This window comes from Embleya sp. NPDC005575 (assembly GCF_040605455.1).
GTDB lineage: Bacteria > Actinomycetota > Actinomycetes > Streptomycetales > Streptomycetaceae > Embleya.
Map to the genome: position 1 here is coordinate 1 of NZ_JBEXCV010000051.1, position 53,637 is coordinate 53,637.

General features: G+C 71.3%; 40 protein-coding genes and 2 pseudogenes. 22 read left to right on the forward strand and 20 right to left on the reverse strand.

Annotated features, from left to right (window positions below):
- Nucleotides 1-549 precede the first annotated feature (549 nt).
- From ABZS54_RS18905 to ABZS54_RS18920, 4 genes are all read left to right on the forward strand, one after another.
- On the forward strand, nt 550-729 hold the full coding sequence (locus ABZS54_RS18905; protein WP_355536808.1) for a hypothetical protein: 180 nt from the start codon (nt 550-552) through the stop codon (nt 727-729).
- A gap of 196 nt (nt 730-925) precedes the next feature.
- On the forward strand, nt 926-4,018 hold the full coding sequence (locus ABZS54_RS18910) for a lantibiotic dehydratase (RefSeq protein ID WP_355536811.1): 3,093 nt from the start codon (nt 926-928) through the stop codon (nt 4,016-4,018).
- The gene (locus tag ABZS54_RS18915) at nt 4,011-5,360 is read left to right on the forward strand and encodes a lanthionine synthetase C family protein (protein WP_355536814.1); all 1,350 of its coding nucleotides are present in this window, start codon (nt 4,011-4,013) and stop codon (nt 5,358-5,360) included. Before ABZS54_RS18910 ends, ABZS54_RS18915 begins: the two co-directional genes overlap by 8 nt.
- Before the next feature lie 60 nt (nt 5,361-5,420).
- Nucleotides 5,421-6,488, forward strand: coding sequence for a PI-PLC domain-containing protein (locus ABZS54_RS18920; protein WP_355536817.1), 1,068 nt, complete (start codon nt 5,421-5,423; stop codon nt 6,486-6,488).
- Nucleotides 6,489-6,904: 416 nt separating this feature from the next.
- On the opposite strand, the gene ABZS54_RS18925 is transcribed toward ABZS54_RS18920, so the two are convergent.
- The 3 genes and pseudogenes from ABZS54_RS18925 to ABZS54_RS18935 form a co-directional block, all read right to left on the reverse strand.
- Entirely contained in the window at nt 6,905-7,594 is a 690-nt protein-coding gene (locus ABZS54_RS18925) for an HU family DNA-binding protein (RefSeq protein WP_355536820.1), read from the reverse strand.
- Nucleotides 7,595-8,976: 1,382 nt separating this feature from the next.
- Nucleotides 8,977-11,039, reverse strand: a pseudogene (locus ABZS54_RS18930) (LLM class flavin-dependent oxidoreductase).
- Nucleotides 11,036-11,383 (reverse strand): LLM class flavin-dependent oxidoreductase, encoded by a 348-nt coding sequence (locus tag ABZS54_RS18935; RefSeq protein WP_355536917.1) that lies wholly within the window; start codon nt 11,381-11,383, stop codon nt 11,036-11,038. The pseudogene ABZS54_RS18930 and the gene ABZS54_RS18935 overlap by 4 nt, the downstream one beginning before the upstream one ends.
- A gap of 245 nt (nt 11,384-11,628) precedes the next feature.
- On the opposite strand from ABZS54_RS18935, the gene ABZS54_RS18940 reads away from it, so the two are divergent.
- Nucleotides 11,629-12,519, forward strand: a complete 891-nt coding sequence (locus ABZS54_RS18940) for an NAD(P)-dependent oxidoreductase (protein ID WP_355536823.1) — start codon at nt 11,629-11,631, stop codon at nt 12,517-12,519.
- Nucleotides 12,520-12,543: 24 nt separating this feature from the next.
- Here the strand turns inward: ABZS54_RS18940 and ABZS54_RS18945 are convergent, their stop codons facing one another.
- Nucleotides 12,544-12,930 (reverse strand): MmcQ/YjbR family DNA-binding protein, encoded by a 387-nt coding sequence (locus ABZS54_RS18945; RefSeq protein ID WP_355536920.1) that lies wholly within the window; start codon nt 12,928-12,930, stop codon nt 12,544-12,546.
- Nucleotides 12,931-13,364: 434 nt separating this feature from the next.
- Between ABZS54_RS18945 and ABZS54_RS18950 the strand changes: the two genes are divergently transcribed.
- Complete coding sequence (locus tag ABZS54_RS18950) at nt 13,365-13,892, forward strand: gamma carbonic anhydrase family protein (protein ID WP_355536826.1); 528 nt, start codon at nt 13,365-13,367, stop codon at nt 13,890-13,892.
- 76 nt (nt 13,893-13,968) lie between these two features.
- Here the strand turns inward: ABZS54_RS18950 and rph are convergent, their stop codons facing one another.
- The 5 genes from rph to ABZS54_RS18975 all read right to left on the reverse strand — a co-directional run bounded on the left by rph (nt 13,969) and on the right by ABZS54_RS18975 (nt 20,060).
- On the reverse strand, nt 13,969-16,566 hold the full coding sequence (gene rph / locus ABZS54_RS18955) for a rifamycin-inactivating phosphotransferase (RefSeq protein WP_355536829.1): 2,598 nt from the start codon (nt 16,564-16,566) through the stop codon (nt 13,969-13,971).
- 485 nt (nt 16,567-17,051) lie between these two features.
- The gene (locus tag ABZS54_RS18960) at nt 17,052-17,318 is read right to left on the reverse strand and encodes a hypothetical protein (RefSeq protein WP_355536832.1); all 267 of its coding nucleotides are present in this window, start codon (nt 17,316-17,318) and stop codon (nt 17,052-17,054) included.
- A gap of 54 nt (nt 17,319-17,372) precedes the next feature.
- Nucleotides 17,373-18,659, reverse strand: coding sequence for an MFS transporter (locus ABZS54_RS18965; RefSeq protein WP_355536835.1), 1,287 nt, complete (start codon nt 18,657-18,659; stop codon nt 17,373-17,375).
- Entirely contained in the window at nt 18,656-19,195 is a 540-nt protein-coding gene (locus ABZS54_RS18970) for a winged helix-turn-helix domain-containing protein (protein WP_355536838.1), read from the reverse strand. Before ABZS54_RS18970 ends, ABZS54_RS18965 begins: the two co-directional genes overlap by 4 nt.
- A 265-nt stretch (nt 19,196-19,460) precedes the next feature.
- On the reverse strand, nt 19,461-20,060 hold the full coding sequence (locus ABZS54_RS18975; protein WP_355536841.1) for a cysteine hydrolase: 600 nt from the start codon (nt 20,058-20,060) through the stop codon (nt 19,461-19,463).
- Nucleotides 20,061-20,458: 398 nt separating this feature from the next.
- Here ABZS54_RS18975 and ABZS54_RS18980 point away from each other — a divergent pair, with 398 nt between their 5' ends.
- Nucleotides 20,459-21,391: a LysR family transcriptional regulator gene (locus ABZS54_RS18980; protein ID WP_355536844.1), complete on the forward strand. Its 933-nt coding sequence runs from the start codon at nt 20,459-20,461 to the stop codon at nt 21,389-21,391.
- A gap of 499 nt (nt 21,392-21,890) precedes the next feature.
- Here the strand turns inward: ABZS54_RS18980 and ABZS54_RS18985 are convergent, their stop codons facing one another.
- From ABZS54_RS18985 to ABZS54_RS18995, 3 genes and pseudogenes are all read right to left on the reverse strand, one after another.
- A complete protein-coding gene (locus ABZS54_RS18985; RefSeq protein WP_355536847.1) occupies nt 21,891-22,676 on the reverse strand; it encodes a hypothetical protein in 786 nt (261 codons plus the stop codon).
- Between the two features lie 451 nt (nt 22,677-23,127).
- A pseudogene (locus tag ABZS54_RS18990) lies at nt 23,128-23,314 on the reverse strand (transposase); the annotation flags it as partial.
- Nucleotides 23,315-23,536: 222 nt separating this feature from the next.
- Nucleotides 23,537-24,064 carry a (d)CMP kinase gene (locus tag ABZS54_RS18995; protein WP_355536850.1) on the reverse strand — a complete coding sequence of 176 codons (528 nt, stop codon included), beginning with the start codon at nt 24,062-24,064 and terminating at the stop codon, nt 23,537-23,539.
- A gap of 565 nt (nt 24,065-24,629) precedes the next feature.
- On the opposite strand from ABZS54_RS18995, the gene ABZS54_RS19000 reads away from it, so the two are divergent.
- The 3 genes from ABZS54_RS19000 to ABZS54_RS19010 all read left to right on the forward strand — a co-directional run bounded on the left by ABZS54_RS19000 (nt 24,630) and on the right by ABZS54_RS19010 (nt 27,750).
- Nucleotides 24,630-25,715, forward strand: a complete 1,086-nt coding sequence (locus ABZS54_RS19000; RefSeq protein ID WP_355536853.1) for a globin domain-containing protein — start codon at nt 24,630-24,632, stop codon at nt 25,713-25,715.
- 217 nt (nt 25,716-25,932) lie between these two features.
- Nucleotides 25,933-27,039 (forward strand): nitric oxide synthase oxygenase, encoded by a 1,107-nt coding sequence (locus tag ABZS54_RS19005; RefSeq protein ID WP_355536923.1) that lies wholly within the window; start codon nt 25,933-25,935, stop codon nt 27,037-27,039.
- A 501-nt stretch (nt 27,040-27,540) separates the two neighbouring features.
- On the forward strand, nt 27,541-27,750 hold the full coding sequence (locus ABZS54_RS19010; protein ID WP_355536856.1) for a cold-shock protein: 210 nt from the start codon (nt 27,541-27,543) through the stop codon (nt 27,748-27,750).
- A gap of 166 nt (nt 27,751-27,916) precedes the next feature.
- Here the strand turns inward: ABZS54_RS19010 and ABZS54_RS19015 are convergent, their stop codons facing one another.
- On the reverse strand, nt 27,917-28,300 hold the full coding sequence (locus ABZS54_RS19015; protein WP_355536859.1) for a hypothetical protein: 384 nt from the start codon (nt 28,298-28,300) through the stop codon (nt 27,917-27,919).
- 196 nt (nt 28,301-28,496) lie between these two features.
- On the opposite strand from ABZS54_RS19015, the gene ABZS54_RS19020 reads away from it, so the two are divergent.
- The 5 genes from ABZS54_RS19020 to ABZS54_RS19040 all read left to right on the forward strand — a co-directional run bounded on the left by ABZS54_RS19020 (nt 28,497) and on the right by ABZS54_RS19040 (nt 35,498).
- Nucleotides 28,497-30,476, forward strand: a complete 1,980-nt coding sequence (locus ABZS54_RS19020; protein ID WP_355536862.1) for an AarF/UbiB family protein — start codon at nt 28,497-28,499, stop codon at nt 30,474-30,476.
- 379 nt (nt 30,477-30,855) lie between these two features.
- On the forward strand, nt 30,856-31,065 hold the full coding sequence (locus ABZS54_RS19025) for a hypothetical protein (RefSeq protein ID WP_355536865.1): 210 nt from the start codon (nt 30,856-30,858) through the stop codon (nt 31,063-31,065).
- 327 nt (nt 31,066-31,392) lie between these two features.
- Nucleotides 31,393-33,435, forward strand: a complete 2,043-nt coding sequence (locus ABZS54_RS19030) for a prolyl oligopeptidase family serine peptidase (protein ID WP_355536868.1) — start codon at nt 31,393-31,395, stop codon at nt 33,433-33,435.
- Between the two features lie 498 nt (nt 33,436-33,933).
- Entirely contained in the window at nt 33,934-35,067 is a 1,134-nt protein-coding gene (locus tag ABZS54_RS19035; RefSeq protein ID WP_355536871.1) for an MFS transporter, read from the forward strand.
- Between the two features lie 41 nt (nt 35,068-35,108).
- Nucleotides 35,109-35,498, forward strand: a complete 390-nt coding sequence (locus ABZS54_RS19040) for a hypothetical protein (RefSeq protein ID WP_355536874.1) — start codon at nt 35,109-35,111, stop codon at nt 35,496-35,498.
- On the opposite strand, the gene ABZS54_RS19045 is transcribed toward ABZS54_RS19040, so the two are convergent.
- Both ABZS54_RS19045 and ABZS54_RS19050 read right to left on the reverse strand, forming a co-directional pair.
- Nucleotides 35,485-36,501, reverse strand: coding sequence for a LysR family transcriptional regulator (locus tag ABZS54_RS19045; protein ID WP_355536877.1), 1,017 nt, complete (start codon nt 36,499-36,501; stop codon nt 35,485-35,487). The two genes, ABZS54_RS19040 and ABZS54_RS19045, sit on opposite strands and share 14 nt — an antisense overlap.
- A 226-nt stretch (nt 36,502-36,727) precedes the next feature.
- The gene (locus ABZS54_RS19050; protein WP_355536880.1) at nt 36,728-37,153 is read right to left on the reverse strand and encodes a nuclear transport factor 2 family protein; all 426 of its coding nucleotides are present in this window, start codon (nt 37,151-37,153) and stop codon (nt 36,728-36,730) included.
- Between the two features lie 201 nt (nt 37,154-37,354).
- Here ABZS54_RS19050 and ABZS54_RS19055 point away from each other — a divergent pair, with 201 nt between their 5' ends.
- Nucleotides 37,355-38,278, forward strand: a complete 924-nt coding sequence (locus ABZS54_RS19055) for a LysR family transcriptional regulator (protein WP_355536882.1) — start codon at nt 37,355-37,357, stop codon at nt 38,276-38,278.
- Here the strand turns inward: ABZS54_RS19055 and ABZS54_RS19060 are convergent, their stop codons facing one another.
- From ABZS54_RS19060 to ABZS54_RS19075, 4 genes are all read right to left on the reverse strand, one after another.
- Nucleotides 38,279-39,436, reverse strand: coding sequence for an alpha/beta hydrolase family protein (locus ABZS54_RS19060; RefSeq protein WP_355536885.1), 1,158 nt, complete (start codon nt 39,434-39,436; stop codon nt 38,279-38,281). It lies immediately after the preceding gene.
- Nucleotides 39,437-39,547: 111 nt separating this feature from the next.
- On the reverse strand, nt 39,548-40,342 hold the full coding sequence (locus tag ABZS54_RS19065; RefSeq protein ID WP_355536888.1) for a DUF3152 domain-containing protein: 795 nt from the start codon (nt 40,340-40,342) through the stop codon (nt 39,548-39,550).
- A 98-nt stretch (nt 40,343-40,440) separates the two neighbouring features.
- On the reverse strand, nt 40,441-41,094 hold the full coding sequence (locus ABZS54_RS19070) for a hypothetical protein (protein WP_355536890.1): 654 nt from the start codon (nt 41,092-41,094) through the stop codon (nt 40,441-40,443).
- Entirely contained in the window at nt 41,058-41,423 is a 366-nt protein-coding gene (locus tag ABZS54_RS19075; RefSeq protein ID WP_355536893.1) for a sigma factor, read from the reverse strand. The genes ABZS54_RS19070 and ABZS54_RS19075 overlap by 37 nt, the downstream gene beginning before the upstream one ends.
- A 165-nt stretch (nt 41,424-41,588) precedes the next feature.
- Here ABZS54_RS19075 and ABZS54_RS19080 point away from each other — a divergent pair, with 165 nt between their 5' ends.
- The 5 genes from ABZS54_RS19080 (at nt 41,589) to ABZS54_RS19100 (ending at nt 50,894) form a co-directional block, all read left to right on the forward strand.
- On the forward strand, nt 41,589-42,890 hold the full coding sequence (locus ABZS54_RS19080; protein ID WP_355536896.1) for a WS/DGAT domain-containing protein: 1,302 nt from the start codon (nt 41,589-41,591) through the stop codon (nt 42,888-42,890).
- 131 nt (nt 42,891-43,021) lie between these two features.
- Nucleotides 43,022-43,180, forward strand: a complete 159-nt coding sequence (locus tag ABZS54_RS19085) for a hypothetical protein (RefSeq protein ID WP_355536899.1) — start codon at nt 43,022-43,024, stop codon at nt 43,178-43,180.
- Between the two features lie 491 nt (nt 43,181-43,671).
- The gene (locus ABZS54_RS19090; protein WP_355536902.1) at nt 43,672-44,187 is read left to right on the forward strand and encodes a cupin domain-containing protein; all 516 of its coding nucleotides are present in this window, start codon (nt 43,672-43,674) and stop codon (nt 44,185-44,187) included.
- A 131-nt stretch (nt 44,188-44,318) separates the two neighbouring features.
- Nucleotides 44,319-45,596: an MFS transporter gene (locus ABZS54_RS19095; RefSeq protein WP_355536905.1), complete on the forward strand. Its 1,278-nt coding sequence runs from the start codon at nt 44,319-44,321 to the stop codon at nt 45,594-45,596.
- Nucleotides 45,597-46,352: 756 nt separating this feature from the next.
- Nucleotides 46,353-50,894, forward strand: coding sequence for a hypothetical protein (locus ABZS54_RS19100; protein ID WP_355536908.1), 4,542 nt, complete (start codon nt 46,353-46,355; stop codon nt 50,892-50,894).
- A 17-nt stretch (nt 50,895-50,911) separates the two neighbouring features.
- On the opposite strand, the gene ABZS54_RS19105 is transcribed toward ABZS54_RS19100, so the two are convergent.
- Entirely contained in the window at nt 50,912-51,934 is a 1,023-nt protein-coding gene (locus ABZS54_RS19105; protein ID WP_355536911.1) for an iron-siderophore ABC transporter substrate-binding protein, read from the reverse strand.
- A 265-nt stretch (nt 51,935-52,199) separates the two neighbouring features.
- Here ABZS54_RS19105 and ABZS54_RS19110 point away from each other — a divergent pair, with 265 nt between their 5' ends.
- Nucleotides 52,200-53,597, forward strand: coding sequence for an aminotransferase class V-fold PLP-dependent enzyme (locus tag ABZS54_RS19110; RefSeq protein ID WP_355536914.1), 1,398 nt, complete (start codon nt 52,200-52,202; stop codon nt 53,595-53,597).
- Nucleotides 53,598-53,637 lie beyond the last annotated feature (40 nt).

Sequence of the window (53,637 nt, forward strand, 5' to 3'; positions counted from 1 at the left end):
GCCGGTGTCGGCACGGTCGGCCGCTCGGTCTCGGCTTCGGCGAGCGCTTCGGCTTCTTTGATGATCGGCGTCAGCGCACCGCTGAACAACCCGCCGCACGCCGGCGGATGATGCGGTCGAGCCCGGACCCGACACCCCGCATAAACGGTGTCGAATCGACGCCCGAAGAGCGTTTCCGAATCGCCCCGACGACTCGTTCGAATTAATTGCCCCGGGACGATACGGCGCCCGCCGAAACATTGCCACGCGGAATGTTCTCGATGCAGAAGATGCCAACGAAATCGGTTAACCGGGATTCACCCGACGACTCCGTCGGGTTGCCGAAGACTCCCCTGTGAAGGGGCGCGGCCTGTCCACACCTGCTCGGCATCTTGGCAGGGTAGGAGCTTGATCGCGCTTTCCACAGGAGATTTTCAGCCGGTACGGATGGCCGGTAATCGTTCTTGTTCGGCCGCCTATTCACCGCTTAGCGTCCTCCCCGAGATCAAACAGATCTCCTGGATTCGCAGCGCTCACCAAAGCGCTGCGACCGATATCGCGGGAGTTGTCATGAACGACAAGATTCTGCTCGAAGAAGCCACCGAGACGCGCGACTTCGCGGACCTGGACCTCGATGTCCGCATCGCGGACGGCGAACTCGGCGCTGCCGACTTCGGCTCGTCCAACCCCGTCACCGTCTCGCCGAACACCTGGGGCGTGCAGTCCCGCTGCTGGGTCTGCTGCTGGTAGTGGTTTCCGGGGGCGGGCGGGTCTGCCCGCCCCCGGGTTTCGGCTCCCGGCGAGAGCCGGGCACACGGGTATGGGGTCGGTGCGAGACACGGTGCGACACTCCGAGCGGAATCCTGGGCGCGGCGACGGTCCCAACGAGAGACGAGACGGCGCGCAAGACGACGACTACGAACCGGCCGGCCCGATCCTCGTGCGGATGGCGAGCCTGCCGCGCGCCGGGCTCGACGCCGGCCCGGACCGCGCCGGCCCGGTCCCGGACACGGCCGACGGGGACACCCCCGCGGGGTTGCGGCGGATCACCGCCGACCCGCTGCTCCGCGAGGCCGTCCGGGTCGCCAGCGGCAGCCTGTCCGCGGCCCTGGACCGACTCGACGCGGGCGTCGACCTCGGCCCGAAACGGCTCACCGGCACCGCCCTGTCGGTGACTCGGTACGCGCTGCGAATGGCCGGCCGGCCGACCCCGTTCGGCCTGTTCGCGGGTGTGGCAACCGCCCGGCTGGGACCGGCCGCGCGCGTGTCCGTGCACGGCCCCGGCACCAAGGCCGTACACCTGGACGGCGGTCGACTGCACGAGCGCGTCCGGGCCTGGCTCGCCGCACCCGAGGTCCGCCGCCGCGTCGACGTGGTGCTCAACGACCTGTGCCGGATCCGGGACGGCCGACTGGTCCTGTCCGGCCCCGAGCAGGAGATCTCGGTGCGGCACAGCGCCCTGGTCGCGCACGTCTGCTCGGCTGCGACCCACCCCGTGCCGTACGAGAACGTGCTCGATCGCGCCGGCGAGGCGTTCCCCGAGGCGCCCCGCGATCGGCTCGACGCCCTGGTGGCGCAACTGCTCCGGCACGGCTTCCTGCTCAGTTCGATCACCCCGCAGCGGCTGGACGATGCGCTGCTCGATCGGATCGACACCGCCATCGAGGAACTACCCGGGGCTTCCGATGAGTTCCGCGCGACCAGAGCCGCCGTGCGCGAGTACGAGAAGGCCCGACCCGGCGAGGGCGCCGACTCCTGGCACCGGTTGATGGGCCTGATCGACCCTCGCGCCGACGCCGCCCATCCACCGGTCCAGGTGGATCTGCGGATGGATGCCGACATCACCCTGCCGCCGGCCGTGGGCGAGGAGGTGAGCGCCTACGCCGGCGCGATGTGGGCCCTGTCGGACGCGTGGGTCACTCATGCGCACATCCGCGACTACCGGGACCGGTTCATCGAGCGGTACGGCACCACGGGGGCCGTACCGCTGGCCGAACTCGTCGACCCGCACCGGGGTCTGGGCTTCCCCGCCGGATACGGCGAACGCCTGGCTGCGGGCGAGCAACCCGCGACCGGCTACCAGCCCGGTCGCGAGCGGCGCGCACTGACCGCGGAGCTCGTCCAGGATGCGCTCCTGCGCGACGATCGCGAACTGCGGCTCGGCCCGGAGCTGATCGACCGGCTGGCCGACACCGCCCAGCCCGAGGGCGGCGAGCCCGCCGAGCCGCCGAACTCGCTGGAGCTGTGCTTCCAACTCCTGGCCGACGATGCCGGCGCCCTCGATCAGGGCCGCTTCCGCCTGGTCGGCACCCCGCACGCCGGCTCCTGGTTGGCCGGCGCGATGGCCGGCCGGTTCGCCGAACTCACGAACGGTACCGAGGAGTTGGCCAAGCTCGTCGCCGCCTCGGCGGACCCCGACGCGGTGGCCGCCCAGGTCACCTTCGCACCGCACGCCGCCCGCGCGTTGAACATGGCCCAGGTGCCCCGGCTCCTGCCGTACGAGATCCCGGTCGGGGTGTACACCGACCGCCGCGATCCACACTGCCTGGACTGGCGTGAACTGCTCGTGGGGGTCGGTCCGGCCGGCCTGAACCTGACGCTGCCCGGGACCGGGCAGCGAGTGATGCCCATCGTCCCGCACATGGTGGCCCTCGATCGCGAGGCGCCCAAGGTGGTCCGGCTGATGGTGGACATCGTCTTCGGCCGGGCCCGCACCTGGACCGGCTGGGACTGGGCCGGATTGGAGGTCCTGCCGCAACTGCCGAGGGTGACCTTCGGTCGGGTGGTCGCCGCGCCCCGGCGCTGGGCCCCGGACCACGCGATGCGCGTCGCGGCCGAGAAGCCGCGTGAGTTCGACCGCGCGCTGCGCGAATGGAGCGATCGCTTCGACGTACCGGACCGGGTGCAACTGGTGCACTGGGACCGCGCGTACGGCCTCGACCTGGACGTCCCGTGGCACCGCACGCTGCTGCGCCACGAGGTGCGCAAGGGCCGGGTCGCCCTGTTCGAGGACCTGACCGACCACGGTCGCGGCTTCGGCTGGGCCGCCGGGTACGGCACCGAGCTGGTGGTCCCGCTGACCCGGCGACCCAAGACCCGGATCACCCCCGCCCCCACGCCGGCAGCGCCCGCACGCGCCGTCGAACCCACCCCGGCCACATTTCATCTGCCGGGCGAGGAATGGCTGTTCGCAAAGTTGTACGCGACGCCCGACACGCACGACGAACTGCTCCGGGTCCGCCTGCCGGCGCTGCTCACCGACATCGGCGAACACGTCGACCGCTGGTTCTTCATGCGATACCTGGACCCCGAGCCGCACATCCGGATCCGCTTCCATGGCGATCCGGAGCCGCTGCGCGAACGGGTGCTGCCCGAACTGGCCCGGCATGTGCGGGCGCTGCGCGAGGCCGGAGCGATCCGCACGATGGCGCTCGACGTGTACGAGCCCGAGACCCGGCGGTACGGCGGACCGGACGCGCTTTCGGCCGTGGAGAGCCTGTTCTGCGTGGACAGCAGATCGGCAATCGCCCAACTGGGCCTGCGGGCGCGCGGTGGGCTCGCCGTGCCGGACGAGGTGCTGATCGCGGTCAACCACGCGCTGCTCCTGGAGAGTCTGGGCGAGTGGGACTGGTGTTCCTGGGTCGAGTACGCGTTCGCCAAGGGGCCGACACAGACCGGCTTCCGTCGGCACCGCGCGCTGGTGCGGGAGCTGATCCGCCCGGGGCACACGGCGGCGGCGGTCGGCGAGCGACTGGGGGTGCCGGCCCTGGCCGAACTGTGGTCCCGGTCGCCGCAAGCACGTGCCTACGGCGCGATCGTGCTGTCCGACGGGGGCCGCCGACCGGCCGGCGCGGCACACGAGAACGCCGTACTCGGGCTGTTGCACATGCAACACAACCGGCTGCTCGGCATCGACCGGGCGAGCGAACAGCGCGGCTACGACATCCTGCGCGGCATCGCGAGCGACCATCTGGGCCGGCTGGCGCACGCACCGCAACCGCAGACCCGCGACGAGGACGAGGGCGGCCGACATGGTTGAGTCGACGATCGACACCGTCGTGCCCCGGCATGCCGACCGGGCGCGCGCGACGGTGACCCGCGTACTGGACCGGCTCGCCGACCCGGAGGCCGTCGCCGCCGACACCAACGCCGCGGCGGCCGAGTCCTGGTCCGGCGAGGGCACTCCGCCGTGGGCGGAACTGTCTCTGTCCAGCGGCTTCCCGGGAGTCTCCCTGGCGTTCAGCGGCACCACGTCGCGCGGCCCGGAGCACACCGCCCGCGCGCACGCCTACCTGGCCCGGGCAATGGCGGTACTGGCCCGCGAACGTTTTCCGGCCGGCGGCGTCTTCGACGGGCCCGGCTCGGTCGCGGTCGCCACGCTGGTCGCGCACCATGCCACCGGCGGGTACGTGTCCGCCCTGGCCCGGCTGGACGACCATCAGCGCCGGGTGGTCCACGCCGCCCTGCCGCGTCCGCGCACCAACATGCCACTCGCCACGAACGCCGAGTTCGAGACGGTCCGCGGGCTGAGCGGGATCGGCCGTTACCTGCTGGCGCGCGTCACAGCCGGCGGCGAGGCCGGCGCCGCCGAGTTGCGGATGGTGTTGTCGTACCTGGTCGGGCTTGCCGACGGCGAGATCACCCATCGCGGACGCAAGGTGCCGCGCTGGTGGACCCTGGCCGCACCCAAGCTCGGCCAGGAGGCCGAACTGCCGGACGGCCACCTCAACCTGGGCCTGTCGCACGGCGTGGCCGGACCGCTCGCGCTGCTCTCGCTGTCCTGGCGCGCGGGAGTACAGGTGCCGGGACACGGGGGGGCGATCGAGCGCCTGGTGGCACTGCTCACCGAGTGCGCCGTCCCCGCCGGCGACGCGTTGTGGTGGCCGCCCTTTCGCACTTTGCACGAGTGGGTGGCCGACCCGGATCCGGACGCCAAGGCACCGCGCCCGTCCTGGTGTTACGGCGTCCCCGGCGTGTCCCGGGCGATCCAGTTGGCCGCGCTGGCGCTCGATCGGCCGGACTGGCACGACCTCACCCGGCGTTCGCTGACCGGCCTGCTGGACACTCCGATCGCGGACTGGGGCATCGACGACCCGGCACTGTGCCACGGCTGGGGCGGGATGCTGCACCTGCTCGGCCTCCTGGCCGAACACCTCGACGACGCCCGACTACCCTGCGTTCGCGACGAGTTGGCTGCGCTGATCCTGGCCCAGTACCACGACGAGTACCGCTTCGGCTTCCGCACGACGATGACCGACGTCCCCCAGGGCGCGGACGTCCCGGCATTCCTGGAGGGCGCGGCGGGTGTCGCGCTCGCCCTGGACGCGTACGCCGAGGGTCGCGCAACGGCGGGCTGGGATCAGGCGCTCCTGGTGGTGTGATCCCGGCTTCCCGGGCGGCGGGGGTCAAAATTCGGCCGGTTCCGAGTACGTTTCCCTGCCATGGACTCTTCCAGCGGCATACCGGCCGCCTCCCCCCGATCCGGGGAACGAACCCGATCCGGCAGCAGGTTGCGCTACATCGGCCGGCCCGGACGCGGGCTCCTGGTCGTGGTGTTCGCACTCCTGGCCGCCCTCGTCCCCTCGACCGCCTCCGGCACTGCCACCGCGGCACCCCTCACCGCCGCGGCGCAACGTTGGGGCAACGACCGGCTCGACCAGGTCACTTCGCTGACAACGCACAACTCGTTCACCAACTACGAGGACTCGCGCTGGTCCTCGGTCAACCAGTCCGAGTCGGTGCGCGGGCAGTTGGACCGGGGCGTCCGCGGGCTGATGCTCGACACGCACTGGTACGAGCACAGCACCGGTCTGTGCATCATCAGTTTCGGCAGCGACTGCTACCCGAGCGACGTGTACCTGTGTCACGGGGACTGCAAGGCGTTCGCGGGGGTGACCTACGCGCTGCCCCGGCAGAGCTTCACCGGGACGATGCAGACCGTGGTCGACTTCCTCAACGCGAATCCGCTGGAGGTGGTGACCGTGTTCCTGGAGGACTACGTCGACACCGACCAGCTCCGTCGGTCCCTGGAGCGGGTACGCGGGCTGTCCGATCTGCTGTACCGGCCGGACACCGCCGGCGTACGGGACAACGGCTGGCCCAAGGTGGCGGACATGGTCACCGCGAACAAGCGCCTGCTGCTGTTCTCCGACAAGCCCGGCAAGGAGGGCCTGGGCGTGATGTACGACAGGGACTGGACCGTGCAGAACTACTGGAGCCTGGGTGACCTGGGCAACGATCTGGCCTGCACCAGCCGGTGGTCCGACATCCCGCTGAACCGGACCGAACCCGGCTTTCGCCGATTGTTCGCGATGAGCCACTTCCGCAATGTGCCGACGATCGGGACAGCCGCCCTGGACAACGGGACCAAGCTCCGCAATCGCATCGCGCAGCAGTGCGGGCCGGCGGCGGGGCGGAACCCGAACTTCGTCGCGGTGGACTTCCATCGACAATCCGACGGGAGCGGACACAGCCCGGCATCGATCGTCGCCGAGTTGAACGGGGGCTGAGCGGCGCGGGGCGGGGCCGGGCGCAGGGGCCCGGCGGGAGCAGGTCCGGGGCCAGGACGGGCCTGGGGCCGGAGCGGGTCCGGGGCGGGGGCAGGACGGGCCTGGGTGGGGCGGCCGGGCTGAGGTCCGGGGCACAGGGCGGGGGCCCAGGACACGGATGGGCCCGGACCACACTGGACCCGGTCGGCGGCGGCATGATCCGGCGGATGCCGATGGACGGCGGCGCGATCGGCGGCACAACGTATGTCCCGGTCGATCGGCCGTCGGAACGCTCCCGGCAACCAGTGGCACAGCGCGTATGCCGATCCGTCCGCCGTCGGAACGCTCCGCCGGGACCCTCGGGGCGTTCCGACCCGGTACCCCGGTCGGACCGCCCGTCACGGGCGGTCCGACCATCGCATCCGACCGGGTGGTCCTCAGGCGCGCTTGGCGGTGCGAGCGCTCGTGCGCTTGGTGGCCGTCTTGCGACCGGGCGTGCTGCGCGCGGTGGGCGTCGTGGCGGCCTTCTTGGCAGTGGTCTTCTTGGCCGGGGTCGCCTTCGCGGCGGTCTTCTTGGCGGTGGTCTTCTTGGCCGCCGTCGACTTGGCGGTGGTCTTCTTCGCCGCGGTGGTCTTCGTGGCGGCCTTCTTCGCCGTGGCCTTGCGGGCCGGAGCAGCGGTCTTCGCCGCCGTGGTGGCCCGGGTGGTCGCCTTCTTCGCGGTGGCCTTCTTGGCAGTGGCCTTCTTCGCGGTCGCCTTCTTCGCCGCGGCCTTCTTGCCGGCGACGGTGGTACCGCCGGTCACCGTGCCCGGCGAAGCCTTCTTGATCGCGGTCTCGCCACGAGTCAGCTTCTTGGTACCGCCGGTGAGGTCCTTGAAGCCCTGGCCCGGGCGGAAGCGGGGCACCGAGGTCTTCTTGACCCGAACCCGTTCGCCCGTCTGGGGGTTACGAGCGTACCGAGCGGCGCGCTCGACCTTCTCGAACGAGCCGAAGCCGGTGACCGAAACCCGGTCCCCGGCGACGACCGAGCGGATGATGGTGTCCAGGACCGCGTCGACCGCTTCCTCGGCCGCAGCCCGACCGCCGAGCTTGTCGGCAATGGCTTCGACGAGTTGTGCCTTGTTCATGAGATGCCTTTCGTGGTGCGGGGGTACCGATCGCTTGCGATCGGCCGGACCATCCGACCGATCGGGTCGAACGCCGTTGCGCCAGTACCCATTTCCATGACTGTAACTCTCCGTCACACGGGGGGCATTTCGAACCGCACGAAAGACGCGCCCGAAACACCCCCATGGATCAACGACGGGGACCCATGCGGGGATCCGCGAAACACGCGGCAAATCCTCCTGCCCGGTCCCGATGTTGACCCGCCGAGGGGCAGTTTCCCCTTGTGGCGCAAGGCCCGAGGCGCCTCGGACAGGCTGCCTCCGCGGCCCCACCACGGCCTGCACAGGTGCGGTAATCGGGAAATACTCGCCGACCCGAGCTTCCGCCGAACGGATTTCGCACATCCGGCGTGGCAACGTCCGTCCGTGGACGTGATCCGCACCCCGAGCCGCCGGCAACTCACCGAAACCGAACCACAATCGATCGGCCGCCCACCACTGAGAGCGACCCCGGCCGACGAGACGCGGCCCGCCCCCACCCGACAGCGGATTCACCCCTCGCCCCCCGACACCACAAGGCCACCACAGGGCCGTTGACCTGCACAAATACCCACGAATACATACCAAGCGGGCAGTATGTCGAGGAGCGCCTACCCAGCGAACGAGGCCGACCGACTCCAAACGCCCGAACCGGGTCCGGCGCAGCCCCGGCCGCAGCAAATCCGCCCGCCACCAGGCCGACCCGAGCCCGAAGGCCCATGCGTACGAAACCCGACCGCCGAACGGCCCGATCCGAGTCCGAAAACACGCCCATCGAACCGCCAAAGCCGGCCCCGGAGGCCACCCAAGGCGGATCGGGCTCCAAAAAGCGGATTCCGCGTCCCCCTGCACCCGATCCGACCGGGCCCACGGGGCCCTTCGGCGGTCCGGCCCAGGCAACCCCCGAGCCCGGCCGATCCGAACCGGATCCGCCCCGCGCCCAGCCGGATCCTCCGCACGCACAAGGAAATCGCCACCGATCCGGGCAATTCTGCGCCTTCGCGCCAGGCCAAGGCCCGCGGGCCCTCAGGACACGAGCACGCTCCGGATCAGCGCAGGTCGTCGAGCGCGTCGAGACACACCACACCGAACCCGGCCACGCCGACCGACCAAAGATGCAACCCACAACGACCCCAGGCACATCAGCCCCACCCGCCACCGGCCTCGACACCGACACAAGCCCCGCCACACCGACCCCGAGTGGCTTTCGGTGACCCGAAACGGGGTCGAGCCCGACGCGGGACTCACCCCCCGAAACAGGGCCCATGACACCCCCGCACCCGCCACAACCCACGACGGGCGGCGGGAAGACGGACATGACACCGGGCTCGGCCCCCAAACAGGGCCCGTGACACCCGCACTCGTCACAATCCGCCATGGGCAACCAAGGACGGACCGCAGCGGACTCGCCCCGAACCTCGGCCCGTGACACCCCCACCCGCCGCAACCACGACGAACCGCAGAAGGGCGGGCTCACCAGCGGGCTCACCAGCGCAATCCACTCCAAATCCGGTGCGCCGAACCGATCGAGGGCGGAATCGGCGCCGGGACAAGGCAGGTACGGCAAAACCGGATCGGACTCCGCAGCCGGGTAAGGCTTGTCGAGCGGGCCCGGCCCGATTCCACGTCGTGGCAAGGCAGGTCGGGATTCGGTAGCCACCCCTGCCCACCACCCGGCACATCAGCGCCCCCGCCTCCGTGTGCCCGATCCGCCCCACCACAACCTGCCGTTCGGCAAATCCCAACGCGGCCCACCCACCACACCCCGCACCCATACCGTCCGTTCGTTCGGCGCACCTCGCCCGCCCCGCCCCGCCCGTGCCCACACCGCACCCCCGCCTCACGACCGGGACAAGGCCGACCAGCCCCGTTCCGCGCCGCACCCCCGCTCCACCCCCGGAACAAGCCCGACCCGCCACGCGCCCGCGCCGCACCCCTGCCCCGCAACCGACCCACTCCCGCCGCACGCCCGCCCCACAACCGCAACAAGCCCGACCCGACCCGTGCCCACACCCCACCCCCGCCCCCGCCCCCGCCCCCACAACCGCAACGGGTCCGTCCTCTCCGCGTCGGCTGCACGTCCGCCACGCGACCAAAGTGGAATCGGCGTGGGCGTAGTCGCGGTGCACGTCCGCTCCGCAGACGGTCGCGGGCCGCGCGCGTTCCACAGCCGGGTGCCGATGCGCCACGCGCCCGTTGCCGAGCCGTTCGCCCCGAGCTTGGATCAGCCTTGCGCTCGGCCCCCGGTCGGCCGTCCGTCGGCGGCCAGGGACAGCTGCTGATCCGGTCCGGGAGCGGCGACGCGACCCGCCCCGAGCGAATTCCCGATGGGATCCCGCTTTGCGCGTGCCCCGAGCCGGCCGGGACGGACGCGCGGCGCACAAGCATCCCGGGCACGCAGCGAACGACCCGCCGCCGGCCACGAAGTAAACAAACACCACCACGACACCCACCGGCCGCGTAGCGGACGAGCACCCCGGTGCACAGCGAACGGACCACCCCGGCCACGAAGTGGACGAGCACCACCAACACGACACACGCCGCACACGCTCGGCCACGGAGCCGCCCACCCCGCCGCGCACACCCCGCCGACCACCCCGCGATCTCGGATCAGCGGAGCGCACGTGTACCAAACACGACACAGGCTGCGCACCCGGCCCCGGAGCGAGAGGCGGGGTCGGGTGGTCGGGGCGGGGTGTGCCGCGCTCGGCGTCCGCCATCGCGACCTGTACCCGGGCGAGGCGATGATCGGCAGCCGGATCTCCAGGCTCCCCAGGGCCGCGTATTTCGGCAAGTTGTTGGGCGACCTGTTCGTGGCTGCCCACCAGGGCGGTGCCGGCGCCCTCCCGGACCAGGCCGATGCCCGCCCACAGGCTGGGCGCGATCTCCAGGTCTCGGGCGTCGCCGCCGTGCAGCGCGGCCATCCGGGCCCGGCCGACCGACTCCATCGCGGCGAACCGCGCCTGGGCGGCCGCGATCCGGGCCGCGTCCATGCCGTCGAGTAGACGGTGTGCCTCGGCCCAGGCGGCCTCCGCCCTGTCCCGGGCAATCACGTGCACTCGCGGGCCGAATCCCGGTTCGCGCCCCTGTGCCCGGGCCTTCGCCCGGACCCGCGCCACGCGCTCGGCAACGGCCGGGCCCGGTTCGCCCACAGCAGGTATACGTCGGCAAAGCGCGCCGCCACGTCCTTGGCTGCGGGTGACGCGCCGCCGAAGTAGATCGGCGGGTCGGCGCTCACACTTGAGCCGACGGTGGTCGGACCGTCCTCGACCCGGTAGTGGGTGCCGTCGAAGCCGTACGGCTCGCCGGCCCACGATCGGCGCAGCACGGCCAGGAATTCGCCGGTGCGGACGTAGCGGTCCGCGTGAGTGAGGAAGTCGCCGTAGGCGCGCTGCTCCTGCGAGTCGCCACCGGTGACGATGTTCACGGCGAGCCGACCACCGGAGAACTGGGCGAACGTGCGGGCCTGTTGCGCGGCCGGGTGGGCAACACGAAGCCCGGCCGGAAGGCGACGAGGAAGCGCAGCGTGCTGGTTCGCTCGATCAGCGCCGAGCAAACGATCCACGGATCGGGGCAACCGGCGCCGACCGGGGTCAAAACCGTCTCGAAGCCCACCTGTTCGGCCGCCGCGGCGACCTGCGCGAGGTAGCCGAACGTGGCCGACCGGGGTGCGCGAGCGCGCCGATCGGGAACGGCGCAGAGAACCCGGACGGACTGCTGTCGCCACGCGCTGTGGATCGACGTGAAGTCGTGCGACGAGGCGAACCGGATTCAGCGGCCGAGCTACCTGAGCCGGCCGCCGGGCGACATGGACTCCGCCCCGGACGTCTCGCCTCTCTCGCCGACCCGGAATCAGGACACCCCTGCTCCCACCCCCGGCTTCGGTTCGACACTCGCGTCGCTTGCGGGGTTCGGGGCATGTGTGCGGCATGGTGGGAGCAGGCTCGACCGGCGCCGGCTGTCGTCGGATCCGATCCGAGTCGTGTAGTCCGTTCCCCGTCGGTTGGGAGTGCCGCGTGAGTGGGAGTACCGGGATGGATGTGGGCTTCGTCGGTCTGGGCGCCATGGGCCGTGGCATGGCGGCGAATCTGCTTCGGGCGGGTCACTCGGTGCGGGCCTGGAATCGCTCGCCGGGACCGGTGGACGAACTCGTCGCCGAGGGCGCGGTGGCCGCGGCCGATCTGGCCGACGTGTTCGCGGCCGACGTCGTGGTTTCCATGCTTGCGGACGACTCGGTGGTCGAATCGCTGTTGTTCGCACCGGAGTTGTTGGCCGGGGCGACGGCCTCGGTGCACGTGAACATGGCCACCGTCTCGGTCGCGTTGGCGCGCCGCGCGGTCGAGGTGTACGCGGCGCACGGGATCGGCTACGTCGCGGCGCCGGTGTTGGGTCGAGCCGAGGTCGCCGCCGGCGGTGGGCTGAACGTGCTCGCGGCCGGCGATCCTGTGCTGCTCGATCGGGTCCAGCCGCTGTTCGATGCGATGGGCCGGCAGACGTGGCGGGTGGGCGACGAGCCGGATCGGGCCAACACCACCAAGATCGCGTGCAACTATCTGATCGCGTGCGCCCTGGAGTCGATGGCCGAGGCGTGCACCCTCGCGGAGGCGGGCGGGATCGAGCCGAGCGCGCTGATCGACATCCTGACCCACACCATCCTGCCCGGGCCGATCTACTCGGGCTACGGCGCGATGATCGCCGAGCGCCGGTACGAGCCGGCCGGGTTCCGGCTCGTACTGGGCCGCAAGGACGTCGAGTTGGCGCTGGCCACGGGCGCGGCCCACCACGTGCCGATGGCGTTCGGCGGCGTACTGCGGGATGCCTTCATCGATGCCGTCGCGCACGGTGACGGCGAGCGCGACTGGTCCGCCGTGGCCGAATCCACCCGGCGGCGGGCCGGTTCGGCCTGATCGAACTCGGCCGGCCCGGGGCGGCTACGCCTCTTCGGGCCGCTGTCCCGGCCAGTCCAGCTTCAGCCGTTGCAGCTTCGGCAGTTGGGCGACCACGAGGTCGTAGGAGTCCTCGATCAGGTCCCGCACCATCGTCTCCGGCAGCGAGCCGTCCAGGGTCACGGTGTTCCAGTGCCGCTTGTTCAGGTGGTAGCCGGGGACGATCGCCGGGTGTTCGGCGCGCAGTCGGATCGCGAGTTCCGGGTCGCACTTCAGGCTCACGTGCAACGGCGGCGGATCGGTCAGCACCGAGAACGCGAAGATCTTCCCGCCCACCTTGAACGTCGACAGGTCGGGATTCCGCCCGAACGGAAACTCCTCCTCGGCCCCCTTGAACTCGAGACACATGCCCCGAAGCCGCTCGGCTCCCATCCCCGCCAACTCCTGTGCATCGCCCATCCCGCCAGTATGCCCACACCACAAGGCCCACCCGCACAGGGCAGCCCACACGACGCGAAGCAGACGAACCCACGCCCCCGCGCCCACAGCCCGCGCCTCCGCCCGAGCCGCGCAACTCACCGCCTCCACCCCGCGCTCCCGGCCTCGACGCCAACCCACGCCCCACACAGCCCGTGTCCCACGGTCCGCAACTCACCGCCTCACCGCCTACGCCCAGCCCCAGCCACCGGCCCCGGAGCCCCCACAACACGCGCCCCGCAACCCACCGCCTCGCACCCAGCCCCCAGTCCGCCTCCACCCCCACCCCCACCACATCTCGACGCCTCGACGGCTCGACGCCCGAGTCGCCGGCACTAGAGTGCGATCGCGACGGACCCGCCATGGTCCACTCACCGACAAGGAGGGCCATGACGAACCCGCTGATTGCCGCCGTGAGCGGGCACGAGCCGCAGATCGACCCCACCGCCTTCGTCGCCGCGAACGCGACGGTGGTCGGCGCCGTCACCCTCGCCGCCGGGGCGAGCGTCTGGTACGGCGCGGTGCTGCGCGGCGACGCCGAATCCATCGCGGTGGGTCCGGACACCAACATCCAGGACAACTGCACCGTGCACAGCGACCCGGACTTCCCGACCGTGATCGGCGCGCGGGTGTCCGTCGGCCACAACGCGGTGCTGCACGGCTGCACGATCGAGGACGACGTCCTGGTCGGCATGAACTCAACGGTTCTCAACGGCGCCCACGTCGGTCCGGGCGCGCTGATCGCCGCCGGGGCCGTGGTGCCCCAGGGCATGCGCGTACCGCCCGGCGTCCTGGTCGCCGGCGTACCGGCCAAGGTCAAGCGCGAACTCACCGAGGACGAGCGCGCCGGCATCAAGGCCAACGGCGCCGGCTACCAGTTCCTGGCCCGGGCCCACGGCGAGATCACCTTCAACTGACCTCGGGGCGGGCCGCCGCCTGCGCAGCCGTTGCGCGACCCGGCACGGCACGTCGGTCGCCGTCGTCCGGGATGGATCAAGGCAGGATCTCGACGTACCCGTCGGTTCCGTGCACGCGGATCCGCTGCCCGTCCCGGATCAGCCGGGTGGCCTGCTCCACGCCCACGACGGCCGGCAAGCCGTACTCCCGGGCGATCACCGCGCCATGGGTCATCAAGCCGCCCACCTCCGTCACCAGGCCCGCGATTCCGACGAACAGTGGCGACCAGCCGGGGTCCGTGAAGGTCGTGACCAGGATGTCGCCCGCTTCGAGATCGGCCTGCGCCATGTCGAGGATGACGCGGGCCCGTCCCTCGATGGTCCCGGCGGAAACCGGTAGGCCGATCAGGGCGCCGGCCGGAACGTCGTCGCGCCGGTACGCCCCGGTGACGGCCTCGCCATCCGATGTGAGCACCCGGGGCGGTGTGAGCGCGTGGTACGACCGGAACGCGTCCTTGCGCTGCCGGATGAGCCGGTCATCCACCCGGTACGAGCGCACGACGTCGTGGAGTTCCTGGAACGTGAGGTGGAAGATGTCCTCCTTCTCGGGGAGCACGTTGGCCTGCACGAGGCGCTCGGCCTCCTCCAGCAGGGCCTGCTTGTAGACGAAGTAGCGGCTGATGATGCCGTACTTCGGGTACTCCCGGTACCCGACGAAGGTTCGGACCCGGTCGATCATTCGCTTGGCCTCGTCGGCTTTCCGGTCCCCGTCCGGCAGGGCCCGCAAGCGTGACAGTACGTCCTGTTCCTTCTTCCGCGCCTTCCGCCGCCCTTGCTCGAAGCGCCGCTCGGCGGCGCCCGGCTCGAAGTTCCTGACGTTGTCGAGGATCACGGGCACAAGCGTGGTGGGGCGCTCACGCCAACGTGGCCTGGTGATGTCGATCTCGCCGACGCAGCGCATGCCGTACCGGTCGAGGTAGCCCTCGATGGCGTCGCGCGCTTCGGTCCCGCCCGCGAGCTTCGCCAGCTCGTCCAGGAAGGACTCGTGCTCGACGCCCTGCAGGAACGCCACCACCTGCGACTTCGGGCGGATCACGTCTGCGACGTCGAGCAGCGCCAGTCCCATCTCCGACGTGACGTTGTCGGGGGCGGACAGTGTGAGCGTGTCGGCCGCGTTCTTCTCGCCCAGCCACTCCAGCAGCTTGTCGTTGAGCCACCACGTGGCCTCCATCCCCGCCATGATCGCCTGCATGCTCAGCGGATCGCCGAGGACTCGCTTGTGCTCTTCGAAGGCCTCCAGCAGGAAGTCGAACAGCGCCGGTCCGGTCTTCGTCCGGATGTCGCGCTCCAGTGCGGCGATGGACACCCGGCTGCGCTCGATCAGCTCGGCGACGATGGCCGGATCGGTCTCGATCGGGGCGGACGCACCGCCGGCCGGCGGCCCGCCGGGACTCGCGTCCGGGAGCGACAGGACGAAATCGTCGCGGCCCAGGACGGTCTCCAGAGCGTCCCTGATCAGGGGATCGCCTCTCCCCAAGACGTCCAGGAGGCCGGCGCGGCTCGCGGGTGAGGCCAGGCGCCGGGTGACGTCGACGAACAGCCTCCCGCCGGCCTCGTGCATCGGCACCATGGCGGTCAGCTGCCACATGGAGAGCCCCAGGGGCTTCATGGGGTCGGTCATCATCTGCCCGTGACCAACGGAGACGTAGACGTGATTCTCCTGGTCGCCGGTCTCGGGGATGGGGAACAGCGTCGTGATCGGCCGGCTCTGAACGATCCGGAAGCCGTCATCGACCAAGCACCATTCGATGTCCTGCGGGCGGCCGAAGTGCGCTTCGATCCGCCGCCCGAGCCGCACGAGCCGCACTACTTGCGCATCCGTCAGAGCCGGCTGCTCCTGCCGCTGCGAGTCGATCGCCACTTCCCGCGTACCGCCGGCCGGCAGGGCGTGAACGGCACGCTGTTTGGAGGCGATCGCCTTGGTGACAACTTCGCCGTCTCGCACCGTGAAGACGTCCGGGTTCACCAGGCCGGAGACCAGAGCTTCGCCGAGGCCGAAGCCGGCGTCCACGGTGGCGACCTTCCGGTTGCCCGTGACGGGGTCGGCCGTGAACAGGATGCCGGCCGCATGCGCGAAGACCATCCGCTGCACGACCACTGCCATGTGGACCGCACGGTGGTCGATGCCGTTCCGCCGGCGGTAGGTCACGGCCCTCTCGGTGAACAGCGAGGCCCAGCACCGGCTGACGTGCCGAAGGACCGCCGTCGGCCCCACGACGTTCAGGTATGTGTCCTGCTGGCCGGCAAAGGAGGCCGTCGGCAGGTCCTCTGCCGTCGCGCTGGATCGCACGGCAAAGGCGGCTTGCTCGCCGAGCCGGGCGAGCGCGCGGGTGATCGCCGCCGCGAGATCGCCCGGGATGGCGATCCCTTCGATGGTCCGACGAATCTGCGCGCTGAGCGTGCGGATCGCCTCCCGGTCGTCCGGGTCCGCGCGCGACAACCGGTCGAGCCGATCGTCGATCGACGGCGCTTGCGCCACGATCCGCCGGAAGGCGTCCGTCGTCACGCAGAAGCCGGCCGGCACGTGGATGCCTTCGATCCGCGACAGCCCGCCCAACTGCGCGCCCTTGCCGCCGACAACCGCGACCTGCGTCTCGTCAACCTCTTGAAGATCCCACACGTACTGCTCGATCATCGCGATACCTCCGAGGCAGTCGTGTCCCGTTGCACTGCACCGGCCGATCGAATCACCGGCGCCACCGGCTCTGTCGAACCTCTCGTCAGGCACGTCCTCGTCTGTGCCTGCTCTCTTTCTGACGAGTCGGCCGCCCGCTCCACCCAGTGGGGCGGCGCGCCCCCCGCACCACGCCCCGAGGGCTCGCGACCGAACTGCCGATCCCACCAGCGGTTCGACGTCACCGCGCCCCGATACGTCGACAACACACGCACGTCGTGCCTCCATTTCCGCAGGCTGCGGCCTCGGTCGACGATTTTGCGGCACCACCCGGGTCTTGCCGCAAGCCCCCCTGTGCGCTATACGTTGAGAGTGGCAAGGAGAGACATCTCCTTGCCTTTGTCTTTCGCCGTCCAATGGAACCGACAAGCTTCTCGCGAAGCGTTGGCACGCCGCCTACGGGTACGCGTCGTTGGCCCAGGCGGATGTCCCATCGGCCCATGGACCTATGGATGCCGCCGCGGACCGGAAGTTCTTTCCCTTGTCGCCACCAGGTCCGTACCGCTGTCCGGTTCGCCGCCATCGCCGTCGGCGTCGTTGGTCTCGCCCGGGTCCGGGGTGCTCGGCCACGAGGTGCTGTGCACCTTGGTCAGCGCGGTGGAACCCGGCAGGGTCAGATCGGCGTACTGCGCCACGCGCGTATGCATCGCGTCGGTGGTCGCCATGGTCGGCAGCGCGAACACCATGCCGCGCGCCCCCGAGGCGAGCGCCAACTCTGCGATGCCGAGGCGGACTTGGCGGTGTCCGACCTCGACGAGTGGTACGTCTTAAATGGCACGCTCCTGAACGGGATCCCAGGATTCCGGGTGATCTGGATCATCGGCCGGGGCGGCGGCACGCAACGCCGCCTCGACCCGGCGGTTGCTGGTCATGGTCGCCGTGACGGCGGTCATGCTGAGGAGGAGGCCGGCGGCGGTGTAGAGCGGGGTGCGTACGTCGTAGGCGGTGGCCAGCCAGCCGCCGAGGAAGGCTCCGAACGGGGCGGCGCACATGGCGAGCATGCGGGAGGTGGAGGCGACCCGGCCCATCAGGTGGGCGGGGACGATCGCCTGTCGGAGGGAGGGGCCGAGCACCATCGTGGCGCCCATGCCCGCGCCGCAGACGGCGAGCGCGAGGCCGGCGATGTACGGGTTCGGGGCGGCGGCAAGGCCCAGGATGGCGAGTCCCTCGACTGCGGCCGTGCAGGTCAGCGCGGTGCCGGTGCCCAGTCGTCGGCCGAGGAAGGAGGCGATGGCCGCGCCGAGCAGGCCGCCGGTGGCCTCCGCCGTGAGGAGCAGGCCGAAGCCGAAGGTGTCGATGCCGAGACGGTCGTGCGCGAAGAGGGCGAGTACGGTCTCCACGGCGAGGAAGGCGATGTTCCCGACCGCCGGACGCAGCGCGAGCCCGAGCAGCAGCCGATCCCGGAAGACGTACGCGGCGCCGGCCTGCGCCTGCCGCAGCAGCGACTCACGGGCCTGCGGTACGGGCCGGGGCGCGGCGGGCAGCGACCGTACGAGCAGTGCGGAGAGCGCGAACGAGACCGCGTCGGCGAGCAGCGGGACCGCCCGCCCGAGCGCGAGCAGGGCACTGCCCGCAGGCGGCCCCGCGAAGCCGGACGCGGCGGTCTGGGCGCCGCGCAGGCGGGAGTTGGCGCGCTCCAGGAGCGCGGGGGCGCGGCCGAGCAGATCCGGCAGATAGGCCGTGGCGGCCGTGTCGAAGAAGAGTCCGCCGAGGCCGAGGAGGAAGGCGACGGCCGCGAGCAGTGGAATGCTCAGCAGGTCGAGCGCGGCCGCTGCCGCAGGTATCGCGAGCAGCACCGCACGCGCCGCGTCCGTGACCCACATCGTGCGCCGACGGTCCCAGCGATCCACCAGCGCACCGCCGAGCACCCCGAAGAGCAGCCACGGCAGCGTTCCGGCGGCCGTGACGACGGCGAGCGCCATCGGATCCCGTGTCAACGTCAACGCCAGCAGCGGCAGCGCGGCATGCGACACTCCGTCACCGAGTGAGGACACCGTCTGCGCGGTCCACAGCCGTCCGAACCCGGTCGGCAACTTCCGAACTTCTGGGATCACTTGGCGTCCCCTTCGACCTGCTCGCGCGATGCCGGGTGGAACAGCGCGAAGACGAGCGACGCGTCCGGCAGCGACGGATCGGACAGCTCCCGGTACTCGTCCGCCAGTGCCTGCAGCCGCGTCCCCAGCTCCGCGAACTGCTCCTCGGTGAGCCGCAGATGCGCCATCCGTACATGCCGCTCGCCATCCACCGGCGCCGCCTCCAGGTCCGCCACCGCATGCCGCATCAGCACATCCGGCCCTCCCTCGCCCGGATCCGGCAGCACGATCGCCCGCGCGGCCATTGCGTAGTACCGCTCGGTGACCCCGCGGACCTTCCGCGTCCGCACCACCTTCACCAGGCCGGCCCGCTCCAGCAGCCGCACGTGATAGCTGGAACTCCCCTTCGCAAGGCCCACCCGCCCGGCGATCTGCGTAATCGTCGCCGGCTCGAAGCGGAGCACCGCCATGATCCGGTGACGCGTGAGATTGGAAACTGCGCGCAGCTGCTCGTCAGTGGTGACGTGGAACGTCTCAGGAAGATCGTCGGTAGGCATGGCCTAATGGTCAACATTTCTTGACCATTAAGCAAGGGGTTTTGTTCGGGCGTCCGGAATCGGCTGTCCGGCACGTGAGGCGTCCGCTCCCACACCCTCCTTCCCGACCTCGCTCAACCCGCACTCGGGCGCCTTCGCTCCGCCTCTCGCGGATGCTCATCCGCACCGCGCTGCTGATCTCGCGGTTCATGGAGACCGCGGCTCCGCAGAACCCGCAGTGTTGGGGGCACCCGCGCGATCCGACGGATTGGGTCGGCGGTTGGAGTCAGTCGGCCCCGAGGAGGGTGCGCAACTCGGCGGTGTCGACGATGTGGGCCCGTGAGGGGAAGACGCGATGAAGCAGGATGTTGTGGACTTCGGTGTCGGGGTCGGCGACGCCGTCGGACAGGACGTAGAGCTGGTAGTCGCGGTCGGCCGCGTCGATGACGGTAGACAGGACGACGCCGCTGGTACTGAAGCCGGAGATGACCAGAGTGGTGATCTCGCGCTCGCGTAGCTGCTCGTCGAGGTCGGTGGTGGACATGCCGCCGAAGCGGATCTTGCGCACGATGATGTCGCCGTCCTGGGGAGCCAGGCGCTCGTGTACGGCGGTGGCAGGGTCCTCGTGGTGCATGAGGCGGTGCTGGGCCAGCGGGGCAAAGGACTTGTTGGTGGCCGGGATCGCGTCCCAGTCGGCTTCGGTGAAGCCGACGCGGACGTACGCGATGCTGCCGCCCTTGGCGCGAACGTCGGAGATGGCCCCTTCCACCCGGGCCAGCAGGGCCTCGTAGTCCCGGCCTTCGGGCAGATGGGCCAGGATCGCGGGCTGGTAGTCCATGACGAGAAGGGCGGTGCGCGCGGGGTCGAGCGCGGGGGCAGTGCTCACGCGAGTTTTCTCCTTGCTGGTGGTGCCGGTCGGCGCTCATGCCGGCCAGTGGCTTCAGACGGGGGTCGAGCAGGGCAACCGGCTGGGCGGCTGCGGCTGTGATCGGAACGTCCGGCAGTGCGGTCGGCGCGCCGCCGAGTTACTCGCGGACACGGGCCGCGGATTGCGGTGTGTCACGTTTTGCTCCGGGTCGGATCTCCCTCGTGGTGCGGCGCGTGGTCGTGCCGGGGAAGCAGGAAGACGGATTCCCGTGGCGGAGAGCAGATAACTCCCTTCGATGCCCCGTCTGAACAAACTGATGTTGACCAGTTAGAGCAAAACCCGCAGCACAACAGCAGGTCAAACAACCAATCCGCCAGCAAGTCACAACCAAACGTTGTGCACTAGGGTGGATCGGCATGGACCTCGACACCGTCCGGACCTTCGTCGCCGCCGCCGACGCGGGGCAGTTCCAGGAAGCCGCCGCCGAGCTGGCGGTCACCCAGCAGGCCGTCTCCAAACGCATCGCCACGCTGGAGCGCAACCTCGGCGCGCGGCTGTTCACCCGCACCGCCCGCGGCGCCGAGCTCACCATCGACGGGCAGGCGTTCCTGCCGCACGCGCGCGAGCTGCTGCGCGTCGCCGAGCGCGCGGTCGCGTCCGTACGCACCGGCAGCCGTCCGCTGCGCGTCGACGTGATCAACTCGCGCGGCGCGACGTCGGGCCTGATGCGCGGCTTCCACCACGCGCACCCCGAGATCGACCTCGACGTGCTGATGCTGTTCGACATCGAGACGGCCGTCGCCGCCATCCGGTCCGGTGCGATCGACGCGTCCTTCCGCGCCGTCGCCGTGCCCAGCCGGCCCCTTCCCGAGGACATCGAGTCCGTACGGGTGCTCGACGAGCCGCTCCAACTCCTCACCGGCCCCGCCCATGCGCTGGCGGGCGCCCGGTCGGTACCCCTCGCTCAGCTCGCCGGGCACCGGATCTGGATGCCCGGCATCGTCCCCGGTACCGAGTGGGCCGCCTACTACGACGACCTCGTCGCCGAGTTCGGCCTCACCATCGAGGCGACCGGCCCCAACTTCGGCTCCGACGCGCTCCTCGACACCATCGCCGACACCCCGGCCCTGGCCACCTTCATGGGCGAGCAGACCCGCCTCGCCTGGCCCGCCGGCCACGGCCTGCGCCGCATCCCGGTGACCGACCCGACGCCCGTCTACCCACACTCACTGATCTGGCGCCGCGACAACCCACACCCCGCACTGACCACACTCCGCAACCACCTCGGCTCCACGCAGCCCGACCGCCCCGACAGCGAGACTTGGACACCCGCATGGACACAGCGGTAGGCAGCACCGCGTCAACCATCGGCAACGGCCTCGTGAGCCGGTCGGACTCACGCGGGCCGTCGAACACCTCGGCGCCCTTGCCGTTCCGGCGGCGCGCCGCTGGGCGGGCGACGAACGCGAGTGGCCGGCTCGCCTCGGCCGGGACGTCCTGGCCGACCAGGCCGTCCCCGAGGCGCTACCGACCCTCTTGGCCGAGCTCGCCGAGCAGCGGCGGACGCGCACCTGGTGCGGTCCCGAAGCCACAGCGAGGCGACTTGCCCGGTTCGGACCGGCAGCCGCACAGGCTGCGCCGGACCTGCGCCGGCTCTGGCTGCACACCCCGCACTCCTACGAGCGGGCCGCCGCAGCGGAGCGGCCGGCCACCGCTTAGCGCCAAGGGCAGTTCGGTCACCTTCTCCGAGGACGCACCGGACAGCCGGTGGACCGATCGCCCAAGAAGGCGAAGTGGGCATTCGGCAAGCACCCTTGCAGCCGTGCTGGGACGGGTGTCGCCTGCCGACTACCCGATTGCCAGCGGCTGGGTGCCCATGCGAGGCCATGAGAGCGTCGGCAGCGGTGCCACCGTGTTGATGTCGGCCCCAGGAGCGGGGCCTCCGAAAAGAAATTCCGTTCGCCGCAGCCGCACCGCTCCGGTCGGGGTACCGTCCCGCCGCGTCACGGTCGTGACGACCTCAACGTACGCGGGCAGATACGTGGCCGGGTCGAGCCAGTACACCGCGCGCACGGGGCTGTAGTTGTCGCCCGTTTCGTAGTTCTCGACGAGCATCGGCTTCATCATGTAGTTCGGGTCGACTTCCTTCCTGGCGGCCACCAGCCAGCCGGTGACATCGTGGGTGTCCCCCGCAGGCTGTAGGTCGAGGCTCAGTCGCAGATAGTTTTTGCCCTGCGCCGCCACTTGCTCGACCGAGGGGGTGAGGAGCCCCGGCACGTTGTTGAGGATCGACACGAACTTTGTTGCCTCGTCCGCGGTCATGGCCGGCGGCAGGATCCCGTCACCGACATGCCCACCCGAGAACAGCCCGCCGGCGATCGCTCCGGGCGGGTCGCAAGCTTTCGCCGACTGGAACCACGCGTTCTGCTGCTCGAGGTACACGAGCGTCCTGCCGTCCTTACAACCCGATCGCCCGGCAACGGTTCCGGGGCCTTGGCGCATGTAGTCGATGTAGTAGTTCTGAGTCGCCGCGTCCACCCACGAACTTTGACGTTGGCTCGTGAAGGATTCCTTGGCGACGTTCCCCGAGACACTCCACTCCATCCGATGCTCGACCGACCGCTGGCTGCTCATTGCTGTGACCAGGGCTCCCAACACCTCGTGTGGGGTCGTTGCCTTTGCCGGCTTCGCACCGCCGGCCTGCCCGGCATTCGGCTGCTCGCTCTCGAGACCGAGCCAGGACGGGCGGGACCCATCGCTACACCCCGCCGTCAGAGCCAGCACCATTGCGACGGCTGCCGGCCATGCCCCGCGCTTCAATCTTCCCCCACGCCGCACGCATGCTCCTCGTATCGGATTATTGACTGTGAGTCAGATCGTATGGTGGCAGCGGCGCGTGATCACGCGGGGGTCATTCCTCCTCGCTCGACGTGGCAGGCAGGAAGCCGCTCGCCTGGCGGTCCACAACAGCCAGAGACGCTCGACGCGTGGTTGCCGAAGGGAACATTTCGCCGTAATCGGGGAATCCCTGCCGCGATCGGTGCGCCTGCGCCTGCCGGATGGTTACGTGCCGAACCCCCGCTTGGAGCCGCCCGTCGACCGCGTGCGCAAGCGGCACCCGCACGAGGGCGTCGCGCAACCGCTCGGCGCGGATCCGCCCATGGTCGACCGCGTCATACCGGGCGGCCGTGCCCACGCCGGTGCTCCGGCGCCAACGACAGCCCGACCAGCGACCCGACCGGGCCGTCCGTGCACAGCACCGCGTCCGCCAACGAGTTGCTCGCCGACGGGAGGCCGCTGGGTGATCTGGATGTGGAGGGCGCCTGGCGGGCGTTCCTGCGGTTCGGTCGTACACGCTTCGACACGCCGGGGTCGCCGGACTCCGACGGGTTGCTGTTCCAGTACGGCACGTATGCGTTCGACGGTCCGCCCAAGTTCCTGCTGGACTTCACCCGGCAATTCGAGATCGTCGACAACGGCGGCGAACACGACCACTACGTCCAGGTGCACTGCGAGGCCCGGTTCACACCCGTCCCGGCTTTGCGCGCCCTGGGCAACTTCGATTCCTGGTTCTTCCACGACGGCGACGGCGACCTCGACGTCTGGGCAACCGGTCTGGCCACGACGGGGCATGGTCGGTCTTGGCCGGGCACCACCCCGCCGAGATCGTCGTCTACCAGGACGACGCCTGATGGGTTCGTTGAAGCCGTGTGCGGAGTCGCGTCGAACGAGAAGGAGAGCATGGTGCGTCCGCCCGCCGTCCCACAGAGTGTCCGTGATGTCCCCGCCGCGCCGCCGCAACGCACGCCGTTTTCGGGCAGGCCGAGGCTCGCCGGCCGGTGTTCGACGTCCGTGCCGAACTCCGCCGGGCTCGACGGCATTCGCGACAACACGTGTGCCGCGGCTCGATACAGCAGTCCGGTATCGAGGACCACCGCATCCAACCCCAACGCGAGCCGGTCCGCAAGGGTGGTCTTGCCGGCGATGGTCGGCCCGTCAATGGAAACCCAGGCCTCGGACATTCGTCCTGATTCGGCCGATTACGTCGATTCCGCCGACCCGAACCGAGCACTTCGCCCGACACCACCCATGCCTCAAGGTCGCATCCAATGAACCTCCCCGGCCACACGCCGGCCCATCGAGGCATCGAGGCATCGGTCCATCAGGCCGTCAACCCACCAAGCCGTCAGACCACCGGCACACCGGCCCACCGAGCCACCGTCGCGACCGTCGCGCGCACTCCCGCGCCGGCTTGAATTCGCCCTCCCACCAGGCAAGTTCACAGCCATACGTGAGCGTATGGCTGCGGAGAGTGATCGACGAAATGCCAAGAAAAGCCTTAAAGGAGACTTCTGTCGATCCATAACCGGAACCGGGCCTTCGACTTGACGCCGGTACGACAACCCCATGATCGTGTTCCGGCCGCCGGTGTTCCACGAAGGACCCTCGACGGAACCGGCCGGACAACCCTCATGCGGAAGGGCTACCGATGGGCCGATTTTGGAATCTCAAGACGCAGAAATCATCCGACAAAATCTCGCGGTCGTCGCCCCCCGGGCCGCAGACGTCACATCCCACTTCTACGCAATGCTGTTCCTGCGCCGACCCGACCTGCGCGAGCTGTTCCCCCCGGCGATGGATGTCCAGCGCGACCGCCTGCTGCACGCGCTGATCCGCATCGTCGGCGACCTGGAGAATGCCCCGGCGCTGGCCGGATTCCTCGGCCAACTCGGCCGTGACCATCGCAAATTCGATGTCATCGCCGAACACTACGACCTGGTTGGTGAGTGTCTGGTCGCCGCGCTCGCCCGATTCAGCGGCGACACCTGGAACGACGCGGTACAGGACGCCTGGGTGCGCGCGTACGGCGCGGCCGCGGGCATCATGATCGGCGCGGCCGACGAGGATGCCCTGACCAACCCCCCGCACTGGGCCGCGGAAATCGTCTCGCACGAGAAGGCCGCCGACGACATCGCCGTGGTCACGGTGCGCCCCGACATGCCGTTCCCCTACCGGGCGGGCCAGTACACCTTCCTGGAAACCCCGTGGTGGCCGCGCGTATGGCGGGCGTACTCGATCGCCAACGCGCCCGACCCGAACGGCCTGCTCACCTTCCACGTGCGCTCGGTGCCCGCCGGCTGGGTCAGCAACGCCTTGGTCCACAAGGCCAAACCGGGCGATCGCATCAAACTGGGCGCCGCCATGGGCGAGATGGTCGTGGACCACATGGCGCCCAATCCGGTGTTGTGCGTGGCGGGCGGTACCGGCCTGGCGCCGCTGAAGGCGATGGTCGAGGAACTGGCCTACTACGGCACCGATCGCTTCGTCGACCTGTTCTACGGCGCCAGCGCGCACAGCGGGCTCTACGGGCTGGAGGATCTGTTGCGGCTGTCCCAGCGGGTGTCCTGGCTGCGGGTGCGGCCGGCACTCGACGACCTGACCCTGGCCGGGATCAGCGGAGGAGTCTCCGACGTGGTCCGGGAGTACGGGCCGCGCTACGACTGCGACGCGTATCTGAGCGGGCCGCCCGCGATGGTGCTGGACAGTGCCCGCGTGCTGCGCCGACTCGGCCTGAGCAAACGCCAGATCCACCACGACCCGGTCGTCGGCGCGTATTCCGCCGAGGACGCGGCCCAGCGGCCCACCCCGGTGGCCGCGGACGCACCGGGCTGACCTGCGGGCCCGCCGCCGGCTCGTACCCCCACCAGACCCGAAACAGGCTCCCGCGACCCCCGGTCGCAGCGCCGAGCCGGTTCCCAGGAGAGCGTTGACCGAGCACAGCATCACCCGGATCCGCGGCGATCAGCCGTCGTGTCCCGTGCCACACCACCCCCAAGTTTCCGCCCCGCAGCCCCCGTCCGCAGTACCCGACGTCCGCCCCGAGGGCGCCGTGGACCCCGCGCGGGCCCTCGCGTTCCTCGAACGTTTCCATCGGGAGACCGGGTCGCCGGTGGATCACGACGCTCGCCGGCGCGAGATCGTCGAGCAGATCGGAGACAGCGGCACCTATATCCACACCTCGGCCGAACTCGTCTGGGGCGCCCGGGTCGCCTGGCGCAACTCGGCCCGCTGTATCGGCCGGTTGTATTGGAACAGCCTGGTCGTCCGGGACCGCCGGCACGTGAGCCGGCCCGACGAGGTCGCCGCCCAGTGCGCGGGACACCTGCGCGAGACCTGGCGCGGCGGCCGGATCCGGCCGACGATCACCGTGTTCGCGCCGGACGCCCCCACCGGGCCCAGGGTGCGGATCTGGAACGAGCAGTTGATCCGCTACGCCGGCTATCGCCGGACGGACGGCGCGCTCGTGGGCGACGGTCGCAATCTGGGCGTCACCGAACTCGCGCGCGAGCTCGGCTGGCGCGGCGCGGGCACCGACTTCGACCCGTTGCCCCTGATCATCGAGGGAGCGGACGGCCGACTCCGCTCATTCACACTGCCGCCGGACGCGATCCGCGAGATCGCGCTCACCCACCCCGAACACCCCGGGTTCGCCGCCCTGGGCTTGCGCTGGCACGCGATCCCGGCGATTTCCAACATGCGCCTGGAGATCGGCGGCGTCTCCTACAGTGCGGCGCCGTTCAACGGCTGGTACATGGGCACCGAGATCGGTGCCCGCAACCTGGTCGACGCGGACCGCTACGACATGCTCCCCGCGATCGCCGCGCTGTTCGGCCTGGACACCTCCAGCGAGCGTACGCTGTGGCGGGACCGGGCCTCGATCGAACTCAACCGTGCCGTGCTGCACTCGTTCGACGCGGCCGGCGCGACCATCACCGACCACCACACCGAATCCGACCGCTTCCTCCGGCACGTCGAACGCGAGGCGGAGGCGGGCCGTACATGTCCGGCGGACTGGAGCTGGATCGTGCCACCGGTCTCCGGGGGTCTGACGCCGGTCTACCACCGCTACTACGACGATCACGACGAGAGCACACAGAGCCCGGCCTATCTGCTCGACGAGGCCGCCGGCCACCGCTCGGCGGGCCGACGCCCGTAACGGGTCCGGCAACCGGGCGAACGAGTGAATTCGGCGGACCGGGCACACTTTGCCCGGTCCGCCGGTTATAGGAAACCTCGCGACAGTTCCGGAAGTCGGGCGCGAGCGAGCGGAGTCGAGTCGTGGCGAGCAGCACGACGGTGGGTGTCTGGTGGTGGCGCACACCGGACGGTCGGGAGAACTTCGGGGATGCCCTGGGTCCGCTCATCCTGGGCCGACTCGGACTGCGGGTGCGGCCGGGGCGAAGGGGGCCGCCGCCGCACGGCCTCGCCCGGCGCCCGCTCCGCGGCGGTCGCGGCGCTCGCGGTGGAGGTGACCGACCCGAATCCGGTCGGGTCGCCGACGCCGCGACACGGACCACGGACCCCGCTTCCCGGACACCGGCCGGGCGCGTGTTTCGCCGGTGGTGGGGCGGGAAATCTCGGGGGCCGCAGTCGCGACGAGGCTCCGGCCGGCGCGTCCCTCACGACACGTCGTGGTATCAGCTGAAGGAATGGATCGATGGTTACAGGCAAGGTGAAGTGGTTCAACGCGGACAAGGGCTTCGGCTTCATCGAGCAGGACGACGGCGGCCCGGACGTGTTCGTGCACTTCTCGGCCATCCAAAGCGCGGGTTACCGCCAGTTGGAGGAGAACGCCAAGGTCGACTTCGATGTCGTCCAGGGGCCGAAGGGCCCACAGGCGGAGCACGTCTCCGTCATCATGGACTGACGCATCGCGACACGGCCGCATGAGAACCGGGGCACCACCGGGACCCACGTCCCGGTGGTGCCCCGATTCACGTCCCGGCCCGTGCCCGCACCGACCGGTCGCCGGCGACGGGTGACCTCCGGCCACCGTGCACACTGCCGATCGGCTTGTAGTGTTCCCGACCCGATCAGCCGCGCGTGCCCGCCCGTCGGGCCTGCTCGCGCCGGTTCCCGCCACGGGCGATCACCAGCCCGGTGAATCCGACGATGGCGAGGACGGCGGTGATCGCGGCCATGTACAGCCAGAGGTCGACGGTGTTCCGGTGGTCGTTCCACACGTGCGCCGGGACCGGCGAGCCGTCGCCGTAAATGGTCGTGTCGCTCAGTGACTTGCGTGCCCGCACGCCGACCCACACCACGCTCGCGGCCACCGCGCTCAGCGCGCTCAGTCCGGCCGAGGCAACGGGCACCGCGAACCACGCGGCGTGCGGGCGCACCGGCGTCGGCTGCTGCGGGAGGTGCCGCTGCCACATCGGATACGGCGAGGTCGGGTACGACCGGCGGTTGCTCATGGTGATCATCCTGGGTGCTCGCGGAACGACCGTCCTGAGTACCCGTACTCGGTTTCGCCGCAGGATCGGGCCCGGACGATAGGTTCTGCTGCGCACGTGTGTGATCACTCGGGGAAGGTCTCATCGGCATGTCGCGAACAATGTCGCGGTCCGGCGGCGCACGCGTCGCACTCGGCGCCCGCCGGGGGTGGTGTCCGTGCTGAGCACGGCCGAACCCGAGGTGAACGCGGGTGTGTTGTGGGTGGCCACCGCGCTCACCGCGTTGCTGCTCACCCTCGGCTTGGCCTGGGGTGCGCGGCGGCTGCTCGGACTGCCGGTGGGTGCGCGGCGCACGCTCGCCGCGGGGCTGCTCGGACTCGTGGTGTCATGGGCGGTCGGCGGGAGCATCCAGCGGCACAATCCCGGTGTCTTCATGACCGTCACGCTCGGTGTGGCACTGCTCGCCACGATGACCTTCATCGTGGTGATCGAGGCGCTGGTGCCGAGCGGATCCTGGCCGGGCACGGTCGAGTTCGTCCGGGGGCTGCGCCGGCGCGTGGCGCGCGGTCGCCGCTATTCGCAGATCAGCCGGATCGCCGCGCGGCACGGACTCGGGCCGTATCTGCGCGGCCGGCGGGCCGATCAGGCGAGTCGGCGAGCCGGCCTGGCCCGGTCGTTGCAGGAGGCGCTCCAGGACGGCGGGGTGACCTTCGTCAAGCTCGGGCAGGTCCTGTCCACCCGCCGCGATCTGCTGCCGGTCGAGTTCGTGGACGCGCTCGCGCTGCTCCAGCATCGGGTCGCACCCGCACCGTGGTCGGAGGTGGAACGGGTACTCACCGCCGAGTTGGGCGCGCCGGCGACCGAGGTGTTCGCCGAATTCGATCCGGAGCCACTCGCGGCCGCGTCGATCGCGCAGGTCCATCGAGCCCGGCTGCGTTCCGGCGGTGAGGTGGTGGTCAAGGTGCAGCGTCCGGGGATCGGCCCGATCGTCGAGCGGGATCTGGACATCCTGGCGCGGCTCGCGGCGAGCCTGGACCGGCGCACCACGTGGGGTCACGCGCTGGGTCTGGTCGAACTCGCCGACGGTTTCGCGGTGGCGCTGCGCGAGGAGTTGGACTTCCGGATCGAGGCGCGCAACACGAGCGCGGTGACCGCCGCCGGGGTCGGACGGCGGCACCCGAGCCTGATCCTGCCGCGCCTGCATCCCGAGCTGAGCACCGCACGGGTGCTGGTGCTCGACTGGCTGGACGGCGTACCGCTGGGCACCGCCGCCGCGACCCTGGACGAACGCGGGGTCGACCGGGGCGAGCTGGCGCGCATGTTGCTGGGCGAGCTGCTGCGGCAGATCATGTTCGACGGGATCTTCCACGCCGACCCGCACCCGGGCAACATAATGCTGCTCGGCGACGGCCGGTTGGCGCTGCTCGACTTCGGCTCGGTGGGCCGAATCGATGCGCAACTGCGTTCCGGTCTACAGGAGTTGCTGCTCGCGCTCGGGCGGGCCGATCCGGCCGCGATGTCGGATGCGCTGCTCCAGGTGGTGACCCGCCCGGCAGAGCTGGACGAACAGCGGCTGCAGCGCGCGCTCGGCCAGTTCATGGCCCGCCATCTCAGTGCGGGTCTGGCGCCGGATCTGGCCATGTTCACCGACCTGTTCCGGCTGGTGTCCGCGTTCGAGCTGACCGTCGCACCGGAGATCGCGGCCGTCTTCCGGGCGCTCGCCACGGTCGAGGGCACCCTGACCGGGATGGAACCGGGTTTCGACATCTTCGCCGAGGCGCGCGGCTACGCGACCAAGCACGTCACCGACCGGTTGGAGCCGACCGGACTGCGGGACGCGGCCACCAGCGAACTCCTGTACCTACTGCCGGTGTTGCGCCGGTTGCCGCGCCGCTTCGAACGGGTGACCGGGGCGCTGGAGGAGGGTCGACTCGGGGTCAACGTCCGGCTTTTGGCCGACGAACGCGACCGTCGGGTGCTCACGTCCATGCTGCACCGCACGCTGCTGACGGTGCTCGGTGCGACCGCCGGGATCATGGCCGTGCTGCTGCTCGGCACCGAGGGCGGGCCGCAGGTGGGCGACAGCGTGGGGTTGTACCAGGTGATCGGCTACAACCTGCTGGTGATCAGCTGCGTCCTGGTGCTGCGGGTGCTGTTCACCATCTTCCGCGCGGAACGGGCCGACGCCCGCACATGACACCGGGGTGCCGGGGTGCCGGGGTGCCGGCCACGAGTCCGAAGGGGTCACACTCCGCACGGTGTCGGCGGCACCGGTATCTTCACTGCTTCATGATCATTTGACGCGTTCGATGTGCTCCGGTCCGTGCGGCCCGGCCGACTCGTCACCATGGCGTTCGACACACGGTCGTGGTCGGGTACGCCCCGGCCCACCGGTCCGGGGCGAGCCGACGGGCGGGCGCCGGGCGGCGAAGCACATGGCCGAATCGGACCGGCAAGTACGATCGCCGAGGCGGGTGCGACCTACTACGACGCCTGACGCGGGCCGGCCGGGCGCGGACGGGTCCGGGTGGGTGAAAGGCCGTAGCCCATGAGGGGGTCTCGCCGTTGAGGACGGTATGACGCACACTCGACGCATTCTCGCCACCGTCCTGCTGGCCGCGGGTGCCGCCGCGCTCGCCGCACCGGTCGCGAACGCCGGCACCACCCCCGGCCAGGACATCGCGCTCAACACCTCGGACCCGACGGCTCAGACCAGCCACGGCCCCGACGCATCCGACGCTCTCAACACCGCGGTGACCTCTCTGGTGGGCGGCCTGACGAGCTGACGCCACGCGAGGCTTCAGGCCGGCGGCGGCCTCGGCCACCGCGCCGTGGGGACTTCGGCTCCGGGCGGCGGGCGCTCTCCGACGGAGGCGACCGCCGCCCGCGAGCAGGATCACGACCCCGAGGGTCCGAGCACGGCGCTTCCCGCACCGGGCGCCATCCACCCGCTGATCCGCGCCGGACCGGCCGACGTGTTCGCCCCGCGCGTGGGGCGGGGCACATGCTGCGTCGTGCCGAAAGTGTCGGGGCGGGCTACGGTTCGCCGGCCGAGGTTTCGCTGCTCCGCGAAACTGTGGAGAGGCCGGTGGGCCGAGGTCAGCCTGAGTGGCATGTCGACGATCGAGTTGCCCCGCCAGTTCGTGCGTACCCGGCGCTTCTCCACCGGTGTCCCCACCGCCTTCACCGTGTCCCAGGACGGCGCCTCGGTGCTGTTCCTGCGCAGCCGATCCGGGGACGACCCGGTCGGTTGCCTGTGGCACCTGGACCTGGACTCGGCAACGGAGCGGCTGCTCGTGGACCCGACCGCGCTGCCCGGGCCGGCCGGCGAGTCCGGAATCACCGGCTACGCCGGCGACGACGCGGCCGGCCTCGCCGCGTTCGCGCTGCCGAGCGGCCTGTGGGTGGTGGAGGTCGCGACCGGTCGGACCCGGCGACTGCCCGTCGAGGGCTCGGTGCTCGACCCACGGCCCGACCCGACGGGTCGGCGGATCGCCTACCACGCCGATGGCGCGTTGCGGGTGATCGACGTTGCCGGGTCGAACGACCGGGCGCTCGCCGAACCCGACGGCGCCCACGTGCGGTTCGGTGTCGCCGAGTACGCGGCGAGCGCGTCGATCGGCCGATCGCGCGGCTACTGGTGGGCCCCGGACGGCACCCGGCTGCTGGTGGCCCGGGTGGACGAAAGCGCCGTACCGACCTGGCACGTGTCGGATCCGACCCGCCCGGCCTCGCCGCCGCGCACGCTGCGCTATCCCGCAGCCGGCGGCGCCAACGCGCAGGTCACCCTGCGGCTCGTCACCATCGCCGGCGAACACACGCAAGTGCATTGGGATTCGCGCGAGTTCGAATACCTGACACACGCCGACTGGGATGCCCTCGGCCCGTTGGCGGCGGTGCAGAGCCGCGACCAACGCACCGTCCGCACGCTGGCCGTGGACCCGGCGACCGGTCGCACCCGCCCGCTCGCCGAGCAGCACGACCCCTGCTGGGTACACCTGTTGCCCGGTACGCCGGTGCGCACCGAGTCCGGCGCGCTGGTCGCGCACAGCGACGCGGACGGCACCCGACGGCTGACCCTGGACGGCGTCCCGGTCACCCCACCGGGGCTGCACGTCCGCGAGGTGTTCGGTGTGGACGGCGACGACGTGCTGTTCGCGGCCTCCGCCGAACCGACCGAGGCGCAGCTGTGGACCTGGCGACCGGGCTCCGAGCCACGCCGACTGGATACCGAACCCGGCATACACACCGCCGTCCGCCGCGCCGAGACTCTGATCCACACCGCGCGTACCTCCGACCGACCCGGGGCCCGCACGATGGCCCTGCGCCCGGGCAGAGCGGCCGTCCCCGTGCACTCGTCGGCACACGACCCGGTCCTGCGGCTGCACGCCACCCGGTTCACCACCACCGAGCGCGGCCTGCACACCCAGTTGTTGCTGCCCTCGTGGTACCGCCGGGATACGCGGCCGCTGCCCGTGCTGGTCGATCCGTACGCGGGCCCGGCCCTCCAGCGGGTCACCGCCCAGCAGTCCCCGATGGCTTTCGTGTCGCAGTGGTTCGCCGAGCAGGGCTTCGCGGTACTGATCACCGACGGCAGCGGCACACCCGGGCGCGGGCCCGCGTGGGAGCGCGAGGTGTACGGGGACATCCTCGGGCCGGTGCTCGCCGATCAGGTGGCCGCGTTGACCGAAGTCCTGGCGACTCGACCGGAATTGGATGCGACCAAGGTAGCCGTCCGGGGCTGGTCGTTCGGCGCGATGCTGGCCCTGACCGCGGTGCTGCGCCGACCCGACGTGTTCCACGCGGCGATCGCCGGTGCCGGCGTCAGCGATCAGCGGCTGTACGACACGCACTGGCGCGAACGTTTCCTCGGCCTACCCGACGAGCACCCCGAACGCTACGCCGCGTGCTCGCCGTTGTCCGAAGCGGCCCGGCTGAGCCGACCGCTGCTGCTGGTCCACGGCCTGGCCGACGACAACGTGTTCCCGGCGAACACGCTGCGGCTGTCCGGCGAACTGCTCGCCGCCGGACAGCCGCACGAGGTGCTGCTGCTACCGGACACCGGTCACGCACCGTCGGACGAGAACCTGTTCGAGAAGCTGCTGCTGCATCAACTCGACTTTCTGCGACGGCACTTGGGTATCGGCGCGGGCTGAGGTCGGCGGGGCGCGGTCCCCCACGCTCGGCGAAGTCGTGCCCCTCGGTGAGTGTTCCGACGCCGACCAGGGCGATCAGGAGGACGGCGGCGACGATCCCGAGCAATCGGCGCGCCCGGCTGGATTCACGGGTGGCACAGCCTCCACTCCGCGCCGCCGCGTATCCGATCGGCGCAGGCCGCGCCGGCCCGCGTGACCGGACTCGGGCCGGGATCCGGCATTCACCCCTGCGGAACGTTTCTTCCGGTGTTGGCCATTGATGGGCGTTCGTCCCCGGCTGCAAAGTGGAACGGCAGTCACCCACCACGGACGCGGCGGCCCCTTGGCCGCCGTTTCGACCTGCCTTCCGCGCGCTGGGCGCGGCACGACAAAACGGAGTCCACCGAGATGACGATCCTCGACGCTGACGCGTCCCCGGCAAACACTGCCGTCCCCGCCTCCCGTGCGAGTCCGGGCCCGGAACCGGTGCCGATACGAACATGGCTGGGAGTGGTGGCCGTGGCCGTCGGCACTTTCGCCATGGTCACCGTTGAACAGCTCCCCATGGGGCTGCTCACTTCCATCGGCAGCGGGCTCGGCGTCTCCGAGGGGACAGCCGGTCTCATGGTGACGGTACCCGGGCTCGTCGCGTCCGCCGCCGCGCCGCTGCTGCCCGTGGCGATCGGCCGCCTCGACCGGCGCACGGTACTGCTCGGTCTGCTGACGCTGATGGTCGCGGCCAACCTGATATCGGTGTTCGCGCCGAACTTCGCGGTACTCCTGGCCTCGCGGTTCCTCGTGGGCATCAGCATCGGTGGATTCTGGGCGCTCGCCGCGGGAATCGCGGTTCGGATGGTCCCTACGGAGCACGTTTCCCGTGCCACCGCAATCACCTTCGGCGGTGCCACCGCAGCGAACGTGCTGGGCGTCCCGGCCGGCACGTTGATCGGCGAGTTCGCCGACTGGCGGGTGGCCTTCGCCACGGTGGGCGCACTCGGACTGCTGGTCGTGGCTGCACTGCGCATGCTTCTGCCGCCGCTGCCGGCCGGCGACCCGGTTCGCCTCGAATCGCTCGCGGCGCAGTTTCGTAACCCGGCCGTGCGGACCGGCGTGCTGGCCACGTTCCTGCTTGTGGGCGGGCACTTCGCCGCGTTCACGTTCGTCAGCCCGATCCTGCAGGACGTGTCCGGCATCGGCGGTGGCATGGTCGGTCCGCTGCTGCTGGGCTTCGGTGCCGCGGGCATCGTCGGCAACTTCATGATCGGCGGCATGGCCGGGCGCAACGCCCGCAAGGCGATCATCGTGATCAGCCTCCTGCTCGCCGCGATCCTCGCGCTGTTCCCGTTGCTCGGCACGACTCAGGTCGGCGGCATGGTCCTGCTGATCGGCTGGGGGCTGGCCTTCGGCGGCGTCCCCATCAGCGTGCAGACCTGGATCCTCCAGTCGGCCCCCGGCGAGACCGAATCGGCCACTGCGCTGAATACCTCCGTGTTCAACCTCGCCATCGCCCTCGGCGCACTGTTCGGCGGGTTGATCGTCAACGCGACCAGCCTCACCACCGCCCTGGGCTTCGGCGCGGGGATCGCGTTCCTGACCTCCCTCGCGGTCCGGGCGGCCGGCAACTCCGCACACCCGGCGCCCAGCCGACGCTGAACCACGAACCGCCCCGACTGCGGGAGGACATCGACCCTCCTGTGAAGGACATCGACATGACCATGACCGACCATCCCGATGACGACACCGACGCCCAGCCGATCGGGCACCTGTCGACCGACCTGGTCACCCAAGTGATCGCCGCGGCGATCCGCGTGCAACGCGCGGTCGAACAAGTCCCCGGCTACACAGGCCAACCCACGAACACACGAACGTCCCGCCCAACACCCGGACTCGCGTGCCATCGACCACGAGGGTCGAACCGCAGCGACGCTCGGCAACCGCTCGAAGACGCAGTCGCGGCCGACTATGCCGCGGCCGTCAACGGCCTCAGGCGCATGATCGCCGAGCTGGACGGCGGGGAGGACCCGGTCAAGGAAAGCGGGCGCCTACGACGTGCCTCCGCGCGAACCATGCCTATCGCGAGCTGATTCCACCCGGGAACGCCGAAAGCGACGGTCGCGTTGCTTCGGCCGCGCCGGGCACAACCGGCACGGCCGAAGTACCGGTGGCAGCGGGGATCGTGCCGGGCGAGGCCAGAGCGGGCGCGACCTCCAGGACGACGTCGACGAAGGCGCGCAGGCGCCGGTCGGTGTCGTCGGAGGTCCGCCACACCAGCCCGTGCTCGATGGGCGGCATGTCGGGAATCTTGACGAAGCTGATGTCCGGTCGTTGGTAGAAGAGCAGCAGCTGCGCGTCGCCGGGCACGATGGCCCGCCCGGCCGCGACGATGGCCAGTGCCTCGGCATATGTGCTGCACGGCTCGCTGAATCTGCCGATCGGCTGACCGCCCGGCGTCCAACGGGGCAGGTGGAAGTCGGCCCAATGGGCCGGGACGGACTCGGCGAACGCGACGAACGTCTCGCCGGCGAGGTCCTCGAACGACACGGCGCCGCGTCCCGCGAGGCGATGGTCCGCGGCGACGCACATGTACCTGACGCCACGCGTGACCACCGCGCCGACGCTCATGTCCGGCTCGTCGACCGGCAATGCCGTCAACAGCAGGTCGGCGGTGCCGTCGCGCAACTGCGCTACATGGTGATGCAGATGGGTCTCTACGATTCGCACTCGGAAGTCCGGGTTCCGAGCCTCGAACACGGCGTGGGCGGCGGACAGGATGCGCCCGGCCTGGGTGCCCATGAATCCGACGCTGAGCATGCCGGTCATGCCGCGGCCCGCCATTTCGGCGCGGCCCATCGCACGCTTGATGCCCTCGTACAGCGGCAGCAGGTCCTCGCGCAGGCTCCGGCCGACCTCGGTCAGCGCGACGCGCCTGCTGGTGCGTGTGAACAGCGCGACACCGAGGCGCCGTTCGGTCTTCTGAACAGTCTGGGTGACCTGTGGGGGTGAGATGTGCAGGCGAGCCGCGGTACGCCCGAAGTGCAATTCCTCAGCGAGCGTCAGGAATATCTCTATTTCGGCGCGTTCCAGCATCCCAGCCCCTCCTCTCAATCAGATACCGGACCGGAACAATCATGCCGCATTGTTCACCAGGGCCGAATGATGGGGGCGCATCGGCCGGATCGGATGCCCGTCGGGCTGGGCAGGTTTGTGGGCATCCCGATCCGGTGTCGGCGCACTCAGGCGAGGGTGTCGGTCAGGCGGCGCAGGGTGCACGGCTCGGCGAGAATGAATGAGCGAGTCGTATGGCGCTACCGGGTCACGGGGTCTTGCTGTAGCCGAGCGCCTCGACGATGCGCCCGTCGCGGACCTGCATGAGGTTGACGCCGGCCACCGACGTGGACGCCGCGTGCGCGTCGCCGAACACCTCGTTCACCTCGCCGTTCCGGAAGGTGACGTGCCACTTGATGACCGCGCGGTCGCCGAAGACGAACACCTCGTCCGGGGCGAATCGGGTGTTGCGGTCGGCGGCCAGTTCCTGCCAGAAGCCGAGGCAGGCGTCGAGACCTTCGTACCGCGCCCCCTCCGGGGCGGGCTGGACGCTCACCATCACGCAGACATCGGCGACCAAGTCGGTCAGCAGGGCCGGGTCGTGCTTGGTGAAGGCGTCGTTGAACCGGTCGATTACCTCGGCGGTCGTCCTGGTGCCGGCGTTCGCGGTGTTCTCGTTCAGTCCCATGCTCATGGTGGTCGTTCCGTTCCCGGTCGGGGTGTGCCTCAGGTGGTTCCACCACCGTCCATGATCCGCAGGCCAGGCGGAAACAACGGATCGCTGGCTCCCCACAACGACCCTTGGTAACGGGACGAGACGCGCTTCTCCGGCTCATCCGCGGCCCATGCGCGCGGGCCGGCCGAGCGCGGACAAAGCGGCCCGTAGACTCGCACCATGATCGATCTGGAGGTGCGCCATCTCGAGTCCTTCATCGCGGTCGCCCGGGAAGGCAGCATCACCCGCGCCGCCGAGCGGCTGTACCTGACCCAGCAAGCCGTCTCCGCACACGTCAAGCACCTCGAACGGGCCCTCAAGGTCACGCTCCTGATACGCACCCACCGCGGCGTGGTCCTCACCCCCGCCGCCGAGGAACTCGTGGCGGGCGGGCGCGCGGTCCTCGCAGAAGTGGCGCAGCTCGCCGAGCGGGTGCGCAAGATCGCCCACGAGCGGACCGGCACGCTGCGCCTCGCCTTCTGCCCCTATTCCATGACGCTCTTCGCCGCCGAGGTCGCCGAAGCCGTCGAGACGATGGTGCCGGGCCTGACCGTCGAACTGGCCAGCGTGCGTACACCCCGCGAAGAACTCGCGCTCCTCGACGCGGGGGACGCCGACGCCGCCTTCATGTGGCTGCCCATCGGCGATGTCGGATTGCGCTATGCGCCGGTACGCACCGACAAGCGCGCCGTCGCGCTGCCTGCCGACCACCGCCTCGCCGACCGCGGCCGGGTCACCTTCGCCGACTTGGCCGACGAACCCGTCGTGTGCCCCGACATGTTCACTTCCCCGGAAGCCGAACGCCACTGGATCGCCGACCCGCGTCCCGACGGCACACCGGCGCCGCGCGGCCCCAGGGTTGCTCAGATCGAGGAATGTTTCCTCATGGTCGCCCGCGGCCGCGGCATCTGGTTGGCCCCGGAACCGCTCGCCCGCTGGGCCCCTGCCATGAACATCCGCTGGGTCCCCATAGCCGACGCCGACCCCGTCGACCTGGCCGTCGTCTGGGCCGATCGCGCCGCCGATGACCTGATCGCCACCATGATCGCCGAAGTCCGCACCCTCGTGGGGGAACCCATCGACGGCATCGACCGGGTTGCCTAGCTAGGAGACCTTCGACCACCCCGCGTTGGTGGTGCACTGGTTGTCCGAGGCCGTGCCGGCGATCACCTTGAGGAAGTCGGCCAGGTCCTTCTGCCAGTACGCCCAGTCGTGCGTGCCCGGCCCGGTGCAGAACCGGTGCGCGGTACCGGCCGTATTCAGCTTGGCGTGGAAGTCGACCGCGTCGCTCTGGATCTGCGCGTCCGAACCGCCGGCGGTGTTGCCGGCGTAGAAGGCGAACTTGCCGCCGTACGAACCGTATCCGCCTGCCGCAGCGATCTTCACCGGGTTCTGCGCATCCCACGTGTCGATGGTGCCGAACACCTGATGCGGGCCCCACAACCAACCGAGCGGGTACTGATACCGCGCCAGATTCGGGGTGTTGGCGTCGTACGCGCCGATGAACGCGCCCGGGGCGGTCGGGGCCAGTGGCACCTGGACCACCGACCCGTGCACGAGCGCCTGCGCCCACGGCATCTCGATGTTGGTGCCGGGCGAGAAGCCCGCCGCCGCCGAGAACAGTTCCGGGTAGCGCCCGGCGTAGCGCAACGCGCCGTAACCGCCCATCGACAGACCCGCGATGGAGCGGCCCGACCTGTCGGTGATCGTGTTGAAGTTGGCGTCGATCCACGGCACCAACTGCTTCATGTGGAAGGTCTCCCACTGCGGCGCGATGTTGCCGGTCGTACCGGTCACCCAGTCGCTGTACCAACCCGCGTCACCGCCCTCCGGCATCACCACGATGCCGTCGAAGGCGGCATTCGCGGTGATCGCCGCGACATCGCCCTTGTCCGACCACGACGCGAAGGTGTCGTTGCCGCCGTGCAGCAGGTACAGCGACCGGTACGGGTGCGCCGGGTCGGTCCGGTACCCGGCCGGCAGCAGGATTCGCACCTTGATCTGCGGGTGCGCGGGCACCGTCGGCGCGCCCGGGCCAAGATTTTTGTGGATCGCGTCCGTGGTGAGCGTGAGGTCGTAGAACGGTGCGGTCTCGGTCGGGGTCGACTTGGCCCAGTGCACGACCGTGATGCCGTGCGAGGCGGCGGCCGGCAGGGTCGGCGGATCGGGCACGACCGCCGCCGCCGGTTGCACGGCCAGGCCGGTGACCAACAGCATCGCCGCCGCCGCGCCGGTCAGGATGGTGCGTCTCAGGTTCCGCATCGGCCCCACTTTCCGTTGCCGCCACGTCCGAAGCGGTGGCTTCCGGAACCACCGTTTCGGGCCGACGCCCGGACGTCTTGGAGAAAACCGACGTCCGGCGCGCCGACCGGGTCAGCCGGCGGTGGGATACGGCCACGGATTGGCGCCGCACACCTTGCCGTTGTCCGCCTCGCGGCTCTTGGTCTGCTGCATCATCACCGGCGCCAGGCCGCCCGGACCGCAGCGGGTGCTGTGCTGGTGGCCCAGCCGATGGCCGACCTCGTGGTTGATCAGCATCTGCCGGTAGCCGCGGATGTCGTCACCGCAGGCAGTCGAACCCTGGGCCCAGCGCCAGCCGTTGATCATCACCCACGGCGTTCCGTTGGCGTTGCAGGACACGTTGGACCTGCTGGTGTCGCCCACGATGGGCGAGCAGATCCGGTGCACGGTGCCGGGACTGGACAGCCGCACCACGAAGGACGCTTTCGCGGCGTCGGTGCGCTCGAAGACCAGGGAGTCCCGGGCCCAACTGCGCGCATCGTTGAGGGTGTGCTGCACCATCGCGGCGAACAGTGTGCCGTCCAGCGCGAGGCCCTCCTCGATCTCCACCCGATAGGTGAACCGCTTGCCCGCTGCGGGCCCGGTATCGCGGCCCGGCACGGTGACGAACCGCCCACCGAGCTTGAGGGTGGGCTCCAACGGGAATCGCAGCCCCGCCTGGGTGTCGGGGTCCTGCGACGCGGATGCCCGAACCGGCAGGTCCCGCTGGGCCGACGGCTGCTCGGGCAGCGGTGTCGACCCGGTCGATCGAGCGCTCGGCACCGGGGTCGCGCCGATGTCGACGGATGGCGCGCCGCCGCCGGAGATCCCGGGCAGCGCCGCCACCACGCATAGCGCGGCGGCCACCGCCACACCCACACCGAACATCGCGCGACGTACGACACGCGGACGACCGGCGGAGCGGACGTGGGCACCGTTTCGGGCGGTGGCACGCGGTTTGGCCCGACGGCCCGTGCTGCGTCCGCTCACCCCGTCCCCACGCCGGATTCCAGGAGACGCCGGGCGACCGGTTCCCAACGGGTGCTCCGGGCGATCTCCGCGCCCTGTTCGTCGGTCAGCGACGGTCTCGACTTGACGGCCTGCGGGATCTTCCCGTCCAGCGGCCCGTTGGCCCAGATCAGGCGGAGTACGGCCGTGCCGACCGACACGTGCAGCCCTTGGGCTCGGAAGACGCCGTCCGGGCCGACCACGCTCTCCACGGCGAGCGCCACCCCGTCCCGTCCCGGTGCCACGCACTTGACGCTGTGCTTGAGCCCGAATTCGTCCGTGCGCTCGGCCGAGGGCTGCCGAATGCTTCGACAGTCCGCCAGGTCACCGGGCCGCAACGACGCGGAGACCACCCCACCCGGTCCGACCAAGCCGTCGTCCCGGGTCACCTCGGCCGAGATGCCGGTGTCCGGGGCGTATCCGGTCCGCACCGCCGACCAACTCCCCTGCGGGAGCAGGCCGGTCAGCACCTCACCGAGGTCCCGGGCGATCGCCACGCGAGCGACGTCGATCCGGCCGTCCGCGGTCGGCGAGTTCGGCCGGGCCGCCATCGAGGCCGGTATCGCCACCCGCTCGGGAGCCGCGTCGCCGTTGTTCACCACAACCGTGGCCGTCCCTGCGATGACCAGCACCGCTGCGTCATCCGCACGTCCGGGAGATCCGCGTCGGCCGCCGTGTCGGGTCGGCGCTCCAGGGCCGACGCGTCGATGCCGGGCAGTTCGGTGGAGCTCCGGCGGCGTCTGCGGTCCAGGTATGCGTTCAAGAGCACACGCCTGGCATGGGCGTGTGGTTGGTCGGTGTGTTCTATCCGGCGCCAGGCCACGTAAAGCTTCTCCAGCGCGATCTGGGTGAGGTCCTCGGCGAGACGCCAGTCGCCGCACAACAGGTATGCCGTCTGGCAGAGACGGTGTGCCGAGGTCCGGGCGAACTCGGTGAACCCCTCACGGCCCTGTGGGCCCATCCCGTCCTCCTTTCCTGCCGCTACCGTCCTTGATCCATACGCATCCGGGGGCCGATAGGATGCATGTGGCCTGCATCACAGCGGGCAACGGCCCGGTCGCCCGCCACGCCCACGGCGGGTCGAACGTGCGCGGCTCGCCTCGGACTCATCCCGGAGGCTCGAAACGTGCCACGCACCCCGCCGAATCCGAGCCATCCGGCGCCCGGCGACCTGCCGTTCGTCGTGCACGAGTGGTTCCACAGCCCCGGTGACCCCTGGTTCTTCGTGCTGGTGCGCCTTCGGGGCGGCGCACCGGAGTTGACCGACCTGCGCGAGCTGGTCCGGTCACGCTGGGGGCCAGTGCCCCGGATGCGGCTGCGCGCGGGCCCGACGCCGACCGGACGCCGGCGCGGACGTCCGCGCTGGTTCGTGGCCGACGAGCTCGACCCGGAGCGGCAGGTCGTCGCCGCGCCGCTCGCGCCCGGCCCGGACGCGCTGCGCGAGCGGGTCGGCGAATTGCTCGGCGACCCGCTGCGGTCGACCGTGGCCACGTGGCGGCTGTACCTGCTGTCCGGCCCCGAAGTCGACGGATTCGCCGTGCTGTTGCGGGTGCACCACGCGGTGGCGGACGGGGTCTCGGTGATCCGGCTGCTGGAGCGACTGATGGGCGAGGGCGCCGAAGCGGGAGCGCCCTGGCCCGGCGGCGCGGTGCGCCGGGTGCCGCCGGGACCGGCCTCGGTACGCGGGGTCCTGGCCACCGTCGCCGGGGTGTTGGGACGGAACTCGCGCCTGTCGTTCAACGGCCGCCCCGGCGACGGTCGTCACCCGGCCTGGGTGACGGTGTCCGCACAGACGGTCCGAGCCGCCCGGCACGCGGCTCCGGGCACCGCGCGCCCGACCGTCAACGACGTGTATCTGGCGGCGGTTTCCGGGGCGCTGCGCACCGTCCTGGCGGACCGGCCGATACCGGGCCGCGTCGCCGCGCTGGTCCCCGTGGACATGCGCGCGGCGGACGAGGCGTCCCGCATCGGCAATGTGGTGTCCTTCTTCCGGATCCCGCTACCGCTCACCGAGTCGCATCCACGTGCCCGGTTGGCCCGGGTCCGCGTTGAGACGGCCCGCGCCAAGTCGATCGGGCAGGCCGCCATCGCGCGAACCACCATCGAGGTCGCCGCCCGGTTACCACTGGTCGTGACCCGGCTCGCCGACCTGATCACCATGTCCGCGGGCTATGCGAACACCACTTGCACCAACATCCCCGGCCCGAAAACCCCGTTGGTGCTGCTCGGCCGCCCGGCTGTCGAACTGATCGCGGCGCCGCCGCTGATGGGCTCGCAGAACGTGGTCTTCGGCTTCACGAGCCACGGCGACACGTTCACGGCCGGCGTCACCACGGACCGTGCCCATCGCGCACTGGCCGACCGGCTCGCCCGAGCCCTCGGCACCGAGTTCGAGAAACTGGCGGCGGCAGCGACCGCGCCTTACTGAGCCGGGCCCGGTTCGTTCCCCGTTCGGCCCTGCGCCGACCCGGGACGGGCCGACGGGCGCGTGTCGCGATCGGTCCCCTGTGTGGCATGTCGGGCCATCCGTGCCGACCCCAGCCGGGTCATACGTTTCTCGTGTACCCCGGAACGGCGCCGCCGATCGATCCGGTCGCCGAGCACGAGCGCGGTCACGGACGAGAGCACGGACACGCCACGAACAAGCGCAGGGACGCGAGCATGAGCGCGACCACCGACCTACCCGACCCGGCCTCGGCGGCGACCGCCGAGGGCTGAGGTCCGTTCGCCCACCCGGGCCGCCGGGATCCGACTGCGGGGAGCGCAGTCGGGCCATGGGGCGGTCCCGGTGCGCGCGAGGGAGGGGTTTCGCCGTCACGGGGCGGCGAAACCCCTCCCGTCCGGCGTGGCGACGCGTCGGCGCGTGCTCCCGACGTCGTCTCCTCGCCTCTTCACCTCTCCGCGCCCTCGCGTCCCCGCGCCCTCGCGTCCCCGCGCCCTCGCGTCCCCGCGTCCTCGCCCTATCGCGTCCCCGGTCCTTCGCCTCCCAGCCCCCTCACGTCCCCGCACCTCCGCGCTGTCAGCCGGCGCTCTCCCGCGCTTGAATTGACCCATGATTCCGGCACGGAAATGCACCCTCTCATGGGTCGAAAGCCGCCGTAGATTGGTACCAACGAACAGCAGCCGGGAGCCGAGAGCCAAGCGGCGCACACCGACCGGCCCACCGATCCACTCGATCGACCCACCTCGTCACACTCCAGGGAGCCACCATGTCCACGCACGCCTCGAACACCGCCGGCAACACCGCGAACACCGCCGCCGCCTCGATCCTGGTCCGCACCCAGGAGGCGGAGATCGTCCAGGACGGTCCCACCAGCCTGATCACGCTGCTGGCCGACACGCCCGGGATGACCGCCAACCTGGCCACCTTCCACAAGGGCTCCCCCGGCGCGCCCGCCCACTTCCACACCCGGGCAAGCGAGATGTTCCACGTCACCGAGGGCACGATGCGCATCCTGCTCGGCGAGGAGATCGTCACCCTCGAAACCGGCGACTTCCTGCTGGTGCCGCCGCACACACCGCACGCCTTCGCGCCGGCGCCGGACACCGAGGCCAAGATGCTGGTCGTGTTCACGCCCGGCATGGACCGCTTCGACTACTACCGGCTCCTGGAGCGCGTGTACCGCGGCGAGGCCGACGTCGCCGAACTGCGCGAGACCTCCGAGCGGTTCGACAACCACTACGTCGACAGCCCGGTGTGGCGTCAGGCCCTCGCCGGTGCGTGAGGTCCCGCCCGATCCGTCGCCGGTCGCCTCGTCCTGATCCCTCCCGGGAAGGCGAGGCGGCCCGAGTCCTGCCCCGCCCCGCCCGCGGCCGGCACCCTTGCCCGCTGCCCTCCCGCTCCGAGGAGACCACGATGAGCACCACCTCCGTGCCGACCCGGCCGGTGTCGGCGTCAGGCACCTCCGTGCCGACCGGCACGCCGTCCCGACCGCTCGCCGGCCACACCGCGCCACGGCCCGAACGCCGCGTGCCCGCCCTCGTCTTGGCCCTGCTCGCCGCACCGCTCGCGATCAGCGCCAACAGCCCCGTGTTGATCCTCCCGGACATCGCGGCCGACCTGGGCGTCTCGTCGGCCACCGGTTCGTGGCTGGTCGGTGTGTTCGGCTGGGCGGTCGCGATCGGGACGCCGTTGGCGGCAGCGCTGATCCGCCGGCGCGGCGCGCGTACCGCGCTGATGGTGTCCGCCGCCACGGTCGCGCTCGGCACGGTGGTGGTTGCCCTCTCGCCGTGGCTGCCGCTGCTGATCGCGGGGCGGGCGGCACAGGCGTTCGGCGGTGCCGGGCTGACCGCCGTCGCGCTGAACCTGGCCGGCTCGGTGCGCCGGATGGGCGTGATCACCGCGCTCTTCGGCATGTGCGGCGCGGTCGGCCCGACCGCGGGCGTCGTACTCGGCGATGCGCTGTCCTGGCGCGTCCCGCTGATCGCCTCCGCCGTGGGTCTGCCGGCCGTACTCTTCGTCGCCCGCCGGGCGCCGGCCCGGGCGTCTGCCGCCGACGCCGATCGATTCGACTCGGTGGGCGCGCTGCTGTCGACCGTGCTCGTGTCCGCGCTCGTACTGGTGCCGCTGTATCCGCTGCCCGCGCTGTTCGGCGCCCTGATCGCTCTCGCTGCCCTGGCCCTGCGTCTGCGGGTGGCGCCGAACGGCTTCGTGCCGGTGGCGATCCTGCGCAGTCCGACCTTCGGCCTGGCGGCCGGCGTCACGCTGGCGCTGTCCACGTCGTACTTCACCCTGCTGTTCGCCGTCCCGCGCCTGCTCGCCCGGGACACGGACTGGAGCACCGGACGAATCGGCCTGGCCCAACTGGTCGCGCTGCTCGTAGGCTCGGCAGCCACCTGGGGCTTCGCCGCCATCTCCGGCCGGCTCGGCCGACGCACCGGCCCGGCCCTGCTGGTCACGCTGGGCGTACTCGTCCCGGCAACCGCCCTGTTCGGCGTCGGGGCCCCGCTGCTCCTGCTCGTCACCGCGTTCTCGGTCTTCACCGCCACCGCCGGGCAGGCCACCCTCGCGGTGCTCGCCGCCGGGTCCGTCGCGCCCGAGCAACGCCCGACCGCCATCGGCCTGTTCAACCTGTGCTACCTCCTGGGTGGTGCCTTCGGGCCGGCCATCGCGGCCCTCCTCACCATCAACTGACCGCCCGACCAAGCGCGCCCGCCGGCATCCGACCGGTCCGAATCCCGACCGTGCCGCCGGGCCGTCGTCCGAACCGGCCCATCGATACTCAGGACAGACGTTCGGTACTCAGGTTCGCGACCGAGTAGCCGGGCGGATGGTTCGCGTCGGTGGGCGCCGTCAGGATGTGGTGTGCAGCAGCGGGCGCGGGTGGGGCGGGACCGCCGACACGGGGTGGCGGAACGGGCGTCGGGACGGGTGGGATGTTCGAGGGGTGGGGTTTCGCCGCCACGGTGGCGGCGAAACCCCACCCCTTCGTCGGTTGTCCATGCCTCGGATCGACTCCGGCCCCGCCGGGAGTGGTCTTGTACGATCCCGGCATGGTGGCCGGCTCGCAGATCCTCGCGTGGCGGCCGCCGGTGGCCGGGGTGCACGAGGTCCTGCACGCGGAATCGGAGGCGAAGAGCAGGCTCGCCCTCGTCACCGAGCGGCTGCGCGCGCACCCGACCGGCCGCGTCGCCGCCGTGCCCGCCCTGTGCGACCCGGGGCCGGCCCGGAGCACACCTGGTCGCGGCCCACGAAGCGGCCGGCGCACCCGGGCCCGATCCGACCGGCCGGCGCTGAGGCCGGCTCCCGCGAGGCACCCCTATCCGGCCCCCTACCGATGGCCCGCCGAAGCCCAACCGTCGGTGAGTTGTGGTGGGGTGGTCGTCGGGAACCCGCCCGAAACGGGGAAACGGCGGTGGACAGGTCGGCCCGACGAGGGGAAATCGAACAGTGACGCATGGAGCCGCGCGCCGGTACGACCCGGCCGCCGAGGTGCTGCTCGGGCTCGCGGTGGCGAGCGGCGAACCCGGGGACGCAGGCCGATTGCGCCATCGACTGGGCGAGACCGACCCCGGCTACCTGGCCGACGCGTCGTTGCCGATCGTCGGGCGCACCAAGGCGGTTCGTGATCCCGACGTGCTGGTGCGGCGTGCGGTGGCGCGCAACCCCCGGGCCACCGCCGCCGATCTGGCCGCGCTGTTGGATCGGCCGGACCCGGTGGTGGACCGGCTGGTGTACCGGCATGCCACCGCGCTGCCGTGGATGCGCCGCGAAGTGCTCGCCCCGGGCCGGCATCCGGATCCGGGCGCGCTCACGGTGTTGTTGGAGGAGATCCGGGCTTGCGCCGAAGACCCGCCGGACCACCCGCACTTCGTCGGTGCCGCCGTGGTGTCTGACGTGCCGGCGCTGGTCGAGCACGCGCTGCGCACGAGCGGCCCGCGATTGACCAGGGCCGAGCAACTCCGGGGCACGCTCGGTCTGTTCGTCGATGCGCCGCGGCTGGCCGGGCTGCTCGCGGAGATGGAAACGGACCCGGACTCGGTCGGCGGTCGGCCCGGACCACCGATCGAGACCGACAGCTGCGGCGTCGGTCCGCCGATCGCGCCCGACATCGCCGATCTCGCCGCCCGCGCCCTGGCCTCGGGACGGGTCGCCGACCTGCGGGCCGCGGTGTTCGCCGCCGAAGGCACCACCGGCCTGATCACCGGTCTGCGCGCCGGCGAGCCGGAACCGACCTGGCGCCGCGACCTGGACTGGGCCGAACTCCTCGCCGCCCAGCGGGCCGAGCCGTTGCCCGAGGCGGCCTGCGCCGCGCTGGCCGGGCGGGCGGACTGTCCCGATGCCCTGCTCGTGGAGCTCTACCGGGCGCACCCGGAAACCGTGGCCCGAACGGCCCGTCCCTCGGTCGCCCTCCTCGAAGCCGCCGCGCACCACCCGGGCCACCCCGAGTCGGCCCGGATCGCCGCCGCAGCCGCCGCGGCCGGGCTGATCGACGAGCGACACACCACGCTGGTCCTGGAGACGATGGCCCCCGCCCGGGCCGCGGTCGCCACGCTGGCCGAACTCCCGGCCGGCCGCCCGCTCACCGACCTGATCCACCGTCACCTGGGCAACTCGGCAAGCCGTTGGGCCACGCTGCGGGTCACCCTCTCGCGTCATCGGGGCACCCTGGCCGAGTTGCTGGCCCACATCGCCGACGGATCCGTTCCGGACGCCGGTGCGACCGCTCCGCCGGCCCTGTCCAGGCCCTATCGGTTTCTTCTCTACGCCGCCGAACCCGAGGACCTACGCGCGTTGTTGCCGCAGTTGCCCGACGAGTTGTTGCGCGACCTGCTGGGCAAGGGGCCGCTGCCGACGCACGCGCTCGACGTCGCGCTGGCCACCCGCGATCCGCGAGTCTGTGCGACCGTCGCACGCAACGCCGGCCTGGATCCGCGCGAGTTGGGCCGGCTGGTGGCGCTGGACGAACCGAGCGTCGACGCGGCCGTGTACCGCAACCATCACACCCCGCTGACCCTGCGCCGCACCATCGCCTCCGGCGTGCCGCGCACCCCGGGCCGTACCGCACCCGTGCCACTGGACCCGCGGTTGCGCGCCGACCTGCTCGACTGCCGGGACCAGCGCCGGCTCACGCCGCTGGCGGTCAGCGGCGACCCGGAACTCGTGCACGCCGCGCTCCATACGTTCCCGTCCGCCGACGTACGCTGCTTCGCGTTCCTGCGGGTGTGGCAGCGCGGCGGCCCCGAAGCGGTCCGGCGCCTGGTGGAACTCCTCGGCGGGTCGGGCCACTGCGACCAAACGGCCGCCGTCCTGGAGGCGCTCGAAGCCCCCGACGGGCCGAGCCGGTTGGGCACCTCGCGCATCCCCTACGAGGATCCCGAGGCCCTGCCGCGCGTGTTCGCCACCACCAGGGGACGCAACGCCACCCGCCGACTGATGGCCACCCTCGTGCACGAACCGTACGTCTACGACCTGCCGCGCCTGGTCGCGCAGCATCGCGAAACGCCGTACCCGCCCGAGCCGATCGACGAACTCCTGCGCCACGAGCACACCGACGGCGAACTCGGCCGGCTGCTTCGGCTCGCCCTGGTCAACCGCACGTGCGGCACCGGCGCCGAGGATCTCAACCGCGAACCGGTCGACCGGCTGGGCGCCGTCGCGTTCGGCCGCGCCGATGCCGCGTGGGTGAACGACTGCGTCGATCAAGACCTGCTGGATCCGGTCCGGCTGGTGGACACGGCACGGCCGGCCGGCGAGGTGCTACGCGCGCTGCCCAAGCTGACGCCAAAGACGGTGGCCGCGCCGATCCAGGCACGACTGGCGGAACTGGTCCGGACCCACCTGGCCGGCCACGTCGAGGCCACGGTGATCGGACTCGGCCTGCTCGACTCGTTCACCGGCACCGTCGCCGAGCTGATCACCGTCGCCGCACAGGCGGCCGGCCGGCCGCCCGGCGCCGCGCAACGGGCCCTGGACGACGCGGAGATCGCCGAGTACGCCCGCGCCCTCGCGCGGCACGCGCCGACGTTGCGCACCGGCGAGCCGACCGGGCCGACCCTGCCGACCAGACGCGGTCGGCGCAACACCCCCGATCGAGGCTGCGCGCTCGCCGCCGCGCAGTTGTTGCGCCGGATCGTGCCGGATGCGCCGATACCCACCGACCCGTCGGTGCTCGCGGTGTTCGCGGAGACCCTCGAAGCAGATCTGCCCGGCCTGCGCCACCCGGACTGGCTGGTCGCGGCGTGTGCGGCCGGCGGGTGCGACCTGCCGCGCGAACGACTGGCCCGGCGGGATCCGGCCGGCTTCCGGGACACCGCCTCCGCCCCCGTGCGCTATCGCGCGGGCCTGGTCGGGCCGACCGAGATGATCGCCACGACGCCGGCGCGCGTGCTCGGCGCGGCCCGCCCGGGCGAGTTCTCCCAGTTGGCCCGGAAGCCGCTCACCCGGGCGGTACGCGCACTGCTCGCCGACCGACTCGGCCACGATCGCGGCCGCTGGCTCGCCGCGTTGACCGCGATGGACACGGACGCGGGCGAACTGCCGCTGCCCGCACTGCTCGATCGGGTCACCGCCGGGCCCGACCGCCGACCCGAACCCGCGCCCGCAACGCTGTCGAGCGCCGGTGCGGCCCTGCTCGTGTACGCCGACGTGCACGTGCTCCGCGCCGTGCTCCCGTTGCTGGGCCCGCAGGCGCCGAGCTCCCTGGCTCGCGACGCCAAGCGCACCCGGCACGTCGGCGACGACCTCGTCGGGTACGTACTGGGTCTGGCCGACGTGGGTCCCGCACTGGTCCTGGCCGAGGGCGACCCGCGCTCGCCGCACACCCGACACATCCGGGAGAGGCTGCTCGATCGGGGTGATCCGGTGCTGGAAGATCGGCTGTACGGCGACGTGAAGCGGCGTGGGAACGTGGCCGAGCGGCGCCGGATCCTGGCCCGCGCGGCCGAGGACACCCGGCCGTTGTCGCCCGTGCTGCGCCGGCGCCTGCTCGATCCCGGGGTGTTCTCGAAGTACTGGGCGGACTCGTTGCGGGTGTCCGTGGAGGCGGCGTGCCCCGACGTGGTCGAGGTCGCGCTGGCCGGCATGGCCGGGAAGTTGTCGCTGCTCGACCAACTGATCGCGGCCCGCAACGCGTTGCGCTTCGGCGGCCCGCATCGGCTGCGCGCGCTGATCGACCGCGGACTGCTCGGCAGCGGCGCCGCCGGGGTCGCCGCGAAGGCGCTGACCGGCGTCGACGGCGTCGACGACCCGATCGGAGCGGGCGTCGCGGTGCTGACCTCGCGGATCGACCGCGAACTGTCGCCGGCCCGGCTGGTCGCCAGGCTGCGTACCTGTGACCGGCTCGCGGATGCCGAACGCATCCTGGACCGCCCCTACCGGTGCGACTGGACGCTACTGGCAAGCGAGCACGCCCGCGAGCCGTGGCCCGCCGGGGTGCGGCAGGCGCTGGTGAGTCGGCCGGACGCGCCCGAGGAGATCGTCGTGGCGATGGCGACCGACCTGCGTCCCGCCGAGGCGTTCGCGGCGGCCCGGCGCGGCCCGCGGGCGGCCCGGACCGTCGCCGCGTGGGTGCTGCCGGACGGCGGTACCGCCGAATGGCACGTCGAGATCGAGGGGTTGATCGAGGCGGGCCTGCTCGGCGGCCACGACCTGGTGCACGAGGTGGGTCATGCCGACCGCGTGTTGCGCTACCTGGCCGACGCCGGGGCACGCGTCGACCCGTCCGAGCCGGTGCGGGTGGCGGTGGCGGCCGCCTATACCGAGGTCGCCGCGCTGACCGTGGATCTGCTCGGCACCGAGGACCGGTCCTGGCAGCGCCTGTTCGCCGCGCTGACCGAGCGCGACGAGCACTGGCGTCGCGCCGAGGGGCCGGCCGCGGGGGTCGCCGCACTGCTCGCGTACGCGGCGCGCGAACCGCTGGAGCCGGCCGCCGGTTCGGGTACCCGGACGCTGGTCCCCGAGGCCGCGCCGGGCGCCGCATCGGGTGGTTGACCGGGGGCTGTTCGGGCTCAGCCGATCAGGTTCTTCTCCAGGTCGCCCAGGATCGAGTTCGCCGCGACCACGCCCAGGCCGAGGTACCAGGTTTCGTCCGGGACCGTGACGGCCTTGCCCTTCTGCACCGCGCCGAGCTTCTTCCACAGCGGGTTGTCGGTCACCCGGGCCTGCGCGGTCTTGTCCGCGGGGCCGTAGGTGCCGACAAAGATCCTGTCCGCGTCGGCCTCGGTGATCCGCTCCTCGGACAGTTCCACGGCCAGGTCGTCGATGTTCTGGTTGGCCGGACGCGGCAGGCCCACGTCCTGGAGCACGGTGCCGATCAGCGACTTGTTCGCGTACAGGCGGATCTTGCCCGGCATGAAGCGGACCATGGAGATGGTCGGCTTGTTCGAGCCCAGCTTGTCGCCGAGCGCCCTGGCCCGGGTCTGGTAGGCGTGCAACTGCGCTTGGGCCTCGGCGGTCTTGTCCAGGGCCGCGGCGTTGAGCAGGAAGTTCTCCTTCCAGGTGTAGCCGGGGCGCACCGAGAACACGGTCGGCGCGATCTTGCTCAACACCGCGTACTGCTGTTCCGCGCGCAGCTTGCTGCCCAGGATCAGGTCCGGCTTGAGGTTCTCGATCGCCTCCAGGTTGAGGCTGTTGATCGTGCCGACCTTGGCCGGCTTGCCCGCTTTGCCGTCCAGATAGGCCGGGAGTTCCTGGGACCCGTCGGTGAAGGCGACGCCGACCGGCTGCACGCCCAGCGCCGCGACGTTGTCCAGTTCGCCGGTGTCCAACACGACGACCCGCTTGGGCTGCGCCTTGAGCGTCACGTCGCCCATCGCGGTGCGGATCGTGCGCGGGTACTGACCGGGCGCGGCGTCGGTGCCCAGGCCCGTGGTCACCTGGCCGGCGCTGCCGAACTCCTTGCCGCCGGCTGCGACGGCGGGCTTGCCGCCGCCCTTGTTCCCGTCGGACGAGTCCGAGCCGCAGGCTCCGGTGAGCAGGGCGGCGGACAGGGTCACGGCGACGGCGGCGATCCGGCGGCGAGGTATCGGCATGGGTCCTGGTTCCTTGGCGCGTGTGGGGACACGAGCCGGGCGCTGCGACGAGGCGGCGCTCGGCCCGCGCTGCTGGGGCAGGGCGATTCGGTGAGGCAAGCCTTACCTTTCCTTACCCTAGGGGATCCTTGCCGCGGATCAACCATCAGGGCCGAGACCGGGCACCGGCCGGCCCGGGCCCGGTCGGCGGCGCGGGGCCGGCGCATCCGTTGACGGCGCCGCCGGTGCGGCGCAAGACTCGACAGTCCCGGGGGAGGTGAGGCCGGTGGTGGCCGCCGACGTGCTCGATCCCGACTTCGACGCGATCCGACGGGAGGAGTACGGCTACCTGGACGACGAGGGCCTGGTCTACCTCGACCACACCGGAGCGGGGTTGGCCGCACGCAGCCAACGACGGGCCCACGCGGAGCGGCTGTCCGGGGCCGTTTTCGGCAACCCGCACTCCGAACACCCGGCCTCGGTCGCGTCCACGACGTTGGTGGAGAGCACCCGCCGGGCGATCCTGGACCACTTCAACGCCGACCCCGACCGGTACGCGGCCGTGTTCACCGCGAACGCCACCGGCGCCTGCCGACTGGTCGGCGAGGCCTACCCGTTCCGCCGGGGCACCCGCCTGGTCCTGCCGATCGACAACCACAACTCGGTGAACGGGATCCGCGAATACGCCCGCGCCGGCGGTGCCCGCACCCGCTACATCGGCCTGACCGGCGCCGATCTGCGCCTGGACGGCGACGCGCTGCGCGCCGCGCTCTCCCGCCGCCGAGGCTTGTTCGCCTATCCCGCGCAGAGCAATTTCACCGGGGTCCATCACTCCCTGGACTGGATCGGCGTCGCCCGGGACCACGGCTACGACGTGCTCTTGGACGCGGCCGCGTTCACGCCCACCAATGTGCTCGATCTGCGCGCAATCCAGCCGGAGTTCGTCGCCGTGAGCTGGTACAAGGTGTTCGGCTACCCGACCGGCGTGGGCTGCCTGCTGGCCCGCCGGGACGCGCTCGCGCGGCTGCGCCGGCCGTGGTTCGCGGGCGGCACGATCGAGGCGGTCAGCGCGCAGGGCGGCTGGCATCGCATGGCCGGGGACGAATCCGCCTACGAGGACGGCACGCTCAACTTCCTCGCCATCCCCGACGTCGCGCACGGCCTGGCCTGGGTGGACTCGCTGGGCATGCGGGCGATCCACGACCGGGTCGCCGATCTCACCGCCCATCTGCTCGCCGGATTGGCCGAGTTACGCCACCACTCCGGCGCGCCGCTGATCCGGGTGTACGGACCGGACACGGTGCACGCCCGGGGCGGCACGGTCGCCTTGAACATCCTGGACACCGCCGGCGTCGTGGTCGACGAGCGCATCGTCGCCCGCGACACCGCCGCCGCGGGAATCTGCGTGCGCACCGGCTGCTTCTGCAATCCGGGCGCGGGCGAGGCGGCGTTCGCGATCGGGCGCCGGATGCTGCGCGGCGCGGTGTTGCGTACGGCCGCCTCCGGCGGGACGCTCGACGACTACCTGACCCGCCTCGGGCTGCCCTCCGGCGGCGCGGTGCGGGTCTCGCTCGGCCTGCCGTCCACGATCGCCGACGTGGACGCCTTCCTCGACTTCGTCGCGCGCACCTACCGCGACCGGCCGATCGACGCCCGGGGCCTGTCTCCTCGGCTGCGCTGCTGACCCGCCCGAACCGCCGGGTGCGCCTCGCGGGTGCGCGTGC

Coding starts and splice junctions, on each gene's coding strand:
- ABZS54_RS18920 (WP_355536817.1), top strand. CDS start 5,421: ATGGACTCTTCCAGCGGCATACCGGCCGCCTCCCCCCGATCCGGGGAA.
- rph (WP_355536829.1), bottom strand. CDS start 16,566: ATGATCGAGCAGTACGTGTGGGATCTTCAAGAGGTTGACGAGACGCAG.
- ABZS54_RS18945 (WP_355536920.1), bottom strand. CDS start 12,930: ATGGGAGCCGAGCGGCTTCGGGGCATGTGTCTCGAGTTCAAGGGGGCC.
- ABZS54_RS19025 (WP_355536865.1), top strand. CDS start 30,856: ATGACGCACACTCGACGCATTCTCGCCACCGTCCTGCTGGCCGCGGGT.
- ABZS54_RS19050 (WP_355536880.1), bottom strand. CDS start 37,153: ATGAGCATGGGACTGAACGAGAACACCGCGAACGCCGGCACCAGGACG.
- ABZS54_RS18915 (WP_355536814.1), top strand. CDS start 4,011: ATGGTTGAGTCGACGATCGACACCGTCGTGCCCCGGCATGCCGACCGG.
- ABZS54_RS19090 (WP_355536902.1), top strand. CDS start 43,672: ATGTCCACGCACGCCTCGAACACCGCCGGCAACACCGCGAACACCGCC.
- ABZS54_RS19010 (WP_355536856.1), top strand. CDS start 27,541: ATGGTTACAGGCAAGGTGAAGTGGTTCAACGCGGACAAGGGCTTCGGC.
- ABZS54_RS18980 (WP_355536844.1), top strand. CDS start 20,459: ATGGACCTCGACACCGTCCGGACCTTCGTCGCCGCCGCCGACGCGGGG.
- ABZS54_RS18985 (WP_355536847.1), bottom strand. CDS start 22,676: ATGAGCAGCCAGCGGTCGGTCGAGCATCGGATGGAGTGGAGTGTCTCG.
- ABZS54_RS18910 (WP_355536811.1), top strand. CDS start 926: ATGGCGAGCCTGCCGCGCGCCGGGCTCGACGCCGGCCCGGACCGCGCC.
- ABZS54_RS19045 (WP_355536877.1), bottom strand. CDS start 36,501: ATGCTGGAACGCGCCGAAATAGAGATATTCCTGACGCTCGCTGAGGAA.
- ABZS54_RS19095 (WP_355536905.1), top strand. CDS start 44,319: ATGAGCACCACCTCCGTGCCGACCCGGCCGGTGTCGGCGTCAGGCACC.
- ABZS54_RS19015 (WP_355536859.1), bottom strand. CDS start 28,300: ATGAGCAACCGCCGGTCGTACCCGACCTCGCCGTATCCGATGTGGCAG.
- ABZS54_RS19055 (WP_355536882.1), top strand. CDS start 37,355: ATGATCGATCTGGAGGTGCGCCATCTCGAGTCCTTCATCGCGGTCGCC.
- ABZS54_RS19000 (WP_355536853.1), top strand. CDS start 24,630: ATGCTGTTCCTGCGCCGACCCGACCTGCGCGAGCTGTTCCCCCCGGCG.
- ABZS54_RS18905 (WP_355536808.1), top strand. CDS start 550: ATGAACGACAAGATTCTGCTCGAAGAAGCCACCGAGACGCGCGACTTC.
- ABZS54_RS19065 (WP_355536888.1), bottom strand. CDS start 40,342: ATGTTCGGTGTGGGTGTGGCGGTGGCCGCCGCGCTATGCGTGGTGGCG.
- ABZS54_RS19075 (WP_355536893.1), bottom strand. CDS start 41,423: ATGGGCCCACAGGGCCGTGAGGGGTTCACCGAGTTCGCCCGGACCTCG.
- ABZS54_RS18950 (WP_355536826.1), top strand. CDS start 13,365: ATGACGAACCCGCTGATTGCCGCCGTGAGCGGGCACGAGCCGCAGATC.
- ABZS54_RS19105 (WP_355536911.1), bottom strand. CDS start 51,934: ATGCCGATACCTCGCCGCCGGATCGCCGCCGTCGCCGTGACCCTGTCC.
- ABZS54_RS19060 (WP_355536885.1), bottom strand. CDS start 39,436: ATGCGGAACCTGAGACGCACCATCCTGACCGGCGCGGCGGCGGCGATG.
- ABZS54_RS19030 (WP_355536868.1), top strand. CDS start 31,393: ATGTCGACGATCGAGTTGCCCCGCCAGTTCGTGCGTACCCGGCGCTTC.
- ABZS54_RS18970 (WP_355536838.1), bottom strand. CDS start 19,195: ATGCCTACCGACGATCTTCCTGAGACGTTCCACGTCACCACTGACGAG.
- ABZS54_RS18925 (WP_355536820.1), bottom strand. CDS start 7,594: ATGAACAAGGCACAACTCGTCGAAGCCATTGCCGACAAGCTCGGCGGT.
- ABZS54_RS18995 (WP_355536850.1), bottom strand. CDS start 24,064: ATGTCCGAGGCCTGGGTTTCCATTGACGGGCCGACCATCGCCGGCAAG.